58 protein-coding genes, 1 tRNA gene and 1 pseudogene (2 of these 60 running past the window's edge) are annotated in these 54,908 nt (G+C 62.4%); 30 read left to right on the forward strand and 30 right to left on the reverse strand.

Features of this window, described 5'->3' with window-relative positions; all coding sequences use genetic code 11:
• A protein-coding gene (gene mgtE / locus NKH06_RS20295) for a magnesium transporter (RefSeq protein ID WP_352442441.1) crosses the window boundary here: on the forward strand, positions 1–38 show its 3' end. It extends 1,327 nt beyond the left edge of the window; only the last 38 of its 1,365 coding nucleotides appear in the window; its start codon lies beyond the left edge, outside the window; it ends in the stop codon at positions 36–38.
• Positions 39–261: 223 nt separating this feature from the next.
• On the opposite strand, the gene gor is transcribed toward mgtE, so the two are convergent.
• The 3 genes from gor to rpiA form a co-directional block, all read right to left on the reverse strand.
• Positions 262–1,653: a glutathione-disulfide reductase gene (gene gor, locus NKH06_RS20300; protein WP_352893773.1), complete on the reverse strand. Its 1,392-nt coding sequence runs from the start codon at positions 1,651–1,653 to the stop codon at positions 262–264.
• A 117-nt stretch (positions 1,654–1,770) separates the two neighbouring features.
• A complete protein-coding gene (locus tag NKH06_RS20305) occupies positions 1,771–2,373 on the reverse strand; it encodes a DUF2059 domain-containing protein (protein WP_352442439.1) in 603 nt (200 codons plus the stop codon).
• A complete protein-coding gene (gene rpiA, locus NKH06_RS20310) occupies positions 2,360–3,091 on the reverse strand; it encodes a ribose-5-phosphate isomerase RpiA (protein WP_352893775.1) in 732 nt (243 codons plus the stop codon). Before rpiA ends, NKH06_RS20305 begins: the two co-directional genes overlap by 14 nt.
• A gap of 320 nt (positions 3,092–3,411) precedes the next feature.
• On the opposite strand from rpiA, the gene NKH06_RS20315 reads away from it, so the two are divergent.
• On the forward strand, positions 3,412–4,092 hold the full coding sequence (locus NKH06_RS20315; protein WP_352893776.1) for a phosphoglycolate phosphatase: 681 nt from the start codon (positions 3,412–3,414) through the stop codon (positions 4,090–4,092).
• 363 nt (positions 4,093–4,455) lie between these two features.
• Positions 4,456–4,530: transfer RNA gene (locus NKH06_RS20320), tRNA-Val, on the forward strand.
• A 49-nt stretch (positions 4,531–4,579) separates the two neighbouring features.
• Here NKH06_RS20320 and NKH06_RS20325 read toward each other — a convergent pair.
• Complete coding sequence (locus tag NKH06_RS20325; protein ID WP_352893778.1) at positions 4,580–4,933, reverse strand: hypothetical protein; 354 nt, start codon at positions 4,931–4,933, stop codon at positions 4,580–4,582.
• 672 nt (positions 4,934–5,605) lie between these two features.
• On the opposite strand from NKH06_RS20325, the gene NKH06_RS20335 reads away from it, so the two are divergent.
• On the forward strand, positions 5,606–5,863 hold the full coding sequence (locus NKH06_RS20335) for a PepSY domain-containing protein (protein WP_128303661.1): 258 nt from the start codon (positions 5,606–5,608) through the stop codon (positions 5,861–5,863).
• 381 nt (positions 5,864–6,244) lie between these two features.
• Entirely contained in the window at positions 6,245–6,730 is a 486-nt protein-coding gene (locus NKH06_RS20340) for a hypothetical protein (RefSeq protein WP_352677244.1), read from the forward strand.
• A 153-nt stretch (positions 6,731–6,883) separates the two neighbouring features.
• On the opposite strand, the gene NKH06_RS20345 is transcribed toward NKH06_RS20340, so the two are convergent.
• The 3 genes from NKH06_RS20345 to NKH06_RS20355 form a co-directional block, all read right to left on the reverse strand.
• On the reverse strand, positions 6,884–7,774 hold the full coding sequence (locus tag NKH06_RS20345) for an arginase family protein (RefSeq protein WP_352552208.1): 891 nt from the start codon (positions 7,772–7,774) through the stop codon (positions 6,884–6,886).
• A 344-nt stretch (positions 7,775–8,118) separates the two neighbouring features.
• Entirely contained in the window at positions 8,119–10,011 is a 1,893-nt protein-coding gene (locus NKH06_RS20350) for a L,D-transpeptidase family protein (RefSeq protein WP_352893781.1), read from the reverse strand.
• Positions 10,012–10,220: 209 nt separating this feature from the next.
• The gene (locus NKH06_RS20355) at positions 10,221–10,967 is read right to left on the reverse strand and encodes a 3-oxoacyl-ACP reductase family protein (RefSeq protein ID WP_352552211.1); all 747 of its coding nucleotides are present in this window, start codon (positions 10,965–10,967) and stop codon (positions 10,221–10,223) included.
• Positions 10,968–11,065: 98 nt separating this feature from the next.
• On the opposite strand from NKH06_RS20355, the gene NKH06_RS20360 reads away from it, so the two are divergent.
• Complete coding sequence (locus NKH06_RS20360) at positions 11,066–11,680, forward strand: TetR/AcrR family transcriptional regulator (protein WP_023813963.1); 615 nt, start codon at positions 11,066–11,068, stop codon at positions 11,678–11,680.
• A gap of 108 nt (positions 11,681–11,788) precedes the next feature.
• The gene (locus NKH06_RS20365; RefSeq protein WP_023813962.1) at positions 11,789–12,184 is read left to right on the forward strand and encodes a rhodanese-like domain-containing protein; all 396 of its coding nucleotides are present in this window, start codon (positions 11,789–11,791) and stop codon (positions 12,182–12,184) included.
• A gap of 13 nt (positions 12,185–12,197) precedes the next feature.
• Here the strand turns inward: NKH06_RS20365 and NKH06_RS20370 are convergent, their stop codons facing one another.
• Positions 12,198–13,106 (reverse strand): alpha/beta hydrolase, encoded by a 909-nt coding sequence (locus NKH06_RS20370; protein WP_128303656.1) that lies wholly within the window; start codon positions 13,104–13,106, stop codon positions 12,198–12,200.
• A 47-nt stretch (positions 13,107–13,153) separates the two neighbouring features.
• On the opposite strand from NKH06_RS20370, the gene NKH06_RS20375 reads away from it, so the two are divergent.
• Positions 13,154–13,606 (forward strand): MarR family winged helix-turn-helix transcriptional regulator, encoded by a 453-nt coding sequence (locus NKH06_RS20375; protein ID WP_023813960.1) that lies wholly within the window; start codon positions 13,154–13,156, stop codon positions 13,604–13,606.
• A 17-nt stretch (positions 13,607–13,623) separates the two neighbouring features.
• On the opposite strand, the gene NKH06_RS20380 is transcribed toward NKH06_RS20375, so the two are convergent.
• Positions 13,624–14,235: a pyridoxamine 5'-phosphate oxidase family protein gene (locus NKH06_RS20380; RefSeq protein WP_352893784.1), complete on the reverse strand. Its 612-nt coding sequence runs from the start codon at positions 14,233–14,235 to the stop codon at positions 13,624–13,626.
• Between the two features lie 73 nt (positions 14,236–14,308).
• On the reverse strand, positions 14,309–14,662 hold the full coding sequence (locus tag NKH06_RS20385) for a gamma-butyrobetaine hydroxylase family protein (RefSeq protein ID WP_023813958.1): 354 nt from the start codon (positions 14,660–14,662) through the stop codon (positions 14,309–14,311).
• Between the two features lie 199 nt (positions 14,663–14,861).
• Between NKH06_RS20385 and moaA the strand changes: the two genes are divergently transcribed.
• The 12 genes from moaA (at position 14,862) to NKH06_RS20445 (ending at position 24,168) form a co-directional block, all read left to right on the forward strand.
• Entirely contained in the window at positions 14,862–15,857 is a 996-nt protein-coding gene (gene moaA / locus NKH06_RS20390) for a GTP 3',8-cyclase MoaA (protein WP_031213805.1), read from the forward strand.
• A 90-nt stretch (positions 15,858–15,947) separates the two neighbouring features.
• Positions 15,948–16,382 carry a hypothetical protein gene (locus NKH06_RS20395; RefSeq protein WP_352893785.1) on the forward strand — a complete coding sequence of 145 codons (435 nt, stop codon included), beginning with the start codon at positions 15,948–15,950 and terminating at the stop codon, positions 16,380–16,382.
• 119 nt (positions 16,383–16,501) lie between these two features.
• Positions 16,502–16,861: a hypothetical protein gene (locus NKH06_RS20400; RefSeq protein ID WP_023813955.1), complete on the forward strand. Its 360-nt coding sequence runs from the start codon at positions 16,502–16,504 to the stop codon at positions 16,859–16,861.
• 225 nt (positions 16,862–17,086) lie between these two features.
• Positions 17,087–18,007 carry a DMT family transporter gene (locus tag NKH06_RS20405; protein WP_352893787.1) on the forward strand — a complete coding sequence of 307 codons (921 nt, stop codon included), beginning with the start codon at positions 17,087–17,089 and terminating at the stop codon, positions 18,005–18,007.
• A 55-nt stretch (positions 18,008–18,062) separates the two neighbouring features.
• Positions 18,063–18,689: a molybdenum cofactor guanylyltransferase MobA gene (gene mobA / locus NKH06_RS20410; protein WP_352893788.1), complete on the forward strand. Its 627-nt coding sequence runs from the start codon at positions 18,063–18,065 to the stop codon at positions 18,687–18,689.
• Positions 18,686–19,195: a molybdopterin-guanine dinucleotide biosynthesis protein B gene (gene mobB / locus NKH06_RS20415; RefSeq protein WP_352728580.1), complete on the forward strand. Its 510-nt coding sequence runs from the start codon at positions 18,686–18,688 to the stop codon at positions 19,193–19,195. The genes mobA and mobB overlap by 4 nt, the downstream gene beginning before the upstream one ends.
• Before the next feature lie 157 nt (positions 19,196–19,352).
• Positions 19,353–20,138, forward strand: coding sequence for an ABC transporter substrate-binding protein (locus NKH06_RS20420; protein WP_352893790.1), 786 nt, complete (start codon positions 19,353–19,355; stop codon positions 20,136–20,138).
• An 80-nt stretch (positions 20,139–20,218) separates the two neighbouring features.
• Positions 20,219–20,938: an ABC transporter permease gene (locus NKH06_RS20425; RefSeq protein ID WP_023813950.1), complete on the forward strand. Its 720-nt coding sequence runs from the start codon at positions 20,219–20,221 to the stop codon at positions 20,936–20,938.
• Positions 20,935–21,756, forward strand: a complete 822-nt coding sequence (locus tag NKH06_RS20430) for an ABC transporter permease (RefSeq protein ID WP_352442424.1) — start codon at positions 20,935–20,937, stop codon at positions 21,754–21,756. Before NKH06_RS20425 ends, NKH06_RS20430 begins: the two co-directional genes overlap by 4 nt.
• A gap of 106 nt (positions 21,757–21,862) precedes the next feature.
• Positions 21,863–22,732 carry an NAD(P)-dependent oxidoreductase gene (locus NKH06_RS20435; protein ID WP_352442423.1) on the forward strand — a complete coding sequence of 290 codons (870 nt, stop codon included), beginning with the start codon at positions 21,863–21,865 and terminating at the stop codon, positions 22,730–22,732.
• Between the two features lie 9 nt (positions 22,733–22,741).
• Positions 22,742–23,446, forward strand: a complete 705-nt coding sequence (locus NKH06_RS20440; RefSeq protein WP_352442422.1) for a DNA alkylation repair protein — start codon at positions 22,742–22,744, stop codon at positions 23,444–23,446.
• 152 nt (positions 23,447–23,598) lie between these two features.
• Positions 23,599–24,168 carry a DUF3299 domain-containing protein gene (locus NKH06_RS20445; protein ID WP_352893792.1) on the forward strand — a complete coding sequence of 190 codons (570 nt, stop codon included), beginning with the start codon at positions 23,599–23,601 and terminating at the stop codon, positions 24,166–24,168.
• Positions 24,169–24,188: 20 nt separating this feature from the next.
• Here the strand turns inward: NKH06_RS20445 and NKH06_RS20450 are convergent, their stop codons facing one another.
• The 4 genes from NKH06_RS20450 to NKH06_RS20465 all read right to left on the reverse strand — a co-directional run bounded on the left by NKH06_RS20450 (position 24,189) and on the right by NKH06_RS20465 (position 26,685).
• Positions 24,189–24,680: an Lrp/AsnC family transcriptional regulator gene (locus NKH06_RS20450; RefSeq protein ID WP_006205209.1), complete on the reverse strand. Its 492-nt coding sequence runs from the start codon at positions 24,678–24,680 to the stop codon at positions 24,189–24,191.
• 109 nt (positions 24,681–24,789) lie between these two features.
• Positions 24,790–25,470 carry a uracil-DNA glycosylase family protein gene (locus tag NKH06_RS20455; protein ID WP_128303649.1) on the reverse strand — a complete coding sequence of 227 codons (681 nt, stop codon included), beginning with the start codon at positions 25,468–25,470 and terminating at the stop codon, positions 24,790–24,792.
• Positions 25,410–26,021, reverse strand: coding sequence for a glutathione S-transferase (locus NKH06_RS20460; protein ID WP_352442421.1), 612 nt, complete (start codon positions 26,019–26,021; stop codon positions 25,410–25,412). Before NKH06_RS20460 ends, NKH06_RS20455 begins: the two co-directional genes overlap by 61 nt.
• 43 nt (positions 26,022–26,064) lie before the next feature.
• On the reverse strand, positions 26,065–26,685 hold the full coding sequence (locus NKH06_RS20465) for a thermonuclease family protein (protein ID WP_127297290.1): 621 nt from the start codon (positions 26,683–26,685) through the stop codon (positions 26,065–26,067).
• A gap of 75 nt (positions 26,686–26,760) precedes the next feature.
• Here NKH06_RS20465 and NKH06_RS20470 point away from each other — a divergent pair, with 75 nt between their 5' ends.
• Both NKH06_RS20470 and NKH06_RS20475 read left to right on the forward strand, forming a co-directional pair.
• Positions 26,761–28,281, forward strand: coding sequence for a sensor histidine kinase (locus NKH06_RS20470; RefSeq protein WP_352442420.1), 1,521 nt, complete (start codon positions 26,761–26,763; stop codon positions 28,279–28,281).
• Positions 28,282–28,331: 50 nt separating this feature from the next.
• Positions 28,332–28,862 (forward strand): GNAT family N-acetyltransferase, encoded by a 531-nt coding sequence (locus NKH06_RS20475; RefSeq protein ID WP_352442419.1) that lies wholly within the window; start codon positions 28,332–28,334, stop codon positions 28,860–28,862.
• Positions 28,863–28,874: 12 nt separating this feature from the next.
• Here the strand turns inward: NKH06_RS20475 and NKH06_RS20480 are convergent, their stop codons facing one another.
• The gene (locus NKH06_RS20480) at positions 28,875–29,873 is read right to left on the reverse strand and encodes a nicotinate-nucleotide--dimethylbenzimidazole phosphoribosyltransferase (protein ID WP_352442446.1); all 999 of its coding nucleotides are present in this window, start codon (positions 29,871–29,873) and stop codon (positions 28,875–28,877) included.
• Between the two features lie 197 nt (positions 29,874–30,070).
• Here NKH06_RS20480 and NKH06_RS20485 point away from each other — a divergent pair, with 197 nt between their 5' ends.
• Positions 30,071–30,304, forward strand: coding sequence for a DUF1289 domain-containing protein (locus NKH06_RS20485; protein WP_352442418.1), 234 nt, complete (start codon positions 30,071–30,073; stop codon positions 30,302–30,304).
• A 7-nt stretch (positions 30,305–30,311) separates the two neighbouring features.
• Positions 30,312–31,016, forward strand: a complete 705-nt coding sequence (locus tag NKH06_RS20490) for a TIGR02281 family clan AA aspartic protease (RefSeq protein ID WP_023813938.1) — start codon at positions 30,312–30,314, stop codon at positions 31,014–31,016.
• A 10-nt stretch (positions 31,017–31,026) separates the two neighbouring features.
• Here NKH06_RS20490 and dusA read toward each other — a convergent pair whose 3' ends face one another.
• Together dusA and NKH06_RS20500 are read right to left on the reverse strand one after the other, a co-directional pair.
• Positions 31,027–32,025, reverse strand: coding sequence for a tRNA dihydrouridine(20/20a) synthase DusA (gene dusA, locus NKH06_RS20495; RefSeq protein WP_352893795.1), 999 nt, complete (start codon positions 32,023–32,025; stop codon positions 31,027–31,029).
• Positions 32,026–32,267: 242 nt separating this feature from the next.
• Positions 32,268–34,250, reverse strand: a complete 1,983-nt coding sequence (locus NKH06_RS20500; RefSeq protein ID WP_352442416.1) for a BTAD domain-containing putative transcriptional regulator — start codon at positions 34,248–34,250, stop codon at positions 32,268–32,270.
• Positions 34,251–34,401: 151 nt separating this feature from the next.
• Between NKH06_RS20500 and NKH06_RS20505 the strand changes: the two genes are divergently transcribed.
• From NKH06_RS20505 to NKH06_RS20515, 3 genes are read left to right on the forward strand one after another with little or no spacing between them, the layout of a single operon-like run.
• Positions 34,402–35,400, forward strand: a complete 999-nt coding sequence (locus tag NKH06_RS20505; protein WP_128303642.1) for a DMT family transporter — start codon at positions 34,402–34,404, stop codon at positions 35,398–35,400.
• Positions 35,384–36,214, forward strand: coding sequence for a hypothetical protein (locus tag NKH06_RS20510; RefSeq protein ID WP_245273307.1), 831 nt, complete (start codon positions 35,384–35,386; stop codon positions 36,212–36,214). The genes NKH06_RS20505 and NKH06_RS20510 overlap by 17 nt, the downstream gene beginning before the upstream one ends.
• Positions 36,215–36,244: 30 nt before the next feature.
• On the forward strand, positions 36,245–37,057 hold the full coding sequence (locus NKH06_RS20515) for a DUF1194 domain-containing protein (RefSeq protein ID WP_502902487.1): 813 nt from the start codon (positions 36,245–36,247) through the stop codon (positions 37,055–37,057).
• A gap of 102 nt (positions 37,058–37,159) precedes the next feature.
• Here the strand turns inward: NKH06_RS20515 and NKH06_RS20520 are convergent, their stop codons facing one another.
• The 8 genes from NKH06_RS20520 to NKH06_RS20555 all read right to left on the reverse strand — a co-directional run bounded on the left by NKH06_RS20520 (position 37,160) and on the right by NKH06_RS20555 (position 45,733).
• Positions 37,160–37,462: a DUF982 domain-containing protein gene (locus NKH06_RS20520; RefSeq protein WP_352893797.1), complete on the reverse strand. Its 303-nt coding sequence runs from the start codon at positions 37,460–37,462 to the stop codon at positions 37,160–37,162.
• A 138-nt stretch (positions 37,463–37,600) separates the two neighbouring features.
• Positions 37,601–38,587 (reverse strand): ABC transporter ATP-binding protein, encoded by a 987-nt coding sequence (locus tag NKH06_RS20525; protein ID WP_128303671.1) that lies wholly within the window; start codon positions 38,585–38,587, stop codon positions 37,601–37,603.
• A gap of 8 nt (positions 38,588–38,595) precedes the next feature.
• The gene (locus NKH06_RS20530; protein WP_013531724.1) at positions 38,596–39,555 is read right to left on the reverse strand and encodes an ABC transporter ATP-binding protein; all 960 of its coding nucleotides are present in this window, start codon (positions 39,553–39,555) and stop codon (positions 38,596–38,598) included.
• On the reverse strand, positions 39,552–40,523 hold the full coding sequence (locus NKH06_RS20535; RefSeq protein ID WP_023813929.1) for an ABC transporter permease: 972 nt from the start codon (positions 40,521–40,523) through the stop codon (positions 39,552–39,554). Before NKH06_RS20535 ends, NKH06_RS20530 begins: the two co-directional genes overlap by 4 nt.
• Positions 40,523–41,539: an ABC transporter permease gene (locus NKH06_RS20540; protein WP_023813928.1), complete on the reverse strand. Its 1,017-nt coding sequence runs from the start codon at positions 41,537–41,539 to the stop codon at positions 40,523–40,525. Before NKH06_RS20540 ends, NKH06_RS20535 begins: the two co-directional genes overlap by 1 nt.
• A gap of 39 nt (positions 41,540–41,578) precedes the next feature.
• On the reverse strand, positions 41,579–43,240 hold the full coding sequence (locus tag NKH06_RS20545; protein ID WP_023813927.1) for an ABC transporter substrate-binding protein: 1,662 nt from the start codon (positions 43,238–43,240) through the stop codon (positions 41,579–41,581).
• An 18-nt stretch (positions 43,241–43,258) separates the two neighbouring features.
• Entirely contained in the window at positions 43,259–44,164 is a 906-nt protein-coding gene (locus tag NKH06_RS20550) for a proline iminopeptidase-family hydrolase (RefSeq protein ID WP_352893799.1), read from the reverse strand.
• 54 nt (positions 44,165–44,218) lie between these two features.
• A complete protein-coding gene (locus NKH06_RS20555) occupies positions 44,219–45,733 on the reverse strand; it encodes a leucyl aminopeptidase (RefSeq protein ID WP_352442410.1) in 1,515 nt (504 codons plus the stop codon).
• Between the two features lie 246 nt (positions 45,734–45,979).
• Here NKH06_RS20555 and NKH06_RS20560 point away from each other — a divergent pair, with 246 nt between their 5' ends.
• Both NKH06_RS20560 and NKH06_RS20565 read left to right on the forward strand, forming a co-directional pair.
• Positions 45,980–46,882 carry a LysR substrate-binding domain-containing protein gene (locus tag NKH06_RS20560; protein WP_024503328.1) on the forward strand — a complete coding sequence of 301 codons (903 nt, stop codon included), beginning with the start codon at positions 45,980–45,982 and terminating at the stop codon, positions 46,880–46,882.
• A 244-nt stretch (positions 46,883–47,126) separates the two neighbouring features.
• A complete protein-coding gene (locus tag NKH06_RS20565; protein ID WP_352442409.1) occupies positions 47,127–48,584 on the forward strand; it encodes an NCS1 family nucleobase:cation symporter-1 in 1,458 nt (485 codons plus the stop codon).
• Between the two features lie 36 nt (positions 48,585–48,620).
• On the opposite strand, the pseudogene NKH06_RS20570 reads toward NKH06_RS20565, so the two are convergent.
• The 5 genes and pseudogenes from NKH06_RS20570 to tpiA all read right to left on the reverse strand — a co-directional run bounded on the left by NKH06_RS20570 (position 48,621) and on the right by tpiA (position 53,697).
• A pseudogene (locus NKH06_RS20570) lies at positions 48,621–49,156 on the reverse strand (DUF1697 domain-containing protein).
• Between the two features lie 18 nt (positions 49,157–49,174).
• Positions 49,175–50,812, reverse strand: a complete 1,638-nt coding sequence (gene pyrG / locus NKH06_RS20575) for a CTP synthase (protein WP_352442407.1) — start codon at positions 50,810–50,812, stop codon at positions 49,175–49,177.
• A gap of 137 nt (positions 50,813–50,949) precedes the next feature.
• Positions 50,950–52,077, reverse strand: coding sequence for a L,D-transpeptidase (locus NKH06_RS20580; RefSeq protein ID WP_352442406.1), 1,128 nt, complete (start codon positions 52,075–52,077; stop codon positions 50,950–50,952).
• Positions 52,078–52,288: 211 nt separating this feature from the next.
• Positions 52,289–52,759: a preprotein translocase subunit SecG gene (gene secG, locus NKH06_RS20585; RefSeq protein WP_128303636.1), complete on the reverse strand. Its 471-nt coding sequence runs from the start codon at positions 52,757–52,759 to the stop codon at positions 52,289–52,291.
• Positions 52,760–52,929: 170 nt separating this feature from the next.
• On the reverse strand, positions 52,930–53,697 hold the full coding sequence (tpiA, locus tag NKH06_RS20590) for a triose-phosphate isomerase (protein ID WP_023812909.1): 768 nt from the start codon (positions 53,695–53,697) through the stop codon (positions 52,930–52,932).
• 145 nt (positions 53,698–53,842) lie between these two features.
• On the opposite strand from tpiA, the gene NKH06_RS20595 reads away from it, so the two are divergent.
• On the forward strand, positions 53,843–54,908 hold the 5' portion of the coding sequence (locus NKH06_RS20595; protein ID WP_352893802.1) for a SurA N-terminal domain-containing protein. Its footprint extends 827 nt past the window's final position; 1,066 of the gene's 1,893 nt are visible here — the first part of the coding sequence; it begins with the start codon at positions 53,843–53,845; its stop codon lies off the right edge, out of view.

Genomic DNA, 54,908 nt, shown 5'->3' on the forward strand with positions numbered 1-54,908 from the left:
CGGTAGCGCTGGTGATCCTGCGCGGCACGCTGCTGTAGCGGCCAGAATTGGACCGAGACGGTGGCATAAGGATTCTTGCGAAGAGGACCCCCACCCTAACCCTCCCCACAAGGGGGAGGGAATGCTGCCGCGCGCGCTCTTTGAAGCTGAAACGCAAGCGATTTGCCAAGATCGGCACCTCTCCCTCCCCCTTGTGGGGAGGTGGTATTCGTAGGGCGCAAGCATGACGTCCTGATATGCGACCGCCCTCGGCGCTTGCCGTCAATCGACCCGCACGCCGTCCTTCACGCGGTAGGTCGGCTTGTACATGGTGACCAGTTCTTCCGCCGCTGTCGGATGCACGGCCATTGTGCGGTCGAAATCGTCCTTGGTCAGGCCGGCCTTCAGCGGGATGCCGAGAAGCTGCGCCATCTCGCCGGCGTCCGGCCCCAATATGTGGGCGCCAAGCACTTTCTTCGACGCGCCGTCGACCACCAGCTTTATCAGCATCTTCTCATCCCGCCCGGACAGCGTGTGCCGCATCGGCCGGAATGTCGCGCGGTAGATCTCGATGTCGGGGAAGCGTTTGACGGCGTCGTCCTCCGACAGGCCGACCGTGCCGATCTCCGGTTGTGAAAAGACGGCGGTCGCGATCGTCTCGTGATCGGGCGCGGTTGGATTTCCCTTGAAAGCGGTTTCGATAAAACACATCGCCTCGTGGATCGCCACCGGCGTCAGCTGCACGCGGTTGGTGACGTCGCCGATCGCCCAGATGCTGTCGATATTGGTGCGGGAATATTGGTCGACGGCGATGGCGCCGGTCTTGGTCATCTCCAGTCCGATGCCTTCCAGGCCCATATTCTCGGTGTTGGGAATGCGGCCGATGGCCAGCATCACCTGGTCGACGGTCAGCACCTCGCCGCCGCTGACGAGCGCGTCGAGCCGGCCGTCCGGCCGCTTGCGGATCCATTCGGACACGGAATGGCAGAGGATTCTTATCCCCTTCTTTTCCATCGTTTCGTGCAGCATGCGCCGCAGGTCCATGTCGAACCGGCTGAGGATCTCCTTGCCGCGATAGACCAGCGTGGTGTCGACGCCGAGACCGTGAAAAATGTTGGCGAACTCGACAGCAATGTAACCGCCGCCCTCGATCATGATCGCCTTGGGCAGTTTCTCGAGGTCGAAAGCCTCGTTGGAAAAGATGCAATGTTCATGGCCGGGCAGCGCCGGATGCGCTGCGGGTCGGCCGCCGGTGGCAATCAGGATCTGGTCTGCTGTGACGGTGCGATCCTCACCCAGGAGATGCACGACATGCGGGTCGACGATCATGGCGCGCGAGTGAAAGGTCTCGCCGCCGGCGCCCTCGACGTTCCTGACGTAGATCGCCTCCAGCCGGCTGATCTCGCGATCCTTGTTGGCGACCAGCGTCTGCCAGTCGAAACTGGCTTCCGGCACCGTCCAGCCATAGCCGGCGGCGTCGGCAAAATGCTCGGGAAATTGCGAGGCATAGACATAGAGCTTTTTCGGCACGCAGCCGCGGATGACGCAGGTGCCCCCATAGCGGTATTCCTCGGCGATCCCGACACGCTTGCCGAGAGCCGCGGCGACACGCGCCGCCCTGACCCCGCCCGAACCGCCGCCGATGACGAAAAGATCGTAGTCGTAACCAGCCATGACGCGGCTCTCCAGGCTTCAGAAATGTGTCAGACAGGTAGGCCGCAAACCATCAAAAGAAAAGCCCGGACAGGCCGGGCTTTCGCGGGAGGCCGCAAGGCCATTTGAAATGCGGGATCAGTTGTTGTCCGCGGGGGCCGCGCCATCGGCGGGCGCTGCGCCATCGGCCGGAGCGGCGGCTCCGTCGGCGGGCGCGGCAGGTGCTGCCTGCGCCTTTGCCTTGGCGGCTGCGGCCAGCGTTTCGCCGACTTGCTGGGCGAGATCGCGGCCGAGGCCGTTCTGCCAGATGTCGGCTGCCTTGACCAGTTCGCGGGTCACCGTCGGGCCGCTATCGAGCAGCTTCTTGCCCGAATCGGAATTGTAGAAGGCGGCGATGTCGGCCAGTTCCTTTTCGGAGAACACTTTTGCGTAGGCGAGTGCTGCTTCCTTCTCGAGGTCGGCGCGGCGCGAGGCCAGCGCCAGCGCCTTCTCGCTGATCGTCTTGCCGATCAGTTCCTGCATGTCCGGGTTCTTCTGGATCAGCTGCGATTCGAGCGCCGCGGCTGCCTGCGGCAGGATGTTGTCGAACGGGTCGGTCGCGTGGATCGCAGCGACCGCCGCGCGGGCGGCCTTCAGGTGCGAATCCGTGACATCCTGCGAAAACGCCGGCGAAGAGAAGGCGAAAACGGCCGACGCCGCCAGAAGGACGGAAAGGCTGCGAACCCGGTTATGCAACGTCATGATCGGTAGAACTCCCTGGTTTTCGGGCGGCATGGACGGTTTGGATACCGTCGCCGCCGGCGATGATGGCCGCTGAAGCCAGCCCGATGAAAAGACCATGCTCGACCACGCCCGGAATGGCGTGGAGAGCATTCGAAAGCGCTCTTGTATCCGGAATGCGGCCAAAAGATGCATCGAGGATAAAATGGCCGCCGTCTGTAACAAAAGCCTGCCCCCCCGTCATCCTCAATGTGACCGGCCCGGAAAGACCGAGCTTTTCAGCCGCTGCGGCAACCGCGATTTCAGTGGCGCGCAGGCCGAACGGATTGACCTCGATCGGCAGCGGAAAACGGCCGAGCGTCTCGACCATCTTGGAGCGGTCGGCGATGACGATCATGCGCTGGGACGCCGCGGCGACGATCTTCTCGCGCAGCAGCGCGCCGCCGCCGCCCTTGACCAAGGTCAGTTCCGGGTCGACTTCGTCGGCGCCGTCGACGGTGAGATCGAGCTCTGGCGTTTCCTCCAGCGTCGACAGCGGCACGCCAAGCTCGCGGCACAGCGAAGCGGTGCGCTCCGAGGTCGGCACGCCGATGACGGTCATGCCGGTGGCAACCTTTTCGGCAAGCAGCCGCACGAACTCTTCGGCCGTGGTGCCGGTGCCGATGCCGAGCCGCATGCCGTCGCTCACATGGGCGAGTGCCGCCCGCGCGGCTTCGACCTTCAACTGCCTTGCATCCATGTCGATTGTTGCCCCGGAAATTCGCTGCCGGGCTCGTAGCATTTTTGCCGGTTCGATCAAAGCCCTGGACGGCGCTTCTCCAGGTCATGCCTGTATAGGAATTATTTCCTTGACCGGTGAGGGCAGCTATGCTACATTTTTGTCCATGGTGCTGATTTGCGCCACAACCCGCCGTCGAGGCGGGTTTTTTCATATAGGATGGCCCGCCGCGAATGTCCGGCCTGAAGGGCAGGCCCCGCCTGAACGAACTGGCCCCGCGCTTGCCTTGACGCGCCACAGCCGCTATCGCCTGCCCATTGCACACCTGCCCAGGACAGACCATGACCCGACCGATCATCGTGTTCGACCTCGACGGTACGCTGATCGACACAGCGCCAGACCTGCTCGACAGCCTGAACCACAGCCTGGCCGCCAGCGAGATCGCGGCGGTCGACGAAGCCGGCTTCAGGCGTTTTGTCGGTCACGGCGGCCGGGTGATGATCGAGCGGGCGCACGCCGCCCATCAGCGATCGCTCGATGTCGCGGAGCACGACCGGCTGCTGAAACTGTTCCTCGACCACTACACAATCAACATCCCCGGCAAATCGCGCCCCTACCCCGGTGTCGTCGAGGCGATCGCGCGCTTCGAGGAGGCCGGCTATCTCCTGGCCATCTGCACCAACAAATACGAAGCCAACTCGCTGGCGCTGATCGAGGCGCTCGGCCTATCCAGGCATTTCGCGGCCATCGCCGGCCAGGACACGTTCGCCTTCCGCAAGCCCGACCCGCGCCATCTGATCGAGACCATCAAGCTGGCCGGTGGCGACCCGCACTGCGCGCTGATGGTCGGCGATTCGCAAACCGACATCGACACGGCGAAAGCCGCTGGCATCCCGGTGGTGGCGGTCGATTTCGGCTACACCGACCGCCATGTCAGCGAATTCGAGCCCTCGGCGGTGATCTCGCATTTCGACGCCCTGACGCTCGGTCTGGCGCAGAAGCTGATTGCCGCCGCCGGGTAGTGACGGGGAGTGGCGCAGGCAATCGCATATGGGCAAAGGCTTGCGTCCTACGAATACCTCCACCCCTAACCCCTCCCCACAAAGCGGGAGGAGATTCCGTCGGCGCTGATATCAGCAGATTTCCAACGTTCTCGACGCAAAAGGCGAGAGCGCGGCAGCTTCCCTCCCCTTGTGGGGAGGGCTAGGGTGGGGGTCCTCTTCGCAAGAATCTATACTCGATAGCGTTGGGAAGCGGCCTGCCCCCCTCGGCGACAACGCGGAAAGGGCAGCAAATCCGATCCTTAGCCGAACGCCGAACACCGCCTTGACTTCCCGCACCCGCCTCCCTTATATCGCGGCTCGCTTGGCCTTTGGGCAACGAGCGGGCGATTAGCTCAGCGGGAGAGCACACCCTTCACACGGGTGGGGTCGCAGGTTCAATCCCTGCATCGCCCACCAAAGTCCTTACGGCAGTCGGCGATGTCTGGTGGAGATGCACCAGACGCGATCAGCGCTTCATCGAGTGCAGGATGGCCTGCATGTGCTCTTCCAGGTCGAGTTCACCCCGAGCCTCAGCGGTCAACAGGTAATCGGCCTTGGCCCGGCGGTCGCCTCGGGTGATCGCCGGATAGGAGCAGATGGCCAGCAAGGCTTCCTGTTCAATCCGGTCTGCCCTCTCGCGTTCGTGGCTGCTGCTGCCCGCTTGATGAACAACCCTGTGAAGCCCGACATAGCTGGCTTCATGGGCTCCGATCAGCGCCCGCAATTCGGGTGAGGCACCTTCCCCTTCGGCAAACGTCGGTTCGACGACCGAGGCCACGGCGGCGAACGCAAAAAGTGTACGGCGGGTGACTTCGGGCATGCCTCATATCCCTGCTGTTTGATCATGCAGGCACACCATAGCACCGGCGCAACGGTTCGCAGAGATGCTCGGGGACGCGACCACACTGTCTGCTGACAGATGTATTCGCTTCCGTAGCCCGCCCGCCCAGCAGCTGGTGTGGCCTTAAGTCGCAATGATTGGCCTCCGAAAAGCAGGGTTTCGGGCTTCATTGACGCTGCGACCAACACCATATGGTGATCCACAGCCCTCCAAAACGAGAGAAGCTCGCCTTGACACGGTCGCATTGCGGCCATCGGCCGGCAATGGCTATGAACCAGGAACCTGAAAAACCATGCCTGAAAATATCAGACCGATTTCGAAAGACGTCCCCCTCATTCAGCTAGGCGTCTATCAGTGCCGCTTCCCGGTGAGCGAAGACCGGTCGGTACCCGGCGGTTATCGTTTCTGTGCCGGGCCAACTTCGGCGGATCGCGTCTATTGCGATCACCACCACAGCATCGTGACCGCCGTCGACCCTCGCCGAACCCGTTCAGGTCTCCACCCCGCTCAACGACGCGCTGCGTAGGCAAGCGGGCGGCGGCCCCTCGTTCGGGCAGCTGCAAATCGGCGGACCAAATCATCATCTGTTCCAGCTGCGGAACAAACCGGCGCGCCAGCGAGTTTCTGTCCGACGAAACTTGAGGGAAAGCCATGTCCAGATTTCTGCTGGCGACCAGCATCGCCGTTCTTCTCGCCGGTGGGCCGGCCTTGGCCGCGGACGACAAGCCGTTGCCGCCGCCCAATGCCAAGAAGCTGTCGGAGATCATCGCCAAGGTCGAGCAGCGCGACGGCTTTCGCTATGTGGACGAGGTCGACTGGGACAGCGGCGCCTACACCGTAACCTATTATACGGCAGACAAGGCGAAGGTCGAAATCACCTATGATCCTGTGACGGCGGAGCCGAAATAGGGGACGTTCCGACGCGAATTCACTGGCCCTTTCTTGGCTGTGTCATCGGCCTTTCCGCGCTAGCGCCGCCCCTCACCTGCCTGCCGGCATCCTCTCCCCGTATAGTGACGGGGAGAGGGACGCTCTCATCGCCGGTTTCGCCAATCATCAACGTTGAAAGATGAGCACCAGCGGTACAAACCGCCTTTTCTCCCCGTCACTATACGGGGAGAAATGTCCGGCAGGACAATGAGGGGCAGCGCTGACTTTGGCGATTGGCGTTCTCCGCTGCAAGTCGGACTTGTCGTTGGCCTAAAGCGATTGCCTTGGCACAAAGGCCGCCTCCCCTTGCGTCAGGCCCGCTTTGATGGCTGACTGTCGCGACGCGGGCCGCATTGGGGGATGGGCATGGCGACGGCGAAGCACGTGATGAAGCGCATATTGATGATGTTGGCCGGCTACTTCGTGTCGGTGCTGGTCGGCCTGATCGCCATCGCGGTGATCTATGGCGTGCTCAGTTCCTTGCCCAACGCGCCCAACTATTTCGACGTCATGGGCGTTTCGCCGATTGCGGTGCTGCTGGTGCCGCCGCTCGGCATGTTCGTCTATTTCCTGACGATCGTGGTGACCGCGCTGCAGACGCTGATCTTCGCGTTGATCGCCGAGTTCTTCTCGTTGCGCAATGTCCTGCTGCACATGGTTTTCGGCGCCGGCGCCGCGGTCGGCGGCTTCGCCCTGATCTGGCCGAGCGCACCGGAGGATATGGACCCGGAGCGTTGGGTCGACATCGGCATCATTGCCGCTGCCGGCCTTGTCGCCGGGTTGCTCTATTGGCTGATCGCCGGGCGCGACGCCGGCTTCCGGCGGCCATTGTTCCAGCGCTACTAGCTTGCAGGCTCACAATCGCGAGCCCGGCATATCGGCTCATGCCGAGCCTGAAAGAAACAGATTCCGCCGCATTATGAAAGCCGCCAGTCGGAAAACGATCTCAAATCGGTCGCTCAGTGCGCCTTGCTGCCTGAGAGCAGCCATAGCTCGTCGTCATGGCGCTGCTGTTCCGAGCGCAGCGGCCAGTACGTCGGCGAGGCCGCGTCCGGCGCTGCCGTCCTCATCAAGGCGCGGATTGTAGATGGTGATCTCGAGGCCGACTGCCTTGCCGCTCGCCAAGGCAAGCCGGAGCGCAGCCGTCAGCTCGTCCCACGACAACCCGCCTGGCACGCGAAAATCGACAGCTGGCATGATGACGTCGTCGAGACAGTCGGCGTCGAGATGGATGAAGAAGCCGTCCAATTCAGCTCTCGTCAGGTGATCGATCGCTTCGCATGCGGCGGTCTCGATGCCCGTGGCGCGCACAGCGGGAAGGTCAAGCACCTTGAGCTCTTCGGGGAGCGGCTGGCTTCCGTACTCCTCCTGATCCTTGTGATCGCGATACGCGAAGGCGACAACGTCTTCAGGGCGGACCAGAGGACCGCGACCTTCGATGTCGGTCAGGAGCGACGGACCGTAGCCGGTGACGAAGGCGAGGTCCATCGAGGCGCCCTCACCATTGGGTTCCGCCTCTGGCTGGAAGAAATCGGCGTTGCCGTCAATGAAGAGCAAGCCGTAGCGGCCGCGTCGTCGAAACGCGAGCGCCGAGCCCAGCACGATCGTGCAATCGCCGCCCAGCACCACTGGAAACCCGCCTGCGTCAAGCACCGCTTCCACGGCGTCGGCGAGCTTGGGCGACCACTGCGCAATTGCCCTGGCGTTCAGGGTGCCGGTCTCGGGATCGGGCGTCGGGTCCTTCGGAGGCACAACCAGCCGCCCGGCGTGGCGCGCATGGATGCGCTCCGCAAGGCCAAGGTCAAGGAGCCGGTCAGGCAAGCGCTCCACACCGTCGGTCGCCAGGCCCAGCGTGGAAGGGGCTTCGAGAATCGCATAATGGCTCGGCATAGGCGCCTCCATTAGTGACTATTTTGCGGAGTAGGTCAGGGCCTCTGTTTTGTGGCCGTGTGATCGCGAATGAAGGCCCGAAGTCGTTGGCATCGTCGCTATGGTGTCGTGCCAACGGTTGCGCGTCTTCCATCTGAACGCTGAAGCGAAACGTGCCCACTTCCGTAGCCTGGTCCATCTTCGTCGTCAGCCAACGGCAGAATGCCGACGATGGCAAAACAGCGTCGCAGAATCGCTTCGAGCGCTCAACATCGTTCGTCCGCCGCTCCTCGTTCCCTCTCAGCCGCCTTTCCGCTTTCGGTCATGCCGTATTTATGAGTTAACGGCCTACCGGAAGTCCTGGATCAACTCGAAGGCGAGCGAACCGCCTCCGTAGCGTCCAGAGCCTGCTTCAGGCGCGAATCGCGGTCGTAGACGTCGCCGAAATACTCGACCTTGCCGGACAGATCGGGCCATGCGGTGAAATAGGCGACATAGACCGGGATCGTGCGCGTCACATTCTCGGTCGCATGGCCGTGCTTCAGCTTCTCGGCGATATAGTCCACGGAGGTGCCAAGCACCGCCGCTGCCATGCCGCGCGGGTCCTGCAGCCGCACGCAGCCATGGCTGAGCGCGCGCATATCCCGCTGGAAGAATGATTTCTGCGGGGTGTCGTGCATGTAGATCGCGTGCTTGTTGGGGAACAGGATCTTCAACTCGCCCAGCGCGTTGGCCTCGCTCGGCTGCTGGCGAACGCTGTAGGGGATGTTGGAGCCATAGGCGCCCCAATTGACCGCCGACGAAGGAATGCGCTTGCCGCGCGAATCCGTCACCTCGTAGCCGGCCCGGTCGAGATAGCCCGGATCGTTGCGCAATCTCGGCAGCATCTCGTTGACGATGATCGACTGCGGCACGCCCCAATAGGGATGGAAATCGACCTGCTTGATCTGGTCGTAGAAGAAAGAGGTCTGGTTGGTGGTCCGGCCAACGACGACACGCGTCTTGAGCTTTTCCTCGCCATTGTCGATGTAGCTTGCGGTGAAGGCTGGCTGGTTGATGAAGACGCGCGGACTGCCAAGATCGGAGGGCAGCCAGCGCAGTTCCTCCAGCGCCACTTCCACCTTCAGCAGCTTGTCGGCCTTGGATGTTCCGGCCAGCGTCGCGACGGTGCGCGGGCCGATGACGCCGTCGCCCTTCATGCCTGCCTTCTGCTGCACCGCCTTGATGACCGGGACCAGTTCCGGATCATAGACCTCGCCGGTGGCCAGCCTGGACAGGATCTCGCCATAGGCGCCGCCCATCTCGTCATCGAGATTGCGCGCGATCAGGGTCAGCAGCTTCGGCAGTTCCGGGCTGGTTTCGCCCGGCTTCAACAACAGCTTGGGGTCGACGACGACTTCGTTTTCAGCGCTGGCCTGCAGCGATTCGAGTTCGACGCGCAGCGCCTGGTATTCCGCATTCTGCGGATGCCGCGACTCGAGATAGGTGCGCACTTGCTGGGTATGCGCCAGCGTCCTCAGCACGCCTTGCAAGTCGAGCGGCTTGGCCGGGAAATCATAGTAGCCGGTCATGCGGTTGGGATCGACGCGGCCGTTCTGGGCGTCGTGGGCATAGCGCAGCACACGCGCGGAAAGCGCCATCTCGAAACGGACGAGCTCTTTCAGTTGCGTATTGGCATCGGACGACGATGCGCCGGCAGCGGGCACTTCGACCGTATAGTCGGCGGGCGTGAGACCATAGCTTGAAGCCTCGCCAAGCACCCGCACCGCATCCTGCGCGCGGCTGTTGAGGCTGGTTCCGCTTATCCAGATGAAATCCGGATTGGCCGAGTAATACGCGATCAGCGCCTTGGCGATGTCGGGCTCGGCTAAGAGTTCGTAGTCACCCAAGCTGGCAACCGCATCACGAAACGCGGCGCCCGTTGCCGACGGCACGAAAGCCGCATCCTGTGGCGTCGCCGGCTCTGGCGTCGGGGCCAGCGCCGAGAAGTCGACGCGAACCAGCCGGTCGGCCTTGTAGGTGTAGTAGGATGGGCTGCTGATTCTCGCACCGCCACCGCCACCGCTGGCCGGAGCCTTCGGCTTTGGCTTGTGCTTCGGTGGCGGAGGCGGAAACTCGCCTTTCGGCGCATGCTTGACGCCGCCGCCGAACAGCATGTCGAACAGCCCCTGCGCGCCTGCCTGGGGTACACCGAAAGCCAGCGTTGCCGTGATCGCCATCACCGGCATCACGGTTGCTTTGTTTCCGAGGAATTTCATGAATCACCCGCTCCGGCCGCAACCGGTTCCCGTTCCGCACGCTAGATCGTCCCGCTCACCGCATGGCGGATGTAAGGCGCGACTATACTGATTCATACCGATTTCGTTAAGCTTTCATAAATTTTGGAAAGCCTGTTGCAGAACGGTTTCACAAGATCGTGACGGCTGGAGCGGAGGGTTGTTCCGCCCCAGCCGGAAATCTCTCGGGATCAGGCGTTGGCGCCGCCATCGATGGTCAGGGCAGCGCCGGTGACGAAGCGGCCTTCAGGGCCTGCAAGCCAGGCGACCATACCGGCAATGTCATCGGCCTTGCCGAAACGCGGTGTTGCCATCTTCCGGCGCTGATGCTCGGCGTGCGGGCCGTCGGCCGGGTTCATGTCGGTGTCGGTCGAACCGGGGTGGACGACGTTGGCGGTGATGCCGCGCGGGCCGAGGTCGCGCGCCAGCGCCTTGGTCAGGCCGACCAGCGCCGCCTTGCTGGCTGAATAGGCCGTGAGGCTGCCGTCGGTCGCCCTCTCGGCAAGGTTGCTGCCAATCGAGATGATCCTGCCGCCCTCACCCATATGCACGGCCGCCGCCTTCGAGGCGATGAATGGAGCCCGGAGATTGACCTCCATGGTCTCGTCGAAATCTGCGAGCGACAGCGTGTCGATGGGGGCGGCCCGCCAGATGCCGGCGCTGTTGACCAGGATGTCGAGCCGGCCGAAGGCGGTCACTGCGTCGTCGACGGCCTTGTCTATGGCGACCGCATCGCGGTTGTCGGCCCTGATCGCGATGGCGCGGCCGCCCTTGGCCTCGATTTCGGCGACAACCGAGCGAGCCTGCTCCTCGCCATGCACATAAGTCAGCGCGACACTGGCGCCGTCGGCCGCGAGCCGTCGCGCAATCGCCGCACCGATGCCGCGACTGCCGCCGGTGACGAGCGCGGCCTTGCCGCCCAGTTGGTTGAATGACATCGATTTCTCCTTTTGTAACGATCGATACATAAATATCTGTCAGCCTTGCCCACCGGCGTCAACTTAATTATGTATCGATCAACACAGAAAAGATCATCATGTCGGAACGAGGCCGCCCCCGCACCTTCGATCGAACCGCAGCCCTGCGCCGCGCTATGCAGGTGTTCTGGGCGCGTGGCTACGAAGGCGCATCGATGAGCGATCTGACCGCCGCCATGGGCATCAACTCGCCCAGCCTCTATGCCGCCTTCGGCAGCAAGGAGGCGCTGTTCCTCGAGGCGACGGATTTTTACTCGCACACCGAGGGTGCCGACATCTGGCTGGCGCTGGAGGAAGCTCCGACCGCGCGGCAGGCGATCGAACAATTCCTGTGCCTGACGGCGAAGGCCTATGCGCAGAGCGATCGTCCGCAGGGCTGCCTGATCACGCTCGGCGCGCTGCATCAGGATTCGAGCCGAGGCGCCATCTGCGCCGATCTGCGCCGTCGCCGTGCCGAAAACCACACCGCCCTGCAGAAGCGTCTCGAGCGCGGCGTTGCCGAAGGCGAATTGCCGGCGAATTTCGATGCGAGCGCCGCCGCGACTTTCTTCGCCACGGTCCAGCACGGCATGTCGATCCAGGCACGCGACGGCGCCTCGCACGATGCCCTGCTGGCGACGGTTGCCGGGGCCATGGCGGCCTGGAGGACGCTGGCCGGCGGCAACGCGGCGTGACAAACGCCGGCTGGTGTGCTCGAAATTCTGACTTGCCAGCAATGCTAGGGCCGGCAAGGCCGGGAGGCCAGCAATGCTAGGGCCGGCAAGGCCGGGAGGGATGAGAGTGTGAAAAAGGGTTATCGCGAGCTGCTGGACGAGGCGAACGCCGTGATCGAGGTGGTTTCGCCGGAGGAAGCGGCCGGGCTGCTCGACGATGAAGACACGATCTTCGTCGATCTGCGCGATCCACGCGAAGTGGAACGCGACGGCAAGATTCCCGGCGCCAAGCATGTCACGCGCGGCATGCTGGAGTTCTGGATCGACCCCGAAAGCCCTTACCACAAGCCGTTCTTCGCCTCGGGAAAGAGCTTCGTGTTCTTCTGCGCCGGCGGCTGGCGCTCGGCGCTGGCCACAAAGACGGCGCAGGACATGGGGCTTTCGCCGGTCAAGCACATCCTTGGCGGCTACACCGCCTGGAAGGCCGCCGGACTGCCGGTCGAACCCGGCGAGAAGAAGAAATAATCTCGACCGCCGCTCAGTGCAGCAGCAATGGCTCGCGATGCGTCACGAAGCCGACCGCGCGTTCGACCACGCCCTTGTCGGCGAGAATACGGCGGTGGCCGAGCCCGTCGGCCCAGTAGAGCCGCACATGGCCGCCGGCGCCGGCATAGCGCCTTGCATGATCGGCCGACACTTCGCGATCGTCCTGCGCATGGATGACCAGGGTCGGCACCGGCGCCTGGGCGAGCTGACGGTCGCCGGTGAATTCGTGCAGCGGCCGGCCGGAAAGATGCTCGACCCGGTCCGCCATGGCGGCTTGCGAGCGCGGGCCGACATTCAACATATGACTGAAGTCGGCAAAGATCGCCGGCAGGGAACTTGGCGCCGCGATCAGCACCAGGCGTCCGGCCGCCAGCGGCGGAATGTTCTTGACCGAACCGGCGATGGCATTGGCGGCGACGGCGCCGCCGAAGGAATGGCCGACCGCCGCCACGAAGGGGCCGAACCATTCGCCGGCAATTCGCACCGCATCCACGGCATTGACCATGTTCAGGCGCCGGCCCTGCGACTGGCCGTGGCCGGGCAGGTCAAGCGAAACGACCCTGTAGCCGGCGGCGCGATAGCCTTCGATCAAGGCGCGCATATATTCGGTGCGCGAGCGCCAGCCATGGACGACGAGCACCGTGCCGGCGGCCGCCCTGCCCGGCTCGGGCCGGAACTCGTGCACCATGACGCAGCCGGTCGCGGTCTTCAGTCGGTGATGTCGCGCCTCGGTCATGAACCCGGCCGCACGCTCGACAGCGCGGCGCTCGCCATCGCTGAGCGCCTTGACATTCGGGGTGCGGCAGAACAATTCGAACGCCGCGCGTCCGCTAAGCCGCGGCGCGACACGCTCTGCCGCACCGAACACGCCCCGGATGACCTTCAGCCCGAATGATGCCATAGTGAAAATCCATCCATACGTTCAAGCATGAACATAATAGTTCAAAGATGAACAATAAACAAGAGCTGCCTTGGGACAACCCCCGTTTCCGCAACTGGGTCGCGGTGGCGCGCGCATGCCATGTGCTGGAGCGCACGCTCGCGGTGAAGCTTGCACCGCTCGATTTGAAACCGGCGCAGCTCGACGTGCTGATGAACCTCTATCGCCACCCCGGCATGTCGCAGCACGATCTTGCCCGCAAGCTGCTCGTCGGCCGCTCCAACATCACCATGCTTTTGCCGCAGCTGGAAGCGCGTGGCCTGCTGCGCCGCGAAGGCGACGAGAAGGACAAGCGCATCCTGCGGCTCGCGCTCACCGAGGCCGGCGAGGCGCTGCTGATGCAGGCGCTGAAAGTGCATATGGCGCTGATCGAGAAGGCGATGAGCCAGTCGACGCCGGAACAATGCGACATGATCGGCGAGCAGATGCGCAAGATCTATGATGTGCTAAAAGAGGCGTGACGACTTTTCAGCCAGACCTACCACATCGTCTTCTTCGCCCGCTCCGGCCATTCCTTGTCGTAGGTTTCGCCGTCGATGTTGCTGCGGCTGGTGATTTCCAGGATCTGTCCGGGCGTCGGCAGCGACTTCGGGTCGACATGCCTTGCCGGGTCCCAAAGCTCGGAGCGGACGATGGCGCGGGCACATTGGAAATAGACCGAATCGACGTCGACGACGGTCACCGATCGCGCCGCCTTGCCGTCCACCGTGAATGATGTGCACAGCGCCGTATCCGTGGTGATATGAGCGCGGCCGTTGACACGCAGCGTCGTGCCGGAGCCCGGCACCAGGAACAGCAGGCCGACGCGTGGGTCGCGGATGACGTTTCGCAGCGAATCGGCGCGGTTGTTGCCGCGACGATCCGGCATCATCAGGGTTTTCGGATCATGGATGCGCACGAAGCCGGCGAGATCGCCGCGCGGCGAACAGTCCAGTCCCTCCGGTCCGCCGGTCGCCAGCGCGACGAACGGCGAGGCTTCGATGAAGGCGGCATATTCGGGAATGACGTGGTCGAGTTCCTTGACCAGCGAGGCCTCGCCTGGAACGCCGTAGAGCGCCTCGAGCTGCTCGACCGTGGTGATGACGGACATGTTTTCGCCTCCAAACCTTTGCCGGCGCTACGCCATCTCGATGACGTTTTGACGACAGCGAGGGGAATCAATTTTAGCGGTCCCGGCTCAGGCCCTTTTCCGCAAGCTCCGCGAGATAAGCCTCCCAGCGCGCATCCTTCTCGTGGCCGAGCGTATGCAGGTAATTCCAGGTGAAGATGCCGGTGTCGTGGAAATCGTCGAAGGTGATGCGCACGGCGTAGTTGCCGACTGGCTCGATCTTGAGAATGGCGACATTGCGCTTGCCGGGAACCGTCACCCGCTGATCCGGCGAATGGCCCTGCACCTCGGCCGATGGCGAGGCGACGCGCAACAGTTCCGCCGGCAGTTCGAACGGCCGATGGTCGGGAAATGTGACGGACAGAAGTTTACGGTCCTTGGAGACCCTGAGCTCTTTCGGTGCGGTCATGCTGTTCGATCCCGTCTCATCCACCCTTCCCTACGCCGCTTCGCCAAACGGGAAAAGGCCTGATGAGACCGACCGACATGCGATGTCGGCTGAGAGATGTTACCAAAGATCGAGAGGCGGTATCTTGAATGAATGGCCGGATCGTATCACATAGCGGTATATAACGAAGCCGTTCACGGCCACGGGAAGCGCTTGAAGCATGGACATGATTGATCCTTTCGGCCGCACGATCAGCTATCTCCGGGTGTCGGTCACCGACCGCTGCGATTTCCGCTGCACCTACTGCATGGCCGAGGACATGGCCTTCCTGCCGAAGAAGGACCTGCTGTCGCTGGAAGAGCTCGACCGGCTGTGCACGGTTTTCATCGAAAAGGGTGTCAGGAGATTGCGCCTCACCGGCGGTGAGCCGCTGGTGCGCAAGAACATCATGCATCTGGTGCGCCAGCTGTCGCGGCATCTCGCCAGCGGCGCGCTGGAAGAACTGACGTTGACCACCAACGGCTCGCAACTGTCGCGCTTTGCCGCCGAACTCGCCGATTGCGGCGTGAAGCGCATCAACGTGTCGCTCGATACGCTCGATGCCGACAAGTTCCACAAGATCACCCGCTGGGGCCATCTGGACAAGGTCATGCAAGGCATCGATGCCGCGCAGGCGGCGGGGCTGAAGGTCAAGCTCAACGCGGTGGCGCTGAAGGATTTCAACGACGCCGAGCTGCCCGAGATGATGCGCTGGGCGCATGGCCGCGGCATGGACCTGACGGTCATCGAAACCATGCCGATGGGCGAGATCGATGCCGACCGCACCGACCAGTATTTGCCGCTGTCGCTGCTACGCGCGTCGCTGGAACGCCAGTTCACGCTGACCGATATTCCCTTCAAGACCGGCGGCCCGGCCCGCTACGTCCAGGTCGCCGAGACCGGCGGACGGCTCGGCTTCATCACGCCGATGACGCATAATTTCTGCGAAAGCTGCAACCGCGTCCGGCTGACCTGCACCGGCACCCTCTATATGTGCCTGGGCCAGGAAGATGCCGCTGACCTGCGCGCGCCCTTGCGCGCCTCCGAGGGCAACGAGCTGGTCGCCGAAGCAATAGACGAAGCCATCGGCCGCAAGCCGAAAGGCCATGACTTCATCATCGACCGCCGCACCAGCCGCCCATCGGTGTCGCGCCACATGAGCGTCACCGGCGGCTGATCTTTTCGTGAAATTCATGCAAGATCGCTTCGGGATCATGATTTCGAGGCGAGCATGCGGCTGCACTCTTCATTCCTGGCCATTGCGACAATGGCAGCAGCCAGTGCGGTCGCAGCGCCGTTCACCTATGTGAACGAGCGCTACGGCACCGTCTGCACCTTTCCCGACGATGTCTTTACCGATCGCCAGCCGGAGCCCGACAATGGCGACGGACAGCAATGGCTGAGTGCCGACGGTGCCAGCCTGATCTGCTCGGGCATCCTCAACATCGACGACGATACGCCGAAAGGCTTTGTCGCGGCGCAGAAGGCGAGCAACGAGCCGGGCTACAAGGTGACCTACAGCAGGGCCGGAAAGGACTGGGCAGTGCTGTCGGGCTTGAAGGAAGGAAAGATCTTTTACGAGCGGCGCCTGTTTGGTGGAGATGGCGTCATCCGCACGGTATGGGTCGATTACCCTCCGGCCCTGAAGTCGAAATACGACCCGCTGGTCGGTGCCATTGCCGGCAGTCTCAAGGGACCATGAAAGTTTCGGACCACACCCCAGAAAAAGTCTTGTTCGCGAACCGCAGCCGGATTTACGGCCAGTCTGTTCCAGCCTAGCCTTCCCTGGAAGCGGCTCTTCGCTCACAGGGGGAATACATCATGCGCAAACTCATTCTTTCTCTGGCCTTGCTCGGTCTCGCGGCCGCGCCCGCCGCGGCGCAGTCGATCGGCGGCACCTATACGGTCGCCGGCACCAACTTCGACGGTTCGGCCTATGGCGGCGAAGCCACCATCACGCTGACCAGCGGGACGACCTGCGCGATCCATTGGGAAACCGGTGGCTCATCTTCCGACGGCATCTGCATGCGCAACGATGATGCCTTCTCGGCCGGCTATGTCATGGGCAAGGATATCGGCCTCGTCGTCTACAAGATGACGGACGACGGCTCGCTGCATGGTCTGTGGACCATCGCCGGCAAGGAAGGCAATGGCACCGAGGTGCTGACGCCGAAGAAGTAAGCTCTGCCGCCATTGCAGGTGATCTTCTGGGCCACAAACAAGGCTGTGGCCCAGCCCTTTGCTGTTGCTGTTTCATGCCCGGCTGTTACAGGCTTGCTGCCTAAAGCGCGTCGCGTTTGAACGGATTCAGGCGACGCGCTTCAGGTCTTTGTTTCTTATGCATGTCGTTTCCCAAAACTCGAGGTCACTTTTGGGCGACATGCATTAGCAGAACCGGTAGCCGTCTTGCCCCTGTCACCAAATATTCGCGGCGCGTTGTTCATGATGGTGGCGATGGCCGGCTTCTGCCTCAACGACGCCATCACCAAATACTCGTCACAATCGATGAACATGGCGCAGGTCATGTTGATCCGTGGGGCTTTCGCTTCGCTTTTCGTTGGCTTGCTCGCCTGGCAGCGCGGCGCGCTCGCCCGCCCGGGCTCGATGCTGCAGCCTCTGGTGGCCCTGCGCGTGATCAGCGAGGCCGGTGCCACGGTGAGTTTTCTCGTCGCCCTCGCCCATTTGCCGATCGCCAATGTTTCGGCGGTGCTGCAGGCGCTGCCGCTGGCAGTGACGATGGGAGCGGCACTTGTCTTCGGCGAGGCTGTCGGCTGGCGGCGCTGGCTGGCCATCGCCATCGGATTTGCCGGTGTGCTGATCATTGTGCGGCCGGGCTTCGAAGGGTTCAGCATCTACTCGCTGGCGGCGTTGGCCAGCGTCGCTTGCTGCGCGGTCCGCGACCTTGCCACCAATCGGATCCCGAAGGCCATTCCGACATTGCTGGTGTCGACCGCGACCGCGCTTGCCATGACAATTGTCGGTGCGGCGCTGTTGTCGCCGATGGGCGGCTGGACGCCGATGACGGGCAACAGCACAGCCCTGTTGGCCTTGGCTGCTGTGCTGGTGATTATCGGTTACCAGTTCATCATCATGGCGATGCGGGCGGGCGACATCTCCTTCATCGCGCCGTTCCGCTACACGGCCCTGATCTGGTCGATCCTGCTTGGCCTGTTCATCTTCGCCGACATTCCCGATCTGCCGATGATCGTCGGCGCCACCATCATCATCGGCTCCGGCCTCTATGCGCTCTACCGTGAGCGGATCGTCGGCCGGCGCAAGATCGTCGCCGAAAGCACGGGGCCGACCATGGTGCCGGACGGCATCTAGTCAGATCATTGAAGGTTCTTGTGATTTCCGACGGCTGGCGTACAGGCTTCGTGGCATGAAGCGAAATGTCTTGGGGATCATCCTGGCCGGTGGCCAGTCGAGGCGGATGGGCGGCGGCGACAAGAGCCTGCTGCCGCTTGGCGATGGCTGCCTGCTTGACCAGGTCGTGTCGCGCTTCACCCCGCAGATCGAATCGCTGGCGCTCAGCGCCAATGGCGACCCTGCAAGGTTCCTGCGCTTTGGCCTGCCGGTACTTGCCGACACGGTGACCGGCTTTGCCGGGCCGCTTGCCGGGATCCTCACCGGCCTCGAATGGGCCGCCGCCAACACGGCCTGCAAGGCGATCGTCAGCGCTGCCGGCGACACACCTTTCCTGCCGTTGGACCTTGTCGCGCGTCTGGCAGGGGCCGCCGATCAAAGCCCCGGTTCGATTGCCGTTGCCTGCTCGGCCGGCAAGCGGCACCCGACCTTTGCCCTCTGGCCGATCGGCTGCCGCGATGCCTTGCGGCACTTTCTGGTCGATGAGGATATCAGGCGGGTGTCGGCTTTCATCGACCGGCACGGTTTTGTCGAGGTGGAGTTCCCTGTTCCGCCATCGGCGGGGGTCGATCCTTTCTTCAACATCAACGAGCCGGACGATCTTGTGTCTGCCGAGCGTCTGTTGCAGAGCATCAAGCCATGAACAGACGCGTCTTCGGCATCACCGGCTGGAAGAATTCCGGCAAGACGACTTTGACCGAAAGGCTGGTCACCGAACTTGTCCGGCGCGGCTGGAAGGTGTCGACGGTGAAACACGCCCATCATGATTTCGACATCGACAAACCGGGTGCCGATAGTTTCCGCCACCGGCAGGCCGGCGCCACCGAAGTCGCGATCGTCTCCGGCGTTCGCTGGGCACTGATGCACGAACTGCGCGGCGAGGATGAGCCGACATTGGAGACTGTACTGTCGCGGCTTGCCCCTTGCGACCTGGTGCTGGTCGAAGGCTACAAGCGCGAAGCCCACAGCAAGATCGAAACCCGCCGGCTGGATGCGAAGGACCGTACGCCGCTTTCGGCGGAGGATCCCAACATCGTCGCTGTCGCCGCCGATTTTGCGATTGAAGGCGAGCTGCTGCCGGTATTCGATCTCGACGATGCAAAATCGATAGCCGACTTCATCGAACGCACCACTGGGCTCGTTGCTTGAGCGCTGACGCAACGGCAGAATAGCCTTGCCCATTTTTACGGTTTTGCAGTTGCTTTTTTCTTGGAAAGAGTGGGAGTATCGCGCCAGCGGGCGGTCAAAAGCACCGCCCCACAGAGCCGTTCGGAACGACGGCCGGGACCATAAAGAGAGGACCATCATGCGTATTTCACTGCGTATCGCGCTTGCCGCATCGGCCGCGCTGCTGACGCTCGGCGTCGCCCAGGCCCAGGAAAAGACCCTGAGGATCGGCACCGAAGGCGCCTACCCACCATTCAACAATCTCACGGCCGATGGCCAGCTCGTGGGCTTCGACATCGACATCGCCAAGGCGCTTTGTGACGAGATGAAGGTCAAGTGCACCTTCGTCGCCCAGGATTGGGACGGCATCATTCCCGCCCTTCAGGCCGGCAAGTTCGACGCCATCGTCGCCTCGATGTCGATCACGCCGGAGCGGATGGAAAAGGTCGACTTCTCGCACAAATACTACAACACGCCGTCGGCTCTCGCCGTGCCGAAGGACAGCACGCTGAAAGGCGTGACCAAGGAAGATCTCGCCGGCAAGACCATCGGCGTCGCCACCACCACGACGCATTTCAACTATGCCTCGAAGACCTACACCGACAGCACCGTCAAGGGTTATCCGAGCAGCCCCGAGGAGCAGGCCGATCTTGCCAATGGTCGTCTCGACGCCATCCAGGACGATATCGTCGTGCTGCAGCAGTTTCTGGATTCGCCTGATGGCGCCTGCTGCAAGATTCTCGGCCAGCCTTCGCCGCAGCCGGTCGAGATCTTCGGGCCGGGCGCCGGCATTGCCGTGCGCAAGGGCGAGACCGACCTGGTCAACAAGCTCAATTCGGCCATCGACGCCATCCGCGCCAATGGAAAATACAAGGAAATCAACGACAAGTACTTCAAGTTCGACGTCTACGGCGCCGAGTCCTGATAAATACGGTCAAGACGGCGGGGAATTTCCCCGCCGTCTTTCTATTCGTCTTGGGAATGCCGTGGAGATAAGACCGGTCGATGCCAGCCCAGAGCATATGGACACTTCTCAGTTGGGGACCCGAAGGCTGGCTTGACGATATTGCCTATGGCGCACTGATCACCATTGCGCTTGCACTTGCCACGCTGCCCATCGGCCTGGCGATCGGCTTTTTCATCGCCCTCGCCAAGCAGTCCGAAGAACCCTCGTTGCGCCTTGCCGCCAACATCTACACCACCGTTTTTCGCGGCCTGCCGGAACTGGTGACGCTTTTCCTGTTCTTCTTCGGCATGCCGATCCTGCTGCAGCATCTCGTCAGGTATTTCCGGCCGGACACCACCATCGACGTCAACAGCTTCGTCGCCGGCATGATCGTGCTTGCGCTGATCTTCTCGTCCTATGCCAGCGAGGTTTTCCTGTCGGCCTTCCGGGCCATTCCGAAAGGCCAGTATGAGGGCGGCTATGCCATCGGTCTTTCGAACTGGCTGACCATGCGCAAGGTGATCGTGCCGCAGCTGCTGCGCATCGCGTTCCCCGGCCTGGAGAATTGCTGGCTCAGCCTGCTCAAGGACACGTCGCTGGTGTCGGTCGTCGGCCTGGCCGAGACGCTGCGCAATGCCAGCATTGCCGCCCGCGTCACCAAGCATGCTTTCCTGTTCTTCGGTGTCGCCTCGCTGGTCTTTCTTGGTCTGGCCGTCCTGTCGTCCTTCGCCACCAGCGCTATCCTGCGTTCGCTTGGCCGGCAGGAGGCGCAGCGATGAGCGCCACGGCCACAATGGTCGAACGGCCCCCGCCCCGGGCGCGCGGCTGGCCGCGCAGGCGTATTGCCGGTTATGCGCTGGTCTGCCTGTGGATTTTGTTCGGCATTGGCATCGTCAGCTATCTCTTCCTTGCCTGGAACCCTGAGTTCTTCGCCAAATATGCGCCAGCCTATTTGCGAGGGCTTGGGGTAACGCTCTCGCTGGTTTCCATATCGATGGTGCTCGGCGCGATCCTGTCGGTGCCCGTCGCTTACGGGCGCATGTCCAAGAACCGGATCCTGTCCGGCCTCGCCTATTGCTACGTCTATTTCTTCCGCGGCACGCCGCTGCTGGTCCAGACTTATCTCGTCTATTACGGATTGGGCTCGTTCAGGGTCGAGCTCCAGTCGATCGGCCTCTGGGACTTTTTCAAGGACGCGTTCAATTGCGGCGTCTTTGCCTTTGCGCTCAACACCGCCGCCTATCAGGCCGAGATTCTGCGCGGCGCCATCGAGAGCGTGCCAAGAGGGCAATGGGAAGGGGCGGCATCGCTTGGTCTGCACAAATTGCAGACCTTGCGCAAGATCATCCTGCCGCAAGCCTTGATCGTCGCCTTGCGGCCCTATGGCAACGAACTGATCCTGATGGTCAAGGCGTCCGCCATCGTCGCCATCATCACGGTCTATGATCTGATGGGCAATGCAAAGCTCGCCTTCGCCAACTCGTTCGACATCCAGGCCTATATCTGGGTCGCGCTCGTCTATCTGGTGATGGTCGAGATATTGCGCCATGGCGTCGAATGGATCGAGCGCCGGATCACCGTTCACCTGAAACGCTGACTATTTCAATTCAGCTGCACCAGCCGATCCTGCCCTACGCGTCTTGACGAATTGAGCGCAGAGCCTAGAGCTTTCGCAGCAAATTCCGTTTCTGAAGGGCAAGCTCATGGCATCTGTTGCATTTCTCGGTCTTGGCGTGATGGGCTATCCGATGGCCGGGCACTTGAAGAACAAGGGTGGCCATGATGTCACCGTCTACAACCGCACCAAGGCCAAGGCCGAGCAATGGGTTGGCCAGCATGGCGATAGCCTTGCGGCGACGCCAGCACAGGCCGCCGAGGGCAAGGATTTTGTCTTCTCCTGTGTCGGCAATGACGACGATCTGCGTTCGGTGACGACCGGTCCGGAAGGCGCCTTCAAATCGATGAAGAAGGGTTCGGTCTTCATCGACAACACCACGGCCTCGGCCGAGGTCGCTCGCGAGCTGGCGGCGGCGGCGGAAGCCGGCGGGTTTTCGTTTCTCGATGCGCCTGTCTCGGGCGGCCAGGCCGGCGCCGAGAACGGCGTGCTGACCGTCATGGTCGGCGGCGAGCAGGACGCTTTCGACAGAGCGAAGCCTGTTATCGACGCTTTTGCCCGCACGGTCGGCTTGATGGGGTCGGCCGGTGCCGGCCAGCTCACCAAGATGATCAACCAGATCACCATAGCCGGCCTCGTCCAAGGCCTGGCCGAAGGCATCCATTTCGGCAAGAAGGCCGGACTCGACATCGAGAAGGTGATCGAGGTGATTTCCAAGGGCGCCGCGGGCTCCTGGCAGATGGAGAACCGCCACAAGACGATGAACGCCGGCAAATATGATTTCGGCTTCGCCGTCGACTGGATGCGCAAGGATCTCGGCATCTGTCTGGCCGAGGCCGATCGCAATGGCGCCAGACTGCCGGTGACAGCACTTGTCGACCAGTTCTACAAGGATGTGCAGGCGATGGGCGGCAAGCGCTGGGACACGTCCTCGCTGCTGGCGCGCCTGGAGAAGTAGGTTTCCGCCGTGGCAGAGCTCTCACCTCAATCCACAGCCGCGGAAATCGTCGCCCATCTTCGCGCTATCGGGTCGGAGGAGAACCGCCTCGGCATGTTGCGCTACGGCATCAAGATCGACCGTGCGCTTGGTATCTCGCACGGCATGCAGCGGCAGATCGCCAGGAAGATCAGACGCAACCACGAGCGCGCCTTCGAGCTATGGGACACCGGCATCATGGAGGCGCAGTTCATCGCCTCCGTCACCGCTGACCCGAAACGGTTTTCTGCTGAAGATGCAAGACGATGGGCGGCCAGCTTCGACTCCTGGGACATCGTCGACGGCGTCTCCGACCTCTTTGTCGACACGGACGCCTGGAAAGAACTGATCGCCGAGTTCGCGGCGGACGAGCGGGAATTCGTTCGGCGCACGGCCTTTGCCATGATGGCCTGGTCTGTCGTCCACCGGAAGAAGGAGCCGGAGACGACCTTCCTCGCCTTCCTGCCGATCATCGAAACGCATGCCAACGACAGCCGCAATTTCGTGAAGAAAGCCGTGAACTGGGCGCTTCGGTCGATCGGCAAACGATCAATGGACATGCACGGCGCTGCCCTGGCTGTCGCCGAACGATTGGCGCAGTCGGCAGACAAGACGGCGCGCTGGATCGGCAAGGACGCCGTAAGGGAGCTGTCCAATGCCAAGACGCTCGCGCGGATCGTCGCCAGGAAAGGCTGACGGCGCGGAAATCCGCTTTCCGGCATGTCTAGATCTCGCCGACATGTGAAGTGGCTGCCGACATGTGATGCGGCTGCCGACATGTGATGCGGCGGGAGCGTTGACGTCGTTGACAGCGGCGTCTTTACTTGAGCTTCAAAGGGACGCGGCCAATGAGCAATCCTCCCAAATCAATCCTGGCCTTCGCAGCGGCATTGTTTGTGTCCGCGGCCACCGATGCCTCGGCCGAGACCGGGCACATATTCTGGAAGGATCTGCGTCCGGCTACGCAATCCGCCGCCGAAAACGTCGGGCTGCCGATGATCGCGGCAAAATTGCCCGACCATGGCGAGACGCTGTCCCTCAACCTGCAGGACAAAAGCATTCAGCTAGCCGGCTACGCATTGCCGGTCGATCGCGACGGCGATCTTGTCTATCAGTTCCTGCTGGTGCCGTGGACGGGTGCGTGCAGCCACATGCCAACGCCGCCCCCCAACCAGATCGTGCTGGTCACGCCGGCACGTCCCTACAAAATCTCCGAGGCCTATCAGCCGGTCGCGGTCACCGGCGCGCTGAAGCCGGACATGGAGAAGAGCCAGCTGTTCATCCTCGACGGCGTCAGCGTCATCCAGTCTGGCTACAGCGTCCGCAAGGCAGACGTGGTCGCCGTCGGCAGCGTACCGGACACCGTCACCCTGCCGGTCAATTCGCCCTGGAGTTTCCTCAACAAAAAGAAGAACTAAGCAGGACAACCTGCTGCAGCTCAGGCGGCGTTGGCACCCGATTCCTTGTCCAGCACCATGTAGTCGAGCGGGATTTCGGTCGTGTACTTGATCTGCTCCATGGCGAAGGACGACGACACGTCACGGATTTCGATCTTGGCGATCAGCCGCTTGTAGAAGGCGTCATAGGCGGCGATGTCTGGAACCACGACCCGCAGCAGATAATCGACGTCACCGCTCATGCGGTAGAACTCGACCACCTCGGGAAACTCCTGGATGACTTCCGAGAAACGCCGCAGCCATTCATGGCTGTGCGAATTGGTGCGGATCGACACGAAGACGGTGACGCGCACATTGACCTTTTCATGGTCGAGAATGGCAACGCGCCGCTTGATGACGCCTTCCTCCTCGAGCTTCTGGATGCGCCGCCAGCAAGGTGTTGTCGACAGCCCGACTTTCTTGGCGACGTCGGCGACCGCGAGTGTCGCGTCCTCCTGCAAAAGACGGAGAATTTTTCTATCGAGGCGGTCCATATTTTGCTCCCCAGGGGAATAGATTGGCTATACTCCCCCTTATTCCGACCTTTCACAAGAAAGAAATTCTGCCAATTGACGGAAAAGCGAGTGATTTCTTGCTGTAAGGTCAGCCGAGGCGATATCGGATTTCCGAACGCAGAAAAGGCAGCAAATCCATTTCAAACCATGGATTCTTCTTCAGCCAGCCGGTGTTGCGCCACGAGGGATGCGGCAGCGGCAGCACTTTCGGACCGACGGAATTCTCCCAGATGGAGCGCCAATCCATGACCGTTTCGGTCAGGGAGGGCCGGCGCGCCGCACCCATGTGCCAGGACTGCGCATAGATGCCGATCGTCAGCACCAGATCGATCCGTGGCATCGAGGCCATCAAAGGCGCGCGCCAGGCCGCCGCGCATTCGCGCCTCGGCGGCAGATCTCCCCCCTTGGCATCCTGGCCGGGAAAGCAGAAGCCCATCGGGACGATGGCGAATTTTTCGATGTCGTAGAATTCGTCGCTCGTCACGCCAAGCCAACTGCGCAGGCGGTCGCCGGAGGCGTCGGTGAACGGCATGCCAGACAGATGTACCTTGGTGCCGGGCGCCTGGCTGGCGATCAGGATACGGGCGCTGGACGAAGGGCGCAGTACTGGTCGTGGCTCATGCGGCAACGGCTTGCCGGCCGGATTTTCCACGCAGATACGGCAGGCGCGGACCCTGGCGACGAGGTTTTCGAGTTCAACAGTCATTCTCAGGCTGATGCGCTCGGCCGGCTGGAGACGGCCTGATGCCAGCGCAACACATTCGCGCAGTCATCCGGCACCTTGATGCGTGCCGGCTTCATGAAGTCGACGGCGATCAGGCCGGTGATGTCGGCGATCGAATAGCTGTCACCGGCGATGAACTCCCGGCTGCCCAGTTCGCCGTCCAGAAGCCTGAGGAACGCCACGGCCTTCGGCTTATTGGCCTCACCCCATTCGGGGACCTGCGGGATTTCCCATTCCTTCATGGCCGGATGGATGTGCCGGAAAGCCTGCGTGACGCAACTGAGCAAATTGAATTCCATCCGTCGCTGCCACATCTCGACCTGCGCCTTGCCGAGTGCGCCGCGCCCGAACAGGGCCGGTTCGGGATGCAGTTCCTCGAAATAACGGCAGATGGCGACGGATTCCGTGATGACGGTGCCGTCGTCGAGTTCCAGCACCGGCAGGCGTTGCAAGGGATTGCGCGAGCTGACCGCCTGTTGCCTGTGTTCGAGCGCCCCCATGTCGATGGGCACCTGCGGAACCTCGATGCCTTTCTCGGCCAGGAAAACGCGGACCCGCCGTGGATTGGGCGCCCGGCCCCCGTCGAAGAGTTTCATTCCATCCTCCTGTTCGTTCTCGGTTCCAGTTCTAGGACGCGTATCACCAGAAGCGAAAAATCTCGCGCACGGCATCGCCGATCGAGGCCAGTGTGCCGTGCTTCTTCTCGACGACTTCCCCGTGATGGCTGTCTCGCCAGTTCTGCGGCTGATCGAACGTTCCCGCCCAGATGCCGGCCTTTCCCGCCCGGGCGACGGCCTCCTCGCTCTCGAAGTCGCCATAGGCAACCGCCCAGCCGGCCTCGACCTGCGCGCGGTTGAGATTCTTGCCGCCGGCGGTGCAGTCGCCGAGCAGCCGGCCATAACGATCACGCTGCCAGCCGGTACAAGAGACGGGCTTGCCGGCGATCAGGCGAACGAGCGACTGACGCGCAAGCGTGCCGCAGGAATAGTCCGCGCCGTTCTTGCGGCAGGTCTGCGTATATTCTGGAGCATCGATGCCGCGCATGCGGATACGCTCGGTGCCAAGCGTGATCGAATCGCCGTCGTTGATGATTGCCACGCCTTGCGTCTTGCGTGTCTCCACCCGGTCGAGGCGGGCCGCCAGCAGGATCAGCAGTCCGAGGATGATGACGGCAAGCCCGTAATCCACCAGCCGGCGCCACAGGCTTCTGGGGCGCGCAACGTATCGCCGGCGCGGTCTTGGCGACCATGAGCGGCTCATATGGCAAACGGTTGGTTAATCATTCGAACGTAGCTTAACACTTGGAAACCGCTGCTCGCATAAATTGAAGTTTTGATGCCCTTGCAACGCTCGAACACAGCGGACAAGTTCATTGTGGACCGCAGGAAACCTCATCGCAACAGCGATGTGGCGCGCGCGGTGCGCAAGACGCGTGACCGTCTTTCGCAGCAGGCCGGCAATCCCGATTTCGATCGCGAACTGTTGAAGCTGCATGCCCGCGCGATGACCAGCGGCGCCATCGCCATCCCGCTTCTTGTCCTGTCGATCGCGGCGGCCGGCCGGCTGGCCGGAATCGGCAACGAGATCGGGCTCTGGGCGCTGTTCGCCCTGACCTGCTACACCATCGTTGCCTTCATGGCGCGGCGCATCGAGCGCACGGAAGCTTCCGACCTCAACCCTTCGCAAGCACGACGGGAATTCCTGATCGGCCATTTCCTTTGCGGTCTCGGCTGGGCATGGTTTGTGTGGCTTGGCTGCAGCGTCTGCGAGGTCGATCCGTTCCACATCGTCAAGGCCGTGGTGCTGTTGTTCGCCATGGCGGCGACCGCGGTGATGACCTCGTCTCTGCGCGGGGCGCTGTTGGCCACCTTTGCCGTTCCCGTGGCGCTCTACGCTTATGCCGGCGCCAAGCTATGGATGCCGGTCGAGGCGATCATGGCCGCGCTGCTGGTCATGTCGCTGCCGTTCTTCGCCTATGTGGCCCGGCATCTCAACCACTCGTCCCTGATGATGTTGTCGTTCCGCTCCGAAAAGGATGCGCTGATCGCCGAACTGGAGACGGCGAAATCGATGTCGGACGAGGCGCGGCGGCGGGCCGAAGACGCCAATCTGGCGAAATCGCGGTTCCTCGCTTCGATGAGCCACGAATTGCGCACACCGCTCAACGCCATTCTCGGTTTTTCCGAGGTGATGTCGAACGAGGTGCTGGGGCCGATGAGCAATCCCACCTATCGCGACTACGCCCATGACGTGCACGAATCCGGCCAGCATCTGCTCGACCTGATCAACGAGATCCTCGACCTCTCGCGCATCGAGGCCGGCCGCTACCAGCTCAACGAAGAGCCGGTGATGCTGCTTGGTATCGTCGAGGACTGCTGTCACATGATGGAGTTGAGGGCGCGCAACAAGGATATCCGGGTCGTCCAGGATTTCGAGCACGAACTGCCGCGCCTTTTCGCTGATGAGCGTGCGGTGCGACAGATCACGCTCAACCTTCTGTCGAATGCGATAAAATTCACCGCTACCGGCGGTGAAATCCGTGTCCGCGTTGGTTGGACGGCGGGCGGCGGACAATACATTTCGATCAAGGACAACGGTCCGGGCATACCGGAAGACGAGATCCCGATCGTGCTTTCCGCCTTCGGCCAGGGCTCGATCGCGATCAAGAGCGCCGAGCAAGGCACCGGGCTTGGCCTGCCGATCGTGCAAGGGCTGCTCGCCATGCATGGCGGCGAGTTCGAGCTTCATTCCAAGCTGCGCGAAGGGACCGAGGCGATCGCCATCTTTCCGCTGAGCCGGGTGATGGAGGAACTGCCAGCACTGCCGACAGCGGCGGTGGCGGCTCGACGACGGTAAGCGTCGCGGCGAACTGTGTCGATGGCCAGCAAGAAGGACGGCGCCCCACGATGGCAGAAGGTGATTGGCACGTCGTTGGCATAGAGATCCACTCGGACCGCCTTCGCTTGAGGCTGTTTACAGCCGACGACGCTGAAGACCTCTTTTTCGCCATCACTCCCGCCATCACCCGTTTCATGCAGTGGGAACCACCTCGATCACTGGCGGCCTTTGCCAAAGTATGGCGATCCTGGCTGACGCCAATCCAGGACGGATCGGATTTGCACTTTGTTGTGCGTGCATTGGCGGACGATCGCTGTCTGGGACTTGTCGGCCTTCATGCAGCGAAGACCGTGTGTCCCGAACTCGGGATCTGGATCAGGGAAGACGCTCAAGGAAACGGCATTGGCCAAGAGGCAATTGCTGCTGTCGCGGAGTGGGCTTCCGAGGCACTTGAACCGGACTGCTTCGAATATCCGGTTGCCGAAAGGAACGTGGCCAGCAGAAGAATAGCGGAACGCCTTGGAGGCGTAATAGTCGGCGGCCGCTCCAACCCAAAATACAACACTGTCGTCTATCGCATTCCCAATCTCCGGCGCTAATACCTCAAGACTCTAGCCGCGTACTGCCGCAGCCATGCCCGAACTGGTCAGCGCGGCGGCCTTGACCAGCCCCGCGGCAAGGGCGGCCCCTGCCCCTTCGCCATGGCTGATGCCCAAATCGAGCAACGGGCGCAGGCCGAGCCGTTGGGCGGCGCGTGCATGCGCAGGCTCTGGCGACAGGCTGGCCAGCAGGCAATGATCGAGCGCGGTGGGATTGACGCCATGCAGTACCGCTGCGGCTGCCGTGGCGGCCAATCCGTCGAGCAGCAGCGGGATTTTCTGCATCCGCGCGGCAAGGATGGCGCCGGCGATTGCTGCGAATTCACGGCCGCCGACCCGGCGCAGCGCCTCGAGCGGGTCGCCGAGATGGCCGTCATGAAAAGCCAGCGCAGCATCGACCACGTCGGCCTTGCGTGCCTGCATGGCCGCATCGGCCCCCGACCCCGCGCCGACCCAGTCGGCGCCCCTGCCCCCGAACAGCGCCGCAAACAGGGTGGCGGCGACGGTGGAGTTGCCGACGCCGAGATCGCCGAGACACAAAAGGTCGGTGCCGCCGGCGATCGCTTCCATGCCGAAGGCCATGGTGGCGGCACAGCCACGCTCGTCGAGCGCAGCATCCTCGGTGATGTCGGCGGTCGGGATGTGCAGGGCGAGATCGAAGACCTTCAGTCCGAGATCGTTGGCGATGCAGATCTGGTTGATCGCGGCACCTCCGGCGGCGCAAAGCTCGACCGCATTGGCGGTCGCCGCCACCGGCCGTGGCGAAATGCCGTGGCGCGTGACGCCGTGATTGCCGGCAAAGACCGCCATCAGCGGTCTTGTCACCGCGGGCGGGGCCCGCCCGCTCCAGGCTGCCAGCCAGGCGGCGATGTCCTCGATACGGCCAAGCGAATTGCCTGGTTTGTCGGCCTTGGCAAACAGCATGCGCACGCGGGTCTCGGCTGCCGTGTCGGCCGTCGGCAGATTGGCCAACAGGTTGCGAAAATCGTCGAAAGGCAGTGCGCTGGTCATCTTGTTGTCGATCATTCCCTGGAGTTGGTGAGCGGCATAGCCGCCTTGCGAGGTTGGCACAACCTCCGGGATGATGGGCCTGCATTTGACGCAAAGCCGGCCCCGAAGGGCGCAATCGCGAGGGCTTGCATTGGCTTTGCCGTTGCACCATGTGGAGGTGGAACAAGGGATTCCGGATGGAAGCCCAAGAGAAAGTCATGACGGTCATCGAATCCCCGTGCATCCTGGTCTGTTCGATCGACATGAAAACCGGCTTCTGTTTCGGTTGCGGCCGCACGCGCGAGGAAATCGGCGCCTGGATCGGGATGACGACGGAAACGCGCCGCAGCGTCATGGCGCAATTGCCGGCCCGGCTGGAAACGGTCGAGCGCCGGCCGCGCCGGGAAACGCGCCGCACCCGCATGACGCGCGAACGCGACGCGCTATCGTGAGGTGCGGATGAGCCGGTTGTTCTGGATCTTGATGGCCGCGATCGGGGTGGGAGCAGTCCTGCTCATGCTCAACGATTCCGCCGGCAGCACGCTCGGCGTCGAGAACAACGATTTCAGCCGACTGATCTGGCTCGGCGCCTTTGGCGCCCTTGTCGGCGCCGGCCTGCTTCGCTCGGGCCGGCCCCTGGGCGCCATGGCCCGCAACCTCGGCGCCTGGGCGGCGATCGCACTCGCGCTGATCGCTGGCTACCAATATCGCTATGAGTTGCAGGATGTCGCCAGCCGGGTGACCGCGGGCCTTGTTCCCGGCAGCCCGCTTGCGCTCGGCGTCGAAGACGGTCACGCCACGGTGACGCTCGACAAGGCCGACAACGGCCATTTCGAAGCGCGCATCCTGGTCAACGGCAACCCGGTCCGGGCCGTGGTGGATACGGGTGCAACCAGCACCGTGCTGACGTCACAGGATGCGCAGGCCGCCGGATTCAATCCGGCCGCGCTCAACTACACCATACCGGTTTCGACCGCCAACGGCATGGCACGCGCCGCGGCCGTGAAAACCGATCAGATTGCGATCGGCGGCATCATGCGCAGGGATATGTCGGTGATGATCGCCGCACCCGGCATGCTCAGCCAGAGCCTGCTCGGCATGAACTTCATCGGTTCATTGTCGGGTTTTGACGTGCGCGGCGACCGCATGATCCTCAGGGATTGATCTCCAAAACTCAAGCCGCTTCGGCTGCTGCTCCACCGAACTCGACGGCCGCGAAAGCCGTCTTCAGCACGTCCGGGCCGGCGCCGGGTTTTGTCGCGTCGGTGGACAGGGTCTGCCGGTAGCGGCGCGCACCGGGCAGGCCATGGAACAGTCCGACCATATGGCGGGTGACATGGCCAAGCCGGCCACCCTGCTCGATATGGCGTGCCGCATAGTCCGCCATGGTATCGATCAGCGCGGCAAAATCGAACGGCTCGGACTGGACGCCGTAGAAAGCGGCATCGACGCCGGCCAGAATGCCGGGCGTGTGGTAGGCGGCGCGGCCAAGCATGGCGCCATCGACATGGTCGAGATGCGCCTGGGCCTCTTCAATCGACTGAATTCCACCATTTATGCCTATGAATTTGTTGTTCTTTTTTGCCTTCAGTCGATAGACTCTGCTGTAATCGAGCGGCGGGATGTCTCGGTTTTCCTTGGGACTCAGCCCTTCCAGCCACGCCTTGCGTGCATGCACCCACAACGCGTCGGCGCCGGCATCGAAAACCCCATCCGCCAGCGCATCGAGGGCTGGTTCCGGGTCCTGCTCGTCGACGCCGATGCGGCATTTGACGGTGACGGGAATTGTCACCGCCGCCTTCATCGCTGCGACGCAGCCGGCGACGAGGTCCGGCACCTTCATCAGGCAGGCGCCGAACGTGCCCGACTGAACGCGGTCCGACGGACAGCCGACATTGAGGTTGATCTCGTCATAGCCAAAAGCCTCGCCGATGCGGGCAGCCTCGGCGAGCTTTTCACGATCAGAGCCGCCGAGCTGCAGCGCGACCGGATGTTCCGTCGCATCGAAGCCGAGCAGCCGCTCGCGCGCGCCGTGAATGACCGCGTCGGCCACCACCATCTCGGTGTAAAGCAGTGCATGGCTCGTCAACTGGCGGTGGAAGAACCGGCAATGCCGGTCCGTCCAGTCCATCATGGGGGCTATGGCTATCCTAAACCTTTGATAATCTTGCATATTTAGTAACTTCAATAGGTTAAATCGTATCGTATGAACTCTATCACGTGCCATGATAGGCCAAGCTGCAAATTCGGCGGATGACTGGCTGGCGCGACGGCGTGCGGCGCGACTAGCTCAATCGCAGGGGTAGCTTATAGGTCGACCTGGCCGGAATTGCCAACGCGTCATCTGCTTTCGATGCCTGGGCGGAGGATGGAACCCTCCAGTTTCGTATGATGGTGTCTGCGCCAAAGATGTGGCTAGGAACTGGGAAGGCCAGCCCTCGACAGCATCTCAAGGAACCGGGAATGGTGATGATCCTTCACATAGCGCGGCACAAAGCCAGGGCAGACATTGCTCAGATTGAGATGCGGAAGTTGTGACAGGCAATGGTGGATGGCTCGGGACGCTTCTTCGTTGTTCCCGGTGGCCGACGCGGTCGCGGCCCAATAAAGGGCACCGCGAACGAAGCCCGGCTTTGTCCTGACCACTTTGCGGGCGGCTTCGAGCGCCCGCTGGTTGTCTCCGCCAGCGAAGAGCGCCACAACCAGGCCGTGGTGGCGCCAGAAGTCGATCACATCGTGCGTTCCGAGCCGGATTGCTTCGTTGGCCTCGCGCACCGCTTCGTCGACCTGTCCGCGCAACGCAAAGAGCATCGAAATATCGCCGTGGCCAGTCGGGTAGCTTGGGTTGAGGCTGATCGCGTGGCGGCATTCGGCGATCGCCTCGTCGATACGACCGCAACTTTCGAGAGCGAACGACAAGATACATCGGGCAATTTCATCGTCCGGCACCGCGCGCACCGCAGCTTCCGCAAGCTCGACCGCACGCTCGATCACCCCTCGCTCCCGAGGCAGCGCACCAAACGCCACGCCCATGGATATTACGATCGAGAGCGTCCGCTTTGCACGAGCGTTGTCGGGACCTATCGAGAAGGCCTTCTCGGCAAGCTCAATCCCGATCAAAAGTGAGTCCCGAGTCATCTCAAAATATTTCATGAGGGCTTCGTTGACCAGCCTGCGCACTTCAGGGGTCCCCGGCGGGCTTTTGTCTCGAACCTTCCAGTTGGTCAGTTGAAGTTCGAGGATCACGGCAAGAACAACAGACTGTGCGATCCTGTCCTGGAATTCGAGCGCGTTCTCGGAGTGGCCGTCGAACTTCTGGGCCCAGACGTGGTGGCCGCCGGCGGCGTCGACGAGCTGGACATTTACCCTCAACCCATTGCCAGATCTCTGGACGCTGCCGCTGAGCATATATCGCGCCCGGAGTGTCCCTGGCGTCTTGGCTTCTTCGCCTGGGCCGCTCTTCTCGGGCGGAAGCGCGGCGAGCACGACATAATCGGCCACTTCGGAAAGGGCCGTCGTGATGTCCTGGACAAGTCCCTTGGCGAAAAAGTCGTCGCCTTGCTTTCCAGTCAGATTGACGAAGTCGGCAACGCTGATGGACGGACGCCCAAGGCGCTGGCTGGCCGGAACACCACTTGTCGACTGCACATTTGAAGCGTCATCGGCGGCAAGCAACAGAGATTGCCAAAGCGCCCGCGTTTCAGTGCCGGCTTCGACGCCGAACTCCTTCTTCAGCATGCTTCTGCAAGCTTCGTATGTCCTGATTGCCCTGTCGCGTTGCCCGCATGCGAGCAGCAATTCCATCTTGAGCCGATAGGATTCTTCCCGTGTCGGTTCCATGCTCAGAATACGATCGGCCAGGATCAGCCCGGCATCGGGGTCGACGAGACGGGCCAGTTTTTCGAAGGACTCAAGCGCGCGGCCGAGCAGCCTGTCGCGTTCCGATGTGATCCAGTCATCGAACGCATTGCTTCCCAGATAAAGCCCGTCGAGGAAGGGCCCGGTGTAGTTCGCCAAGGCCTTCGCGAGGTCCTGAGCGGAACGGGCCGAGAGACCCGTTTCGAACTTCTCCACGTCGATTTGAAAGGCCTCTGGCCTCAGGGCGATCAGCTCACCGCTGGAATGGATGAGATCCACCCCTTCTCGCGCCAGATCCTGGCGCAGGACACTGAGGGCTTGCCGAAGGCTGTTGCGCGAATGTTCGCCGTCACTGTCGCCCCATAGGAGGTCAGCCAGCCTCTCCCGCGTCGCCGCCATGCCCGGACACCGGGCCAGATAGGCGATGATTGCCGGCCCTCGTTTCCCGGTCAGCCGAAGCGGACCGGCCGTTTCATTTTCAATCCGGAAACCGCCGAAGAGTGAGATTCTATTTGCAGCGCCCCTGTCCTCACTTTGCATTTGCTATCCCAGCCTGACGAAATCCTAACTCAAAACTAACGCTTCGCAACAGTCGGCCTTCGCGCTCAAGCGCTGCCGTAACGGCAGGCTGTTTAGGCTTTGCTAAATTAAAGTGACCAAGTCAACGAAAGGCTTGGTTCGAGGGGGACGCGTGTCCAGGACAAGAGCCAATTTGCTGCTGCTATTCGCAGCCGCTTTGTGGGGCTTCGGCAATGTCTCGCAAAAGATGGTGCTTGTGCATCTCGACGCGCTGAGTGCGGTGGGTCTGCGCTGCCTGATCGGCGGCCTGCTTGTGTTGCCCTTTGTCTTGATGGAGAGGCGGCTTCCGCTCGGGCCGGACTATTTTTCCAGCTTGGCCAAGGTGTGCGCGCTGTTTGCCATCTCCATCACGCTCCAGCAGCTTTGCTATCTCGGCGCCTCCGTCACCAATGCGAGCTTCCTGGTCAGCACGGCAACGGTAATGACACCGCTGGCCGCCTGGTTTCTCATAGGCGAACGTCCGACGCCGAGTCTCACGGTCGCCGCCGGGCTGACCGTTGTTGGAGCCCTGCTGTTGTCGGATGGGATCGCCGGGCTCAGCAGCGGCGATCTCACCGCTGTCCTCTCGGCTGCCTGCTATGCGCTCTGGGCAGTCGAGCTGGGCCGGCACATGCAGGTGCATGCGCGGCCGTTCACCGCAGCCGCGACACAGTTCTTCGGCGCCGCAGCCTTCGCCCTGCCGCTCGGCGCAATGCAAGGCAATCTGTCGTTGGCCGCCGCATTCGCAGCCGGCCCGGAACTGGCGATCCTCGGCGTGTTCTCCACTGCGATTGCCTTCGGCATACAGACGGTTGCCCTCCGCTTTACGCCGGCCAGCCACGCCGCCGTGATCGTCAGCGCAGAAAGCGTTTTCGGGGCGCTGGGCGCGGCGATCTTTCTCGGCGAGCGGAGCTCGTCCGCGAGCGCATTGGGTGCCGCCATCATTCTGGGTGCGATCCTGTCCGTGGCACTGTCGAACCGAGCGCCGCAGGCACGCACGTCCTTGCGAACCGCTTCGGTTCAACCCTCCGACGGGGCCCCTGCCTTTGCAGCTGCCGCCGCAAATTGGGCAGGCGATCGTCACCCCAACAATTCAGGTCCAGTGGAGGAATGTGATGACCCTTGCCGGTGATGCGAAACCTATTCCGGCCCCGGCTGCCGCCCGACACGGGGCCAGTGGCGTCGATCAGCCAGGCGGCGGTGGCCTTGCCGATGGCGGCAGGACTTGTCGTGGGGGCGCAGTGATGGACGCGCGGACGATCCTTCTTCCTATCGCACATTTGGTTTCGGCGCTTCGCGCCCGCATGAAGGGACCGGGCGGCTATTACAACAGCGGTAACGCGCTCGGCCTCATTGTCGGTCTCGCGATCCAGATTGCTACCGCGCCGGTCGGCTTGCATGAGGGAAGCAGCGTCACCATGGCGGTGATCGAATATTTCGCCGGCAGCCATGGCACTGTTGCGCTGACCTTGACCACCCTGGTCTTCTTCTGGGGCGGCGAGGCCTATCACCGGGCCTGGGCAAGGCCGGATGCTCCCGATCCCACCCTCAACCGTCTGGGCGACTTCCTGTCGGGTCTGGGTGCGATCGGACTCGGTATTGCCCTGTTGCTGCTCGGCGATCCATTGCTTGCGGCGACCTCTGGCCTGCTCCATGCCCTGGGCAAATTCGGCAGCACCTTCCACAGGCCCGGCACGCCAATTCCGATGTGGCCGGCCGCTTGGCCCGATCCGTTCCGCAGTGCGGTGCTCGCCAGCCGGTTGCCGGCAATGCTGGCGACGACCGTCGCCCTCGGCCGAGCTCTGCCGGAGGTCTGGTCGGGCGGGTCCTTCGCGGCACTCGCCATGCCGCTGACCTTGCTCGGCTGTTATCTTTTGTGGACCAAGGCCGATCTGCTGCTGTTCGGGGTGGGTGCCAAGGCGCCCCGCCAAATTTCCACATGTTGAGCTCGCTTTTTGAAACGACCGGATGTCGAGATGGAGAATGACATGTTTGGCAGTGTATATCATCAGGACGCCGCCCCCCTATCCTTTCGTGAACGGGTACGGACGAAAGGTTGGGGCATTCTGACGCCGGTCAGTTCAATCTCGAGAGTGACAGGAATAGTCGCAGCTTCGATGTTTTGGGCGATCTCTGCCCATGCCGCGAACGTTGACGTCGCCATCGTGTTCGCGGTCGACTTCTCGTCGTCGATCGATCCAAAGATCGCCGATATGCAACGCGAGGGACATGCCGCGGCACTCACCTCGCCAGAGATCATCGCCGCTATCAGCCGGAATTACGTTGGCTGCATCGGCGTTGCCTATTTTGAATGGTCGAGCCCCGGACACGCACGCGTCGTGCTGCCCTGGACAAGCATCTGCGGACTGGAAGATGCCAAAGCGGCGGCAGCGGTGATCAGCAGGAAAGGCGATACCGGCTTCATCCGCAGAGGGCGTGGCGGAACATCCGTTTCCTCGGCTATCGACATCGGCAGTCTCCTGCTCGACCGGTTCCCGGGAAAGGCGGCCAAGAAAGTCATCGATATCTCTTCCAACGGCGAGAACAACGACGGGCTTCCCGTCCAGCCGAGCAGGTCGAACGCCATAGCCAAGGGATATACGATCAACGCCATCGCCATCCCGACGGAGGATGAGAATCCCGGCGAACCTCTGGCATCCTATTTTGCCAAATCGGTGATTGGCGGTTCCCAAGCCTTCGTCATGACGCCAAAGGGGCCAGACGACTACACCATGGCGCTTCGCCGCAAGCTCGTGACCGAAGTAAGCATGAACGACCGTCCACTGTGAAAGTGTGCCATGCAGGACGAACTTCGATACGTCAAACCGAGCGCGGCACAAGGTCCCGCGCCTTGCGGCGCGGGACCTTGTGGGGACCGTCAGGACAACAGCCTATCGCCGCAACGCGTGTACGCTTGCCTTGCTTTCGCCGGGCACCGGCAACGCCATGTCGTCATCGAGAAGACGCGTGATGCGGGCAAAGCCGGTGAACGCTTTCCTTGCTTCCTCGGTCGACATCTGGCCCGACAAGGCGGCCGAGCAACAATTCAGCGCGCACTGATAAACCGGACCGCGCCGTCCCGTCGGCCATTTCCGCAAGAACATCATGGCTTCGGCAACATTATCGATTTCTTCCAAAGGGTGTCCCTGCCCGCGCGAAATCCGCACGGGCGAAAAGAAATGCAATTGATCCATCGCTTCCTCCCGGTCGACCGCAATGCGCTCGATCGAACCCCACCAAACGCGCCAATAGCCAGTTGGTTCCAGGCAAAAATGGAATTTTTTAGAAATCTGTCAGGCGAAGGCGATCACCCGTGCGGTGGTGAGTGTCGCCTACATCGTGGGGAAGTGGCAGGCGACTTTGCGACCGGGCCGGTATTCCCGTAACTGCGGCCGCTCCGAACGGCAGCGCTCCGCCGCGATCGGGCATCGGGGATGGAAACGGCAGCCGGTTGGAGGGTTCAGCGGGCTCGGTACGTCGCCGGTGAGGATGATGCGCTTGCGCGTCCCACCGAGCGTCGTCTCCACGAGGGGAACCGCCGAGATCAGCGCCTGGCTATAGGGATGGGCTGGTGCTGCAAACACTTCTTCCGCCGGCCCTTCTTCGACGATCGAGCCGAGATACATGACCGCGATGCGGGTTGAAACCTGACGTACCACAGACAGGTCGTGGGCGATGAAGATGTAAGTGAGGTTGAGCTTCTCCTGCAGATCGGCGAGCAGGTTGACGATTTGCGCCTGCACCGACACGTCGAGCGCAGAGACGGGTTCGTCCAGGACCACAAGGTCCGGATTCAATGCAATAGCCCGCGCGATGCCGACGCGCTGGCGTTGTCCGCCGGAAAATTCGTGCGGAAACCGCATGACGTGATCCGGCAGCAAGCCGACAAGGTCGAACAGTTCCGCCACGCGTTTGGTGATCTCGCTCGACGAGAGCCTGCCATGGATGCGCAGCGGCTCGGCCACCAGGTCGCCGACGCGCCGGCGCGGATTGAGCGATGCCGACGGATCCTGGAAAACCATTTGCAGGCGCCGCCGCAGCGGCCTGAGTTCAGACAGCGACTTCGAGGTGATGTCGTTGCCTTCGAACAGAAGCTCGCCGTCCGATATGTCGTAGAGCCTCACCAGACAGCGCGCCAGCGTGGACTTGCCGCATCCGGATTCGCCGACCAGCCCAACCGTCTCGCCGCGCCACACGGTCAGGGAAACATTGTCGACCGCATGGACGGTTCGCTTGCCCTCGGCAGAAAAGCGGCTGCCGATGGAAAAGCGCTTGCCCAGCGAACGCGTCTCGAGGATTGGGCGGTTCTTGTCGATCATCGGTCCGCTCATGCCTGTGCCACCCTGAAGCATGCCGCGGCATGGGTGCCGCTCCCGAGATCGGGCTTGCCGGCCTCGCAGGGTTCGTAGTGAACTGGACACCGCGGACCGAACGCACAGCCCTGCGGCAGTCGCAGCAATGATGGCGGCGAACCGGGAATGGCCGGCAGGCGCCGTGGTTTTTCGCCGGTCAGCGGCGGGATCGAACCCAGCAGCGCGCGCGTATAGGGGTGTCGCGGATCGGAAAACAGCTCCGCGCGACTGCCGCGCTCCACCACGCGGCCGGCATACATGACCATGACCCGGTCGGCGAGTTCGGAGACCACGCCCATGTCATGCGTGATGAAGACGACCGCCGACTTGTGCGTCGCGCGCAGCTTGCGCACCAGATCGAGAATGCCGGCCTGTACGGTGACGTCGAGCGCCGTGGTCGGTTCGTCGGCCACCAGAAGCGCCGGATTGCAGGACAAGGCCATTGCGATCACCGCCCGTTGACGCATGCCTCCGGACAGTTGGTGCGGGTAGCGCGACATCGCCTCGTGCGGGTTCGGAAAATTCACCTCGGCCAGCAGTTCCTCGACGCGCTCCATCGCCTTGGACTTGCTGATGTTGCGATGCGCGCGGATCTGTTCGGCAATCTGCCAGCCGATCGTGTAGACAGGCGTCAATGCGGTCATCGGATCCTGGAAGATCATCGCGATCTCGTTGCCGCGCAGCCGCCTGAGTTCGCGTGCGGGCAGTCCCACGAGTTCGCGGCCCTTGTAGCGGATCGACCCTTCGATGGTGGCGTTGGGATCGGTGATGAGACCCATGACGGCCAGCAGCGACACGGTCTTGCCGGAACCGGACTCGCCGACGACACCGAGGATCTCGCTCTCCTCGAGGTCGAAGGAAACGCCATCGATGGCCCGCACCAGGCCATCATTTGTGCGGAAGGAAACTCTGAGGTCGCGCACCGACAGTATCATGATGTCCTCAGGCGCGGATCGAGAAGGATGTAGACGAAATCGACGACCGCATTGGCGATAACCACGAACATGGACGCATACATCACCGTCGCCATGATCATCGGCAGATCGAGATTCTGCAGAGCGTCATAAGTGAGCTTGCCGATGCCGTGCAGCCCGAACACCACCTCTGTGAGCAAGGCCGAGCCTCCCACCAGCGCGCCGAAATCCAGGCCGAACAGAGTGACGAAGGCGATGAGCGACGTGCGCAAGGCATGGCGCAGCAGGATGCGGGTTTCCGACAGCCCCTTGGCCCGGGCCGTGCGGATATAGTCTTCCTGCAGCGATTCGATGATTGCCGCGCGCAGCACGCGCCCGTAAATGCCGATATAGAGAATGGACAGTGTGATCCAGGGAATGACCAGGGTCAGAAACCAGCCCTTCGGATCGTCGGAGAAATTCTTGTAGCCGAGCGGTGGCACCCAGGAGAACGCCCAGCTGTCGTGGTAGCGGCTCTGGGTGATCAGGTTCATCACTTCGCCCAGCCAGTACACCGGCATCGAAATACCGAGCAGCCCCAGCGCCATCAGCAGCTTGTCCAGCCAGCTGCCGCGCGTCGCGGCGGCGGCGATGCCGATGATGATGGAGACGACCACCCACAGGATCGCCGCTCCGAACACCAGCGAGAGTGTAACCGGGATCGAATCCATGACCGCCGGCACCACCTTCCAGCCACGATTGACGAAGGAGGTCAGATCGCCGGTGACGAAGATCTTCTCCATCATCGTCACATATTGCACGTAGAGCGGCCGGTCGAAGCCGAAGCTGTGGCGTACCGCCTCCAGCACTTCGGGCGATGCATTGCGGCCGGCGATGCGCGCCGCCGGGTCGGCGCCCGGCGTTGCGAAGAAAATCAGGAAGACGATGACCGAGATGCCGAACATCACGAACAGCATCTGGCCGAACCGGCGCAGGATTGCGTAGATCATCAGTCGCGCCCCAGCCGAACCTTGGAGCGCGGGTCGAGCGCGTCGCGCAGGCCGTCGCCAAAGACATTGAGCGCCATGACGGAAACCGCGATCGCCAGCCCCGGCACCAGCGCCACCAATGGCCTGGTGTAAAGCAGCGCCTGTCCGTCCTGGATGATGGTGCCCCAGCTCGCGGCCGGCGGCTGCACGCCGATCGAAAGGAAGGAAAGGGCTGATTCCGTAAGCATGTTCAGCGCCATCATCAGCGGCACGAAGACGATGAGCGTGGTGGTGACGTTGGGCAGGATGTCGCGCCACAGGATGCGCCATCCCGGCACGCCCAGATTGATCGCGGCCAGCACGAACTCGCTTTTACGCAGTGCCAGAACCTGCCCGCGGATTGGGCGGGCCACATAGGGCACGTAGACGATGCCGATGATGATGACAGGCAGCCACAGACTGCCGGACTCGATCTGGATCGGACCGATCGTGATGCCATGCGCGATGGTGACGATGGAGAGCGAAATCGCCAGCAGATAGATCGGGAACGCCCACAGTATGTCGAGGAAGCGCGACAGCACCGTGTCGGTGACGCCGCCGAAATAGCCGGCGATCAATCCCGCCGCCGTGCCCAGGATCAGGGTGAAGATAGTGGCTGCTCCGGAGATCAACAACGAGCTCAGCCCGCCATAGAGCATCCTGGCCATGACATCGCGGCCCTGGCTGTCGGCGCCGAGGAAATAATTGCCCAGCCGCCAGGTCGGGCCGAGCGGTGTGTAGCCAAGCCCCAGCCCTTCCGTCGATTGTTCCATCACCGGAACGTCGGCACCGTCGATCTGGATGACGGCGTCGAGCGTCGAGGCGAAGGGATCCACGCCTGCCCATTTCGCATAAAGAGGCGCACTGAGGCAGGCAAGGACGATGAGGAGGAACACGGCCAGGGACGCCATGGCAGCCCCGTCCGTTGCCAGCTTCGCAAACGCGACGGCCCAGGGCCCTCGTGTCTTGCGCGGCATGGTGACAGCTTGGTTCGACACGCGCGTGCCTCTCCGCGGTTCGTTACTGCACCCAGGCCATTACTGTACCCAGGATTGGGTGATCATCCAGTTGAACTGCCGGTTGAACTTGAAATTGCCGAGACGTTTGCTGACAAAGTCGAGCCGCTTCGGCGTGAAGAGGCCGACGGCAGGTGCCTTGTCGGTGACCTGCCTGTCGATTTCAGCCCACATTTTGTCGGCGGCTTTCTGATCGGTGACGCCGAGGTCCAATGCCTTTTGCATCTTGGCGTCGATTTCCTTGTCGCAGAAGCCGGCGATGTTGATCGAGGCGTCCGAACCTTCACGGAAGGAGGCGCAGCTGAACAGGATGTTCAGGAAGTCCGAGGCCGCAGGATAGTCCTTGTACCACTGGGTGACGGACATCTGCACCTTGTTGTTGGTGTTCTGGATGTAGGTGAACTGGATGTTCGACGAGATCGGCTTGACGTCGGCGACATAGCCGATGCTGGTCAGCACGCTCTGCAGATAGACGCCGATGGACCGCGAAATGGCGGTGTCCTCGACGATGATCGTCACCTTCTGGCCCTTGGTGCCGGAGTCCTCGACGAGCTGCTTTGCCTTGTCGAGATCAGGAGCCGACCATTTGGCGCCCGGATTCTTGGTGAAGGGGCAATAGTCTTCATGGCCGGGGAAGTCCGGAGGCAGGACCTGGCAGACCGGCGAAGCCAGCACCTTGCCGCCGAACAGCTTGACCAGCGTGTTGCGATCGATCGCATAGGCAACGGCCTGGCGGGCTTTTTCATTGTCGAAGGGTGCGAGACGGTTGTTCAGCGGCGCGTACCACCACGCCGAAAGCGGTGAGATGTGCAGCTGGTCCATGGATTTGCTGCCCAGTTCGCCCAGGCGATCGCTGGGCAGAGCGTCGAACATCCAGTCCGCTTCGCCGTTCTGGATCGCGGTGACGGCTGCCTCTTCGGACAAGCCGAAATCATACTGGACGACATCCGGATAGCCGTCCGGCTGGGCTTCTTCGCTCCACTGCTTGAAATTGGGGTTGCGGGAAACCGTCATGCCCTTGTTGGGGTCGAAGGCCGAGATCGTGTACGCGCCGGTGCTGGGAATGGGCTTGGAACCCATGTCTTCTGCGGGCGTGTCCGCCGGCAGGACCACGGCATGCGGCAAGGCCAGCTTGTAGAGCAGTTCGGCATCCGGCTTGGTGATGTTGATGGTGATGGTGCCGGCCGCTTCGTCGCCGACAACGCCGCCTTCCAGCGTGCAGCTCTTGGTGTCGGCCAGGCATTTGTCGGCGCCGACGATGCCAGCATAGAACGTGCCGGAGGTGGGTCCGGAAACCTTGAAGATGCGCTGGAAGGAAGCGACGACGTCCTTCACGCCAAGATCCTGGCCGCTGGAGAACTTGATGCCCTTGCGCAGCTTGAAGGTGAAGGTCTTACCGTCATTGCTGACCTGCGGCAGGGCCTCGGCCAGATCGGGAACGATGGTGAAGCCGTCCATGCCCTCGGCCTTGCGGAAGGCCACCAGGCCGTCATAGATCGGCTGGTACATCTGCCAGCCCTGGTCCGTGTAATTGATGTGCGGATCGAGCGTTCCGGCCGCGGAGCGGGCCAGCAGGCGGATGGTGCCGCCCCGGTGCTCCTTGAGATATTCGGCCTGTGCCGGGGCCAGCCATGTACCGGCCAGCAATGCCGCGGCTGTTGCCGCCAGAAGCAGTTTCTTCATGTCTTGATTCCCCTTTTTTCAGTTATCGTTGTGGTCCAGGAAGTCTCCCACCACCCGCATGCACGCATCTTGCTCTTCGACATGCGGCATGTGGCTGGAATGCTCGAATATCTCCCAGCGAGACCCCTTGATGCCGTCCTTGTAGGGCTGCACGGTCGCGGGCGTGGCCTCGTCGTGACGTCCGGAGATGATCAATGTGGGAACATCGATGGCCGGCAGGCGCTCGACGATGCTCCAGTTCTTCAGCGTTCCGATGACATGGAACTCGTTCGGCCCATTCATCAGATTATAGACGGTCGGATTGCGCACGACCTGGGCGAAACTTTCCGTGACTTCGGGCGGGAAAGGCACGACCCGGCAGACATGCCGCTCGTAGAACACCATCGTCGCCGCCTGGTACGCCGCATCGTCCGTCGTGCCGGCCTGCTCGTGCCAGGTCAGAGTCTCCTGCACATCGGCGGGCAGATCCGCACGCAACCGGTTGGCCTCTTCGACCCACAGCTTCATGGACGCCGGTGAGTTGGCAATGGTCAGCGATTTCAGACCCTTCGGCCGCGTCACGGCATATTCGGCGCCCAGCATGCCGCCCCAGCTCTGGCCGAGCACGTGGAAGCCCGCCCGAATGCCGAGGTGGTCGATCAGGTTTTCAAGCTCGTCGATGAACAGCCCAGGTGTCCAGAAATCGGCGCCTTTCTCAGGCAGCAAGGTGGAATTGCCGCAGCCCAACTGGTCATAATGAATGACGGCGCGATCCCTTCGCGCAAGAAGCTTGTAGGCATCGACATAATTGTGGGCGACGCCCGGGCCGCCATGCAGGATCACCACCGGCGCCTTTTCGCCACCGAGTTCGCCACTGACCCGATACCAGGTCTCGTAGGCACCGAAAGCGCCCCGTCCTTCCATGCCGATGATCTCAGATGACATCCCAGTTCCCAGTGCGGTTGAAGGCATCTTGTATTTGTCCGTGACGACGGGGGCCTAACTCATGTTGCGGGTGACCTGCACCCACTCTTCCAGCATCTGCACGCCAAATGCCGTGGCACCTTGCCTGCCGAGAGGCCGATCGGTGTCGGTCAGTTCCTTGCTGGCGATGTCGAGATGCACCCAGGGGCGGTCTTCAGTGAAGTGACGCAGGAAGGCCGCCGCATAGGGAGCGTCGCCGTCTTCCATGTCCTTGGCATGATGCCGCAGGTCCGCGAACGGCGATTGCAGACCCTCATCATAGGCCCGGTCGAGCGGCAGCCGCCAGAACCGTTCGCCGACCGCTTCTCCGGCCGCGATCATCTGTGACGCGATGGCATCGTCGGTGCTGAACAGGCCGGCGAATATCGACCCCAGGCCACGCGTCACCGAATAGGTCAGCGTCGCCAGATCGACGATCACCGAAGGGTTGAAGCGCGTGGCTGCATAGTGGAGGCAGTCGGCCAGAAGCAGGCGTCCTTCCGCATCCGTGTCGAACACTTCCACGGTCTGTCCGGACGCCGTCGTGATGATGTCGCGCGGTTTGAGCGCGGTGCCGGATGGCATGTTCTCGGCGATGCCGAGAACACCGACAACATGTACCGGGCTGCCTTGCCGGGCGAGCGCGATCAGCAGGCCGACCACAGCGGCCGCTCCGCCCATGTCGGCTTTCATGTCGAACATTTGCGCTCCGCCCTTGATGCAGAGGCCTCCCGAATCGAAGCAGACGCCCTTGCCGACGAAAGCGAGTGGTTGAGCGGGCGCACCCTTGCCCCGGTAACGCAGGACAGCGACCCGGGGCGGGCGCGCCGAGCCCGATCCAACAGCAAGAAGCGCGTTCATGCCGAGCTCCTTCAGTTGCGCGGCATCGAGCATTTCGATGTCGATGCCGGCTTCACGCAGCGGCTCCAGATGATCGTGGAAATTGTCGGGATGGAGATGGTTCGGCGGCAGGTTGACCAGGGTGCGTGCATATTCCACGCCGTCGGCGATGGCATTGATCCGCGCCAGCGCCGCGGTCAGATCCGGGCCGCCGGCCCCGACCAGTTTCACCCGCAAGGTTCGATCCGCTCCTGCTCCTTGCCGCCGGTTGCGCATGTCGAAACGATAGCGGCGTAGCCGCATGCCGAGCGCGACACGCGCCAGGATTTCGGCTCCGGGCAGGTCAACGCCGGCGATGGGGTCCAGGACCAGCGTGGCCGCGCATTCTCCCTTGCCCTCCAGATGCGCGGCAAGCAGACCGCCGGCGCGTGCCAACGACAGGGCGGTTACCGTTTCAGCTTTGCCCAAGGCCAGGACGACCACGCGCTTGGTCGATACGGCCTGAGGAGCAATAAGATCGATGCAGGTGCCGGATTCGGCCAAGGCGGCCGGGTCGGAGCAGGCGCGAGAGAGAATCCCGCTCATCTCGGCATCCAGGGCGACTGCCCGCGGGCCAAAGCCCGTGTGGGCAGTTTGCAAAATCACGACGACAGAGGCTTCGGCGGAAATCTCGTCCGCGGTCTCGAAAACCGGCGCTGGCGATTGAGGCATAGGCTGGCGCTCTCTCCAATTGCGGCAACACCAGCCGGTAGCGAGCAACGCTTCGCTCGCCCCGGTGGAGACTGGTCAAGCCGGTCTCCGCCGTTCGTGGTATAATGCCGGTCCCCAAACAGTCGCTTTCTTGAGACGACTTAATTGCTCTTGTCTTCTGGGTATCCCCTAACGGGGCAGGCGATCAAACGCGAATTCTGCCCATGTCGATTGACAAAAACTCAACTGACAATTCATGATCGGCCAATGGCCCTTCCCTCACTCAATGGCATGCGCGCTTTCGAGGCCGCCGCTCGCCTCGGCAGCGTAAAGGACGCGGCGGAAGAACTGCATCTGACACCCTCGGCTGTCAGCCGCCACATCCGCGCGCTTGAACGAAATCTTGGCCAGGACCTGTTCGAACGCGGTTTTCGCCAGATAACCCCAACCATCAGGGGCTCCTACTATGCGCGCAGCCTCTCGGAGGCGTTCGAAGCCATCTGGCGCGCCACCGATGACGTCAGCCTCTCCGAGGGGTCGCGCCACGGCAAGATCCAACGTGTCCGGGTCTTGTGCGTGCCCACTGTTCTGAACCTTTGGCTGGCGGACCGGTTGCCGAACTTTCGCCGGTTGCATCCGTCGGTGGATCTGGAGATCTCCACTTCAGGCAAGCGCGCCAACTTCGATTTGGCCATTGTCGACGAGTTCGTCTACAAGGCCGGCCCGGCTTTGACGCTGCTGATCCCGCTGCTTTTGACGCCGGTCTGTGCGCCTTCGCTTTTGGAGGGGCCTGTGCCGCTGCGATCGCCGGCCGATCTGGTCAATCATCATCTGATCCATGAATGCGAAACCATGAGATGGAAGCGTTGGCTGGAGCAGGAAGGCGTTCTGGAAACGACGCCAAAATCCAGCACAACACTGGATGATTGCACCTTGATCATGCGCGAAGCGATCAATGGCGCGGGAATAGCGCTCGCGGACACGATGATGGCGCAAGATTTTCTGCAGCAAGGCAAACTGGTCGCCCCGTTCCGTGCCCGCCACACCTATCCGGCCGGCATTTACCTGCATCAGCGTCGCAGCATCGGCAACAAACCAGGCACCGGCCTGTTTCAGGATTGGCTGCTCGCCGAAGTCGCGGACCACAAGCAGGTGATGGCCATCGCTTAGATGGCCCCCTACCGAAGGTGTCGGCAGCCACCGCTTCAGATTGAAATCCTGGTGTCGAACTTCGAATCATCCGTGCCGGGTTCAGCGATGACCCACCATCGCCTTGCATCGATAATCGCAGTTCTCATTGAATATCTTTAAGGCCAAAGCCGGCAAATAGGTTGCTTGTCGGTTCCCCTGCGGCAGGCTTAACCTGCACGCGGCCAACGCGTGAGGGCGCGTGCTGCAAAAGGGGAACATTGCCATGACGATACAGGGTGCTTCACCTGATCTGTACAACGAGGATCTGGCTCCGGCCAAAGTGCGAAACTGGGGACCATTCTCGATCTTCAACGTCTGGACATCGGACGTCCACAGCCTTTGGGGCTACTATCTTGCCGCCAGTCTGTTCCTGTTTTGCGGCGGCTTCGTCAATTTCATCATCGCCATAGGCATCGGATCGCTGATCATCTATGTGCTGATGAACATGGTCGGCTATGCCGGCGTGAAGACGGGCGTGCCCTACCCCGTGCTTGCCCGCGCCTCTTTCGGCATCTGGGGCGCCAACATACCGGCACTGGTGCGCGCCATCGTCGCCTGCTTCTGGTACGGCGCGCAGACGGCCGCCGCCTCGGGCGCGATCGTGGCGCTGCTGATCCGCACGCAGTGGTTCGCCGATTTCAACGCCAGCACGCATTTCCTCGGCCATACCGGCCTGGAGGTGATCTGCTTCGTGGTCATCTGGGGGCTGCAACTGCTGATCATCCAGAACGGCATGGAAACGGTGCGCCGCTTCCAGGACTGGGCCGGCCCCGCAGTGTGGGTGATGATGCTGATCCTGGCGATCTATCTCTGCGTCAAATCCGGGAGATTTGCCTTCACCAGCGACATCCCGATGGACGTGTTGCTGGACAAGACGAAGGACGCGGGCGTGCCCGGCACGCCCGGCTCGTGGACTTCGCTGTTTGCGGTGGCAGCAATCTGGGTCACCTATTTCTCGGCGCTCTATCTCAACTTCTGCGATTTCGCCCGTTACGCGCCGGACAAGGCATCGCTGCGCAAGGGCAACATCTGGGGCCTGCCGATCAACCTCATCCTGTTCTCGCTGGTCGCCGGCGTCACCACCATTGCCGCCTTTGACGTCTATGGCGAGGTGCTGCTGCATCCCGACCAGATCTCGGCGAAATTCGACAGCTGGTTCCTGGCGGCGCTCGCAGCCCTGACCTTTGCGGTTGCGACCCTGGGCATCAACGTGGTCGCCAATTTCGTCTCGCCGGCCTTCGACTTCTCCAACGTCTTCCCCAGGCAGATCGACTTCAAGAAGGGCGGCTATATCGCGGCCGTCATTGCCCTGCTGCTCTATCCCTTCGCGCCATGGGAAGGCAGTGCCGCTTCCTTCGTCAACATCATCGGCGCGACGATGGGGCCGATCTTCGGGGTGATGATGGTCGACTACTACCTGATCCGGAAGGGTGAGATCGACGTTGAGGCGCTTTACCGCGAAGACGGCGAGTTCCGTTTCCAGGGCGGCTGGCACGTCAATGCATTCATCGCCGCCGGCATCGGCGCCATCTTCTCGTCGATCCTGCCCAACTTCACCAACTGGCTGCCGTCCTGGTGGGGCGTCTATGGCTGGTTCTTCGGCGTGGCGATCGCCGGCATCATCTACTACGTGCTACGCACCGCCGCTTTAGGCGCCGGCGCCAGGACCGCGAAAGCCTGACGGGCGTCATTCGGGGCGGCGCAAAGCCGCCCCGAACTACCCGAGCATCTCGGCCAATCTGCGCACTGTGTTCCAGTTGCGCGACGTGCCCGTGCCCATGCGCTTGTGATTCATTGCCGCGAGCAGCCGCGAGCTTGTCCTCTCGCGTGAAAATACGACCCAGATGTCGCCGCCGACCGAAGTCACTTTTTCATCCTCGCCGGCATAGGCTTGGAGCCCCTTCACGGCCTCCACGGGCGCAGGCTTGCGCATCACCCGTACGGCCACCTGATCGCCTGCTTTAGCCGAATCGGCCGGAACGGATTGCCGGCGGCAAGCTTCAGCCAGTCCTGGGCACCGCGCACGAGGATATCGACATGGCGGCCGAAGGTTTTTTCAAAGGCTGCCTCCAACCACCGTTCGAGGTCGGCGATATCAGTTGCCGGTGCCTCGAAGACCAGATTGCCCGTCGACACCAGCGTGCGCGGGTTGTTCAGCCCGAGCTCTTCGGCCATAGCCTTGAGGTCGGCCATGACGACCCGGCGGCCCTCGCCCAGGATGATGCTGTAAAGCAGCGCGACATAGGTCTGCATTGCCGCCCGACCTGATCGCTACACCAACCGGCTCTGCTCCACCGCCGCCTCGATGAAACTGGCGAACAGCGGATGCGGGTCGAGCGGCCGGCTTTTCAGTTCCGGATGATATTGCACGCCGATGAACCAGGGGTGGTCTGGATACTCGACCGTCTCCGGCAGCACGCCGTCGGGCGACATGCCGGCAAACACCAGGCCGCAATCTTCGAGCCGCTCCTTGTAGTCGACATTGACCTCGTAGCGGTGGCGATGGCGCTCGAAAATCTGTGTGTCGCCGTAAATCTCGGCGATCTTGGAGCCCTTGGCGAGTTCGGCTTGATAGGCGCCGAGCCGCATCGTGCCGCCGAGATCGCCGGTTTCGCGGCGCTTCTCCAGCATGTTGCCTTTCAGCCATTCGGTCATCAGGCCGACGACCGGTTCCTCGGTCGGACCAAACTCGGTCGAAGACGCATGCTCGACGCCGGCCAGCGACCGCGCGGCCTCGATGCAAGCCATCTGCATGCCGAAGCAGATGCCGAAATACGGCACCTTGCGCTCGCGCGCGAACTTCGCCGCCAGGATCTTGCCTTCGGCACCGCGCTCGCCAAAGCCGCCGGGAACCAGGATGCCATGCACCTTTTCCAGCCATGGCGTCGGATCCTCCTTTTCGAAGATCTCCGATTCGATCCAGTCGAGCTTGACCTTGACGTGGTTGGCCAGGCCGCCATGCGAGAGCGCCTCGATCAGCGATTTGTAGGCATCCTTGAGGCCGGTATATTTGCCGACCACGGCGATGGTGACCTCGCCTTCCGGATTGTGGATGCGGTTGGACACCGCCTGCCAGGGCTCCATACGCGGCTTCGGCGCCGGATCGATGCCGAAGGCGGCCAGCACTTCCGAATCGAGCCCTTCCTTGTGGTATGCCATCGGCACGTCGTAGATATGCGGCACGTCGAGCGCCTGGATCACAGCGCTCTCGCGGACGTTGCAGAACAGCGACAATTTTCTGCGTTCTTCCTTGGGGATGGCGCGGTCGGCGCGGACCAGCAGGATGTCGGGCGCGATGCCGATGCCGCGCAGCTCCTTGACCGAATGCTGAGTCGGCTTGGTCTTCAGCTCGCCCGCTGTCGGGATGTAGGGCATCAGCGTCAGATGCACGTAAACGGCGTTGTTGCGCGGCAGGTCGTTGCCGAGCTGGCGTATCGCTTCCAGGAACGGCATCGCCTCGATGTCGCCGACCGTGCCGCCGATCTCGCAAAGCACGAAATCATAGTCGTCATTGCCGTTGAGGACGAAATTCTTGATCTCGTCGGTGACGTGCGGAATGACCTGCACGGTTGCGCCGAGATAATCGCCGCGCCGCTCACGCTCGATGATGTTCTTGTAGATGCGGCCGGTGGTGATGTTGTCCTGCTGATTGGCGGAGCGGCCGGTGAAGCGCTCGTAATGGCCAAGATCGAGATCGGTTTCCGCGCCATCATCAGTGACGAAAACCTCGCCATGCTGGTACGGCGACATCGTGCCCGGATCGACATTGAGGTAGGGGTCGAGTTTTTTGATGCGTGCGCGATAGCCTCGCGCCTGCAGGAGAGCCCCAAGGGCCGCTGCGGCTATGCCTTTTCCAAGTGAGGAAACCACGCCGCCTGTGATGAATACATATCGCGCCATGGGAGTCATCGCTTAACGCGGCCGGATTGATTCCGCCAGAGAAAAAACCACCGCGAAGGTTTTTTCCCAAGAAGGCGCTCGGATCGTGAACAGGGCAAAACAAAAGGGCCGGCTGAGCCGGCCCTTTCGGCAGGATGACGAAAACGTCAGATGATAACGACCTTGGTGCCAACCCTGACGCGGCTGTAGAGGTCCATGACGTGCTCGTTGATCATGCGGAAGCAGCCATTCGAGGCGCTGGTTCCGATCGACTGCGGCGCGATGGTGCCGTGGATGCGCAGATGCGTGTCCTTCTTGCCGTCATAGAGGTAGATGGCGCGGGCGCCGAGCGGGTTCTGGCCACCGCCGGGCATGCCGTCCTTGTACTGGCCGTAATGCTTCGGCTCACGCTTCTGCATGTCCAGCGTCGGGATCCAGCGCGGCCATTCCTGCTTGTCGCCGACCGCAACCGTACCCTTGTACTGCAGACCCTCGCGGCCGACCGCAATGGCGTAGCGGCGGGCGGTGGAGGACGATTCGACGAGGTAGAGGCGCCGCGCGCTGGTGTCGATGACGATGGTGCCCGCATCGTAACCGCTGAATTCCACGTCCTGCGGCACGAATTCCGGCTTCACCTTGAACTGCTTCTTGGCTTCCCTCTTGGCGAGCACCTGGTCGAGAGCCCGTGTCTCAGGGAGATAGCTTATCGAAGACCCGGACGAGGTCCCGCCGAAGAGACCGGCGAACAGACCACCGTTGCTCGGCTGCTTCTGGCCGATGACCTCGCTGCGCAGCTCGCCATTGTTGCCGGTCAAGGCGACGTTCATCGCCTCTGCCGGAAGCGGCTCTGCCGATTGGATCGGCGCGATCGGTTCGATAGGCTCGATGATCTTGGCAACCTGCTTCTTGGCCGGCTTGGCATCGGCCACCTCGGTTGCCGGCGCGCTCTTGCCCTTCTTGGCAAGGAACGCCTGCCGTTCAGCGTCGGCCTTGGCCTTGGCCGCCTCGCGCATCGCCAGTTTCCTGGCTTCGAGCGCCTTGGCTTTGGCGGCCTCCTTGTCGGCAACGATCTTGGCCTCGATCTTCTTGATCTGGGCGAGGTCGTCGGGCGTCGGGTTTTTCTTCTTCTTGAGAAGCTTCAATTGCGACGCGTCACTTTTGACGGCGACGTTGATGGCGGAGGTTGTTTCAACCGAAGGCTGTGCGGCCATATTGGCTGGAACGCCAGCGAAAGCGGGGGAACTGATGCCGATTGCGGCACAAAGTCCCAGGAAAATGAAGCTGCGAAGCTGCATGGCGAAGATCCGATCGTTCTATGCTTGTTGCCCACGGCGTCGCCCAGCGCCCCCCAAGGGCGCCGGAAGTGCCGCGCGCAATCTATAGTCGAATAAGCGCGGGGGCCTCAAGCGTGAGGTCGTACCTCACCCAGTCGAATCTTTGTGATCTCGCTGCATTTGCCGCGACTGTGTTCAAACGAGCACAGATCGCGGCTTCAGCCGCCGAAGACTACTGGTTTGGAACCTGCGGGGCCGCCGGCGCGGCGGGAGCGGCGCCATTGGTTGCCGGCGGCGTCGACCCGGCGGCAGGCGCCGTGGCCGGCGCGGTCGCCGGAGCCGCGGCATCGTTGCCTGACGGCGGCGTCGGCGTGGTGGTGCCTGCGGGCGCCGGGGTGGTCGTGCCGGGCAATTGGTTGAGCACGCCTTTGCCTGCACCGTCCGATGTCGCCGGCACGCGGTCGAGGATATCGATCGGCTTCTCGCCGTAGCGGGCGACGATCGACAGGGTCAAGGACGTGGCGAAGAAGGCGGCCGCCAGGATCGCCGTCGCACGCGTCAGCGCATTGGCAGCGCCACGCGCGGTCATGAAGCCGGAGCCGCCACCGATGCCGAGGCCGCCGCCTTCGGAGCGCTGCAGCAGCACCACGCCGACAAGGGCGAGCACAACCATGAGATGGATGACGATCAGTACGGTTTCCATAGTTTATCCTGGCAAGGCCTTGCCCGGCCGCGGACACGACCGGTGAATTGGAGGCGGCTCAATACAATGCTTTGACGGCATTTCCAAGCCCGTGGCCGGAATATGGGAAGCAACCCGTCCTTTGCAACGATTTCGTGCACCGGAAGCCCTGTCCGGCGCAGCGAATGTCTTCAGGCAATATTGCGATAGGCCTCGGCGATGCCGAGAAAATCCGCCGCTTTCAGGCTGGCGCCGCCGACCAGCGCGCCGTCGACATTCCTGACGCCGAGCAATTCGACCGCGTTGGAGGGCTTGACCGAGCCGCCGTAGAGAATGCGCATCTTCGCCGCGACGCCGCCGAGCTTTTCCGACAGCTTTTCGCGGATATGTGCATGTGCTGCCGCCACATCGCCGGCTGTCGGCGTCAGGCCGGTGCCGATCGCCCATACCGGCTCATAGGCAATGATGGTGTTGGACGGGGTGGCGCTTGGCGGGACCGAACCATCGACCTGCCGTGACAGCACATCCAGCGTCGCGCCCGCTTCACGCTGTTCATGCGTTTCGCCGACGCAAATGATGGCAACAAGCCCGGCACGCCATGCGGCGGATGCCTTGGCCTGGACAGTGGCGTCATCCTCGCCGCGTTGCTCGCGGCATTCGGAATGGCCGACGATGACATGGCTCGCACCGGCATCCCTGAGCATTTCCGCCGAGATGCAGCCGGTGTAGGCGCCGCTCTCCTTGGTATGGCAATCCTCACCGCCGGCATGCACCGGCGTGCGTGACAGGATCTCCGCGGCGTGGGCAAGCAGGGTCGCGGGAACGCAAACCAACGCTTCGGTCTCCGCGTCAAGTCCGCTCATGAAGCCGTTGCCGATCATCCGGAGCTCGTTGAGCGAGGCACTGGTGCCGTTCATTTTCCAGTTGCCGGCGACGAGCGGGCGAATTCCTGGCGTCATGGGTTTGCTTCTCCGGATGATATCGGGGCTCTGGCCCTCACTACCAAAATCAGGCCACAAAGCAATCGACAGTGGGCCGGAAGGGCGCTATTGCGCTTGTTTCAGACTCGGCGCATGCGAAAATGCGCATAAATCGGAAGTAAAAATGCTTGGTATATTGAGAAGCGCGGCAGGCACCTGGGTCGCGAAGGGGCTGTTGGTGCTGCTGGTGCTCAGCTTTTTGGTCTGGGGCGTTTCCGGACGGCTGATGGGTGGTTTGGCCGGCCATGATTCGGTCATTACCGCCGGCGGCACCAAAGTGTCGATCAACGAATACCGTCTCGCCTATGATCGCCAGCTCGCTGTCATGTCGCAGCAGTTCGGCCAGCGTCTCAGCCACGAACAGGCAAAGGCACTCGGTGTCGACAACCAGGTGCTGGCGCAGCTCGTCTCAGGCGCCGTTCTCGACGAACAGGCCCGCAAGCTGGGCCTCGGACTTTCCAAGGACCGGCTGGCCGAGTTGACGCGCGAAGACCCGGCATTCAAGGGCCCGGGCGGCCAGTTCGACCGCAGAACATTCGAATACATGCTGCAGCAGATTGGCATGCGGCCCGAGGACTATCTGAAGAACCGTGCCCAGGTGGCGGTGCGCCAGCAGATCGTCGAGGCTGTCTCGGATGGCCTCAAGGCTCCGGACACTTTCTTCAAGGCTGTTGCACTCTATCGCGGCGAAGACCGCACCATCGACTATTTGACGCTGCCCAAGGCACTGGTCGAGCCGATCGCGGCACCGTCCGATAGCGTGCTCTTGGCCTATTTCGAAGCCAACAAGAAGACATATGCGGCACCCGAATACCGCAAATTCTCCTATGTCCGCCTCGAACCCGTCGACATCATGGATACGACCGCCGTCACCGACAGCCAGGTCAGCGACGACTACAACAAGAACAAGGCGCGTTACACCACGCCGGAACTGCGCACCGTCGAGCAGCTTGTATTCAAGACGCCGGATGCGGCCAAGGCCGCACTCGATTCGCTCAAGGCCGGCGCCACTTTCGACAAGCTGGTCACGGCGGAAGGCAAGACCCCGGCCGACACGCTGCTCGGCACGCTTGCCAAGGACAAGATCGCCGACAAGGCGGTCGCCGACGCGGCCTTTTCGCTCAATGCCAATGAAGTCAGCCAGGTCGTGCAAGGCGCCTTCGGTCCGGTGCTGCTGCGCGTCACCGAGA

It is taken from the genome of Mesorhizobium sp. M1342, from assembly GCF_040317955.1.
Taxonomy (GTDB): domain Bacteria; phylum Pseudomonadota; class Alphaproteobacteria; order Rhizobiales; family Rhizobiaceae; genus Mesorhizobium.

What these genes read in the sequence shown, in the direction of transcription:
- gor (WP_352893773.1), bottom strand. Translation starts at nt 1,653, where the DNA reads ATGGCTGGTTACGACTACGATCTTTTCGTCATCGGCGGCGGTTCGGGC.
- NKH06_RS20305 (WP_352442439.1), bottom strand. Translation starts at nt 2,373, where the DNA reads ATGACGTTGCATAACCGGGTTCGCAGCCTTTCCGTCCTTCTGGCGGCG.
- rpiA (WP_352893775.1), bottom strand. Translation starts at nt 3,091, where the DNA reads ATGGATGCAAGGCAGTTGAAGGTCGAAGCCGCGCGGGCGGCACTCGCC.
- NKH06_RS20315 (WP_352893776.1), top strand. Translation starts at nt 3,412, where the DNA reads ATGACCCGACCGATCATCGTGTTCGACCTCGACGGTACGCTGATCGAC.
- NKH06_RS20325 (WP_352893778.1), bottom strand. Translation starts at nt 4,933, where the DNA reads ATGCCCGAAGTCACCCGCCGTACACTTTTTGCGTTCGCCGCCGTGGCC.
- NKH06_RS20335 (WP_128303661.1), top strand. Translation starts at nt 5,606, where the DNA reads ATGTCCAGATTTCTGCTGGCGACCAGCATCGCCGTTCTTCTCGCCGGT.
- NKH06_RS20340 (WP_352677244.1), top strand. Translation starts at nt 6,245, where the DNA reads ATGGGCATGGCGACGGCGAAGCACGTGATGAAGCGCATATTGATGATG.
- NKH06_RS20345 (WP_352552208.1), bottom strand. Translation starts at nt 7,774, where the DNA reads ATGCCGAGCCATTATGCGATTCTCGAAGCCCCTTCCACGCTGGGCCTG.
- NKH06_RS20350 (WP_352893781.1), bottom strand. Translation starts at nt 10,011, where the DNA reads ATGAAATTCCTCGGAAACAAAGCAACCGTGATGCCGGTGATGGCGATC.
- NKH06_RS20355 (WP_352552211.1), bottom strand. Translation starts at nt 10,967, where the DNA reads ATGTCATTCAACCAACTGGGCGGCAAGGCCGCGCTCGTCACCGGCGGC.
- NKH06_RS20360 (WP_023813963.1), top strand. Translation starts at nt 11,066, where the DNA reads ATGTCGGAACGAGGCCGCCCCCGCACCTTCGATCGAACCGCAGCCCTG.
- NKH06_RS20370 (WP_128303656.1), bottom strand. Translation starts at nt 13,106, where the DNA reads ATGGCATCATTCGGGCTGAAGGTCATCCGGGGCGTGTTCGGTGCGGCA.
- NKH06_RS20375 (WP_023813960.1), top strand. Translation starts at nt 13,154, where the DNA reads ATGAACAATAAACAAGAGCTGCCTTGGGACAACCCCCGTTTCCGCAAC.
- NKH06_RS20380 (WP_352893784.1), bottom strand. Translation starts at nt 14,235, where the DNA reads ATGTCCGTCATCACCACGGTCGAGCAGCTCGAGGCGCTCTACGGCGTT.
- NKH06_RS20385 (WP_023813958.1), bottom strand. Translation starts at nt 14,662, where the DNA reads ATGACCGCACCGAAAGAGCTCAGGGTCTCCAAGGACCGTAAACTTCTG.
- moaA (WP_031213805.1), top strand. Translation starts at nt 14,862, where the DNA reads ATGGACATGATTGATCCTTTCGGCCGCACGATCAGCTATCTCCGGGTG.
- NKH06_RS20395 (WP_352893785.1), top strand. Translation starts at nt 15,948, where the DNA reads ATGGCAGCAGCCAGTGCGGTCGCAGCGCCGTTCACCTATGTGAACGAG.
- NKH06_RS20400 (WP_023813955.1), top strand. Translation starts at nt 16,502, where the DNA reads ATGCGCAAACTCATTCTTTCTCTGGCCTTGCTCGGTCTCGCGGCCGCG.
- mobA (WP_352893788.1), top strand. Translation starts at nt 18,063, where the DNA reads ATGAAGCGAAATGTCTTGGGGATCATCCTGGCCGGTGGCCAGTCGAGG.
- mobB (WP_352728580.1), top strand. Translation starts at nt 18,686, where the DNA reads ATGAACAGACGCGTCTTCGGCATCACCGGCTGGAAGAATTCCGGCAAG.
- NKH06_RS20420 (WP_352893790.1), top strand. Translation starts at nt 19,353, where the DNA reads ATGCGTATTTCACTGCGTATCGCGCTTGCCGCATCGGCCGCGCTGCTG.
- NKH06_RS20425 (WP_023813950.1), top strand. Translation starts at nt 20,219, where the DNA reads ATGCCAGCCCAGAGCATATGGACACTTCTCAGTTGGGGACCCGAAGGC.
- NKH06_RS20430 (WP_352442424.1), top strand. Translation starts at nt 20,935, where the DNA reads ATGAGCGCCACGGCCACAATGGTCGAACGGCCCCCGCCCCGGGCGCGC.
- NKH06_RS20435 (WP_352442423.1), top strand. Translation starts at nt 21,863, where the DNA reads ATGGCATCTGTTGCATTTCTCGGTCTTGGCGTGATGGGCTATCCGATG.
- NKH06_RS20445 (WP_352893792.1), top strand. Translation starts at nt 23,599, where the DNA reads ATGAGCAATCCTCCCAAATCAATCCTGGCCTTCGCAGCGGCATTGTTT.
- NKH06_RS20450 (WP_006205209.1), bottom strand. Translation starts at nt 24,680, where the DNA reads ATGGACCGCCTCGATAGAAAAATTCTCCGTCTTTTGCAGGAGGACGCG.
- NKH06_RS20460 (WP_352442421.1), bottom strand. Translation starts at nt 26,021, where the DNA reads ATGAAACTCTTCGACGGGGGCCGGGCGCCCAATCCACGGCGGGTCCGC.
- NKH06_RS20465 (WP_127297290.1), bottom strand. Translation starts at nt 26,685, where the DNA reads ATGAGCCGCTCATGGTCGCCAAGACCGCGCCGGCGATACGTTGCGCGC.
- NKH06_RS20470 (WP_352442420.1), top strand. Translation starts at nt 26,761, where the DNA reads ATGCCCTTGCAACGCTCGAACACAGCGGACAAGTTCATTGTGGACCGC.
- NKH06_RS20475 (WP_352442419.1), top strand. Translation starts at nt 28,332, where the DNA reads ATGGCAGAAGGTGATTGGCACGTCGTTGGCATAGAGATCCACTCGGAC.
- NKH06_RS20480 (WP_352442446.1), bottom strand. Translation starts at nt 29,873, where the DNA reads ATGACCAGCGCACTGCCTTTCGACGATTTTCGCAACCTGTTGGCCAAT.
- NKH06_RS20485 (WP_352442418.1), top strand. Translation starts at nt 30,071, where the DNA reads ATGACGGTCATCGAATCCCCGTGCATCCTGGTCTGTTCGATCGACATG.
- NKH06_RS20490 (WP_023813938.1), top strand. Translation starts at nt 30,312, where the DNA reads ATGAGCCGGTTGTTCTGGATCTTGATGGCCGCGATCGGGGTGGGAGCA.
- dusA (WP_352893795.1), bottom strand. Translation starts at nt 32,025, where the DNA reads ATGCAAGATTATCAAAGGTTTAGGATAGCCATAGCCCCCATGATGGAC.
- NKH06_RS20500 (WP_352442416.1), bottom strand. Translation starts at nt 34,250, where the DNA reads ATGCAAAGTGAGGACAGGGGCGCTGCAAATAGAATCTCACTCTTCGGC.
- NKH06_RS20510 (WP_245273307.1), top strand. Translation starts at nt 35,384, where the DNA reads ATGACCCTTGCCGGTGATGCGAAACCTATTCCGGCCCCGGCTGCCGCC.
- NKH06_RS20515 (WP_502902487.1), top strand. Translation starts at nt 36,245, where the DNA reads ATGGAGAATGACATGTTTGGCAGTGTATATCATCAGGACGCCGCCCCC.
- NKH06_RS20520 (WP_352893797.1), bottom strand. Translation starts at nt 37,462, where the DNA reads ATGGATCAATTGCATTTCTTTTCGCCCGTGCGGATTTCGCGCGGGCAG.
- NKH06_RS20525 (WP_128303671.1), bottom strand. Translation starts at nt 38,587, where the DNA reads ATGATCGACAAGAACCGCCCAATCCTCGAGACGCGTTCGCTGGGCAAG.
- NKH06_RS20530 (WP_013531724.1), bottom strand. Translation starts at nt 39,555, where the DNA reads ATGATACTGTCGGTGCGCGACCTCAGAGTTTCCTTCCGCACAAATGAT.
- NKH06_RS20535 (WP_023813929.1), bottom strand. Translation starts at nt 40,523, where the DNA reads ATGATCTACGCAATCCTGCGCCGGTTCGGCCAGATGCTGTTCGTGATG.
- NKH06_RS20545 (WP_023813927.1), bottom strand. Translation starts at nt 43,240, where the DNA reads ATGAAGAAACTGCTTCTGGCGGCAACAGCCGCGGCATTGCTGGCCGGT.
- NKH06_RS20550 (WP_352893799.1), bottom strand. Translation starts at nt 44,164, where the DNA reads ATGTCATCTGAGATCATCGGCATGGAAGGACGGGGCGCTTTCGGTGCC.
- NKH06_RS20555 (WP_352442410.1), bottom strand. Translation starts at nt 45,733, where the DNA reads ATGCCTCAATCGCCAGCGCCGGTTTTCGAGACCGCGGACGAGATTTCC.
- NKH06_RS20560 (WP_024503328.1), top strand. Translation starts at nt 45,980, where the DNA reads ATGGCCCTTCCCTCACTCAATGGCATGCGCGCTTTCGAGGCCGCCGCT.
- NKH06_RS20565 (WP_352442409.1), top strand. Translation starts at nt 47,127, where the DNA reads ATGACGATACAGGGTGCTTCACCTGATCTGTACAACGAGGATCTGGCT.
- pyrG (WP_352442407.1), bottom strand. Translation starts at nt 50,812, where the DNA reads ATGACTCCCATGGCGCGATATGTATTCATCACAGGCGGCGTGGTTTCC.
- NKH06_RS20580 (WP_352442406.1), bottom strand. Translation starts at nt 52,077, where the DNA reads ATGCAGCTTCGCAGCTTCATTTTCCTGGGACTTTGTGCCGCAATCGGC.
- secG (WP_128303636.1), bottom strand. Translation starts at nt 52,759, where the DNA reads ATGGAAACCGTACTGATCGTCATCCATCTCATGGTTGTGCTCGCCCTT.
- tpiA (WP_023812909.1), bottom strand. Translation starts at nt 53,697, where the DNA reads ATGACGCCAGGAATTCGCCCGCTCGTCGCCGGCAACTGGAAAATGAAC.